The sequence below is a fragment of the Pseudomonas rhizozeae genome (assembly GCF_031583775.1).
In the GTDB taxonomy this organism is placed as follows: domain Bacteria; phylum Pseudomonadota; class Gammaproteobacteria; order Pseudomonadales; family Pseudomonadaceae; genus Aquipseudomonas.
Genome location: NZ_JAVLSB010000045.1, coordinates 55,769 through 112,652 on the forward strand (window position 1 = coordinate 55,769; position 56,884 = coordinate 112,652).

Below are 56,884 nucleotides of genomic sequence, written 5' to 3' on the forward strand. Positions count from 1 at the left end.
TTGCGCTCAATGCTGCTAGGTGTGTCGTTAATGCTGTCCGCTGCCTCGGTGGTCCACGCAGAAGGTCTGCTGGATTCGGTGAAGGCCGGTAAAACCGTGCGGGTCGGGTTTGCCGAGCAGGAGCCCTTCATTGTCAGTGGTCCGAATGAGCAGTTGATCGGCTACGAGGCGGACTTGCTCAGAGCCGTGCTGGCCAAGTTTGGCAAAAGCGAACTCAAAGGCGTACCGACTCAGTTCGGTGCCTTGATTCCGGGCTTGCAGGCCAACCGTTTTGATGTGATCGCCTCCGACCTGTATATCCGCCCCGACCGCTGCAAACTGGTGGCGTTTGCCGAACCGACGCATATCGTCAACGACGGCATCGTGGTGCGCGCCGGCAATCCCAAAGGTATCCATAGCTACACCGACATCGCCAAAGACCCGACCCTGAAGGTCGGTTATCTCACCGGCGGCGGCCCCATCGCCGATCACGCACTGGCAGCCGGCGTCAAACCGGAGCAATTGGTGACGCTGCCAGACGTGGCATCACTGTTCGCGGCGGTGAAAACCGGGCGCATCGATGTGTTCCTCAACACCGCGGTGACGGTCGCTGCCACACTGAAAACCGCCAACGATCCAGCCCTCGAACGGGCGCTGCCTTTCGCCCAGGCCGTGATCGACGGCAAACCTGCGGTCGGCGTTGGCAGCTTCGCCTTCCGCCGCGAAGACCAGGCGTTCGTCGATGCCTTCAACAAGCATCTGATCGAGATCTTGCGGTCCGGCGAAGCTGCGCGCATCGGCGAACCTTACGGGTTCTCGGCTGAAGACATTCCCAACGGCGATCTGAAACTGTCGAGCCTCTGCGCCGGTTGACCCAGCACACGGGCGCCGGACCAGGCGCCCTGTTTGAACAGGAACGTGCCAATGGAAGTGGTGTGGGCGTATCGATTCGAATTTCTCTCCGGACTCTGGTGGACCGTACGCCTGGCCGTGGTGTCGGCGCTGCTGGCCCTGGTGCTGGCGTTTATCGCCGGTATCGCCCGGTCGTCACGCTCGCGTTGGTTGAACGTGCCGGCCACGCTGTACGTGGAATTTTTTCGTGGCACGTCGGCCTTGGCGCAGTTGTTCTGGCTGTTCTATGTGCTGCCGTACCTGGGCATCGATCTGACGCCGTTCGAGTGTGGAGTCATCGGTCTGGGCCTGTGCTTCAGCGCTTACGGTGCGGAAGTGGTGCGCATGTGCATCGACGCCGTGCCCCAGGGGCAACTGGATGCCGCCGCCGCGTTGAACCTCGGTCGCGCCCAGACCCTGCGAGTGGTGGTGCTGCCCGAAGCCATGATCATGATGATGCCGCTGTTCAATAACTTGCTGATCGAGCTGATCAAAGCTACGTCGCTGGTGTCGCTGATCACCATTCCCGACCTGGCGTTCCAGGCCAAATCGATCATTTCCAAAACCTATCAGTCCGGCGCCGTGTTGCTGGTGACGCTGGTGATGTACCTGCTGATTTCGTTGCTGGTGTCGTCGTCGATGCGCAAGCTTGAGCGTTTGCTGTCCCGCGGCCGGCGGCTGGGGAGTGACCGATGACACTGGACTTCTCATGGTCGTTCGCGGCGCAGATCAGCCCGGCGCTGGCACGCGGCGCGGGGGTAGCCTTTATCGCGGCCATCGGCGGATTTTTTGTGGCGCTGCTGGTGGGCGCGGTGCTGGCGGGGTTGCAGCGCTCCAAACGCTGGTGGCTGGCGCTTACCGGGCGGTGGCTGATGGAGTTGCTGCGTTCGACGCCGTTGCTGATTCAGGTGTACTTCCTGTTTTTCGTGTTGCCGGGCTGGGGCATCGTGCTTGAACCCGTGACCACCGGCGTGGTTGCCCTGGGTCTCTATCACGGCGCATACGTCGCCGAAGCCTACCGCGCAGTGCTCGACAACCTGCCGGCCGGGCAATGGGACGCGGCGCACAGCCTGCGGTTCTCCCGGTACCACGCTTATCGCTACCTGATGTTGCCGCAGATGGTTCTGCCGTTGACCCCGGCGCTCGGCAACACCTTTATCACCATGCTCAAGGACACGCCGATCCTGGCCGCCGTGTCGGTGCCGGAACTGATGTTCGCCGCCAACGACGTCGGTGCGCAGAGCTTCCGTTACGTAGAGCCCATTACCCTCGCCGCATTGGCGTATCTGTTCATGAGTGGAGTCGCGGCGCTGGTGGTCTGGCTGCTGCGCAACTGGATAAAAGGTCGCTACCAATGAGCGAAATGATTGCCTTCGACAAGGTCAGTAAACGCTTCGGCGACACCGTGGTGCTGGATGATTTCAGCTTTACCCTGAACCGTGGCGACAAGGTGGCGATCATCGGCCCCAGTGGCTCGGGCAAGTCCACGCTGTTACGCATCATCATGGCGCTGGACGGTATCGATAACGGCAAGGTGTCACTCAACGGTGAGCCGTTGTGGCACGCGTCGGCGGGCAAGAACCTGATCGTGCCGAGTCGCAAGCATCTGCACCGCATGCGCAGCCTGGTCGGCATGGTGTTCCAGAATTTCAACCTGTTCCCCAACCTGACGGCGCTGGGCAATGTCGCCACCGCGCCGCATCTGGTCCTGGGCCTGTCGCGCCGGGATGCCGAAGCGCGCGGCCGTGCGCTGCTGGAGCAAGTGGGCCTGGGCGATAAGCTCGACCAGTATCCCGCCACGCTGTCCGGCGGGCAGCAACAGCGGGTGGCGATTGCGCGGGCCATGGCACTGGAACCGAAAATCATGTTGTTCGACGAAGCCACCTCGGCCCTTGACCCCGAGCGGGTTGGCGAGGTGCTGGAGGTGATGCGGGTGCTGGCCGATGAGCGCGACCTGACCATTGTCGTAGTCACGCACCAGATCGGTGTGGCGCGGGCCATCGCCGACCGCATCTGCTTTATGGAAAACGGAAAAATACTGGAGCAGGGCGCGCCCGCGGCGCTGCTCGACGCGCCGCAGAACGATCGCACCCGGGCGTTCCTGCGCGCGGTGCATTTGAGTTGATCCCGGCGACATCACTGAGCGTTAGCCAACGAGGAAAGGGCATGTCATTCAGCGAACATATTGCCGAGCAGGGCCAGCGCATCGACCGTTATCGCGCCGGGCAGGGCGTGGCGATTCTGCAGCAGCGCGCGGCCGAGGCGCAGGTTCAGGCGCAGGCCTGGGACCAATTGGCGGGGTCGGTGGTTGCGCCGCTTACTGGCCTGAGCGTGGCGGTCAAAGCCTGTTTCGATGTGCGCGGCTGGCGCACGACCGCCGGTTCCCGGGTGCTCGACGATCAGCCGCTGGCCAGCGCCGACGCGCCGCTGGTGGCCGCGCTTAGCCGCTGCGGCGCGGTGGTCACGGCGCAAACCAACATGACCGAGTTTGCATTCGGGGCCTTGGGCATCAACCCGCATTTCGGCACCCCGGTGACCCCGCTTGACCCCGCCGGGCAGCGGATTGCCGGCGGCTCGACGTCCGGCGGCGCGGTGGCCGTGGCGTTGGGGCTGGCGGACCTGGCGTTGGGCAGCGACACCAGCGGTTCGGTGCGGATTCCCGCCGCGTTTTGCGGCGTCAGCGGATTCAAACCCAGCCGCGGGCGCTACAGCGACGGCGGGATGATTTTCCTTTCGCCGTCATTCGATGTGCCGGGGTTTATTGCGCGGGATGTCGAGATGCTGTTGCGGGTCGATCAGGCATTGTTGCCGCAAGAGGTGACGCCCACTGCCGCCCTTGATCTGCGGGGCCGACGCTTCCTGGTACCGGAGCGCTTTGCCCTCGAATACGCCGATGCGGCGGTCACCGGGGCATTTCATGCCGCCCTCGACACCTTGCAACGCCAGGGCGCGCAACTGGTCGAGGTGGATTGGCCGGAGCTCGCGCACTACGGCGAAGTGGCCGTCGAGGGCGGCATCATCATCGCCGAAGCCTTCGCCTGGCACCGCGCGTATCTGCAAAGCCGCGCGCCGTTGTACGACCCGCGGGTCGGGCCGCGGATTGCCCTTGGCGATCAGGTCAAGGCCAGCGCCTATTTCAACGCCCAACAGACCTTGAGCCGCTATGCGCGGGACTTCCATCAACGCCTTGAACCTTTCGAAGCGTTGCTGCTACCCACGGTGCCGATCCTGCCGCCGACCCTGGCGGAACTGCACATCGACGCCGAGTATTACCGCACCAATCGCCTGGCATTTCGCCTCACAGAAGTGGCCAACCGGATCGATGCACCCAGCATCAGTGTGCCGATCAACACCGGGGAACCCATTGGCTTGTGCCTCACCGGTCACCGAGGGCGTGACCGGCGCTTATTGCATCTGTCCGCAGCCGTACAAGCTGCGCTGCACTCATCACTGAACTGAAACGAGGAGCCTTTCATGATCGTACGTACCCTGGCCGAACTCAGCCAAACGCCCAACCACGTGGTGACGGATGAATGGCGCAGCACGCGCCTGGTGGTGAAGTCCGATGGCGTCGGTTACTCCGTGCACCACACGGTGGTCCCTGAGGGCAGCACCGTTCATTGCCATTACAAGCATCACTACGAAACCAATTACTGCATCGCCGGCGAAGGCGAAGTGTTGCACGTCGACAGCGGCGAGACGTTCCCGGTAACGGTCGGTACGGTGTACGCGCTGGATCAGCACGATCAGCACGTATTGAAAGCCACCAAAGGCGATCTACACCTGGTGTGCGTGTTCAACCCGCCAATCCAAGGCGACGAAACCCACAATGCCGATGGCGGCTATGACCTCGGTTGAGCGTCAGTCGCTGCCGGGCGAACATCGGTTGCTCAACTACACCGATCATTTCAGCGCCACCTACGAGACCGCCCGCAGCAAGTTTCGCCGGGCGGTGGCCGCGGCCAATGGCGCGCTGACTCAGCATCGACAGCCCTGCGTCCTCGGCGCATTGGCCGAGGAGCTGACCATCGACGTCGGGCATGTTGGCAACCGGTCCGGCACCAAGCAGTTGATCATGATCAGTGGCACCCACGGCCTGGAAGGTTTTGCCGGTTCGGCACTGCAACACGCCTGGCTGCGCCAACTGCAGGAGGTACCGCTGGATCAGCAGGTCGGCGTGCTGTTGATTCATGGCTTGAATCCGTTCGGCTTCTCCCATGGATCGCGCACCACGGCCAATGGCGTGGACCTGAATCGCAATTTCATCGATCACAGCGCGCCACCCCAAGCCAATCCGCATTACGCGCAGCTGCATCCCTGGTTGGCGCCGCAGCAATGGAACAGTGATTCGCTCCAGTCCGGCGAGGCGGCCATCGCGGCGTTTCGTGCCCTGCATGGCGATGACGTCTACTTTGATGCCTTCGCCGGCGGCCAATACCGGTTTGCGCAAGGCGTGTGTTTCGGCGGGTTTTCGGCCGAATGGGAACACCTGACGCTACGGAACATCGTCTGCGCGGCCGTCGGTCATGCCGAGCAGGTAGCGGTTATTGACTGGCATACCGGTATTGGGGAATACGGCCAGCCGTTTTTCCTCAATTTCAGCCTGGCCGATTCCGTCGCGCACGAGGTTGATCGCTGGTGGGGGCAGGACACCGCTGGCGCGGCTCGCCCCCATGGCCGCCGGCGGCCGGCCTATCAGGGCCTGGTGTTTCACGGCATTAACGCGTTCCTGCCGCGCAGCACGGTGGCGGGCGGCGTCGTCGAGTTCGGCACCCGTGGCCCGGTGGCGGGCGATCAGGCCATCCGCCAGGATCTCTGGTTACGCAACTACGGCCATCTGGTGCCCGAGGACGTGCGAGTGCAATTGCACGCCGATCTGCTCGATTCGCTCAACCCGGTTTCATACCAATGGCGCGAAGCGGTCCTGCACAACGGGTTGCCCATCATCCAGTCGACCCTCGAGGGGCTGACGCGCTGGGCGGCTTGAACATGACATTGAGGAGTCAGCACATGGGTTCGACATTTTTACTGGATCACCTGGTGATTGCAGTCAGTGACTTGCAACAGGCCAGCGCTGATTATCAAGCGCTGGGGTTCAACGTGGTGGTCGGTGGTCAACATCAGCATGCGCCCACGCAAAATGCGCTGGTGTACTTCGCCGACGGTACTTACCTCGAGTTGATCGAGTGGACGGCACCGGCGCCGGGTGAAAAATGGTACGAACAATTGACCCGCCAGGGAGAAGGGCTGGTCGACTTCGCGTTTGTGCCCTCGGACATCGGCGCGGCGATTGCCCAGGCCAAGACCCGGGGCGTCGTCTACCGTGGGCCGATTGACGGGTCGAGGATCAAACCATCGGGTGAGCACGTGCGCTGGCAACTGGGCTGGCCGGCGTTTCATGGCCTGCCGTTCCTGTGCGGCGACATCACGCCCCGGGCGCTGCGGGTGCCGGAGGGGGCGGTGCGCGAACATCCGAATCAGGCTTTGGGCATTACCTCGATTGCCATACGCGTGGACGACCTGGAGGTGGCGGTCGGCGCTTACCAGGCTTTGGTGGGCGCTGACAGCGAAGCATCGTGGCGCGAGCGTCATTCGCTGCCAGACCAGGGTTTGGAGGTCGTGAGTATTCCATTGGGACAGACGCAATTGCACCTTGTGGCGGCTGCGGTCGCCGAGGATTCACCCGCCGCCCAGGCATTTCGCCACGCGCTGCGAACCCAAGGGCAGGGCGTGTACCGACTGTGCATCAGCGCCACGCCGGCCGAGGTGCCGACCGAGCTCTGCCACGGCGCTTCCTTGCGGCTGGCGTCCGAGCCTGTGTCATTGCTCGATCAAGTGAGCGAGTCCGGGCAACGTTGATCGGCCGGCAGGCAATCCAATGGAACGCCTGCCGGCCATTGGCCTCTACTCCATCACGACCATAGGGGGCCGCGATGAGAGAAGAACAGCGAAAGCAGGCGTTGGCGGCCTGGCGGCGGATATTTGCGCAATCCGGGCCCTACCTGGATGCGGAACACCGCTACAACCTGCTGCTGACGGGTGCCGATGAAATGGAACGGCAGCAACTGATTACCGCCGATGAGTGGCGCAAACTGGTGCAGCAGGCCGGTACGGCGTTCGCCCGGACTGCCGCGTGTATGGGTGGTGAAGGCTAGCGGGCGGCGGATTGAGCGATGGTTGGCAATTTTTGTCGCAAAATGTAGCGCGTTGCAAAACCCCGTCTACCCTGTACGAATTAAACAGCTCTCCAGTCAACGGACCCTCTGGGGGTGAGACATGGCGTTGCCCATTCAACATTTGTGTCAAACGCTGGAATCAGGCTTTTTGCCGCTGTCGTGCAGTTGCACGGTCAATGGCTGTGGGTCGCTGACCATCACGGTGACCGATCCGCTTTCCGGGCATATCGAGCTGTTGCTCAATGGCGTGTCGCCCGTGGGCTTCGACAGTGTTCGTGATATCGCCAATTTCATCGGCGAATTGCGCACCGAAATAAGCGCCGGGCGCCGAGCCTTCGCCGGCGCCTGATCGCTCCCGTCCCTATTTGTTTCTCCAGTCACCGCCGCGTGTCTCGCAGTCGATCTTCGCCTGGGCGAGATTCTGCGTTTCGTAATAAAACGTAGTAATGCGGGCGTTGGCCGGGATGTTGGCCGATTCACTGGATTTGTCTTTGCTCAGCGATTGCGGATTGGCCAGGGCTTCCTGGGTCAATGTCGCGGTGCAGGTGGCCTGATAGCGGTCACCGCAACTGGAAACCTTGTTTTTAGTGCTGCTGAGCATCTCTTTGCTTTCGTTACTGCACGACCAGGCGATCGCGTCGACGGGCATGTTTTCGTATTCGTAGCAGGTGTGGGTTTCCACGGCGGGGATTGAAGGGCTCTGCGAGCGGGTCAACACATCACAGCCTTCGGCCATGGCGGCGGCGGGGCAGAGCGCAGCGATCAACAGCAAGATGCGAGGGCCCATGGCGTGGACCTCCGTTCAAGGGTGATAAGGTTTTGAACGGCCGCTGAACTGACAGGTTCAATCTCTTTTGCATTAACCCGGCGCTCCCGAGTTCACAGGCTATAGTCAAACTCCCAAGCCACAAACAGAGTTGGAGTTTCCTATGAAACGGTTAGTACTGTTGATTGCCGCTTTGGCCGTTGCTACGCCGCTGTTCGCCGCTGAAACCAAAGAAGACTTGTGCAAACTGAACCTGCAAAAGCTGCGCGATCTGCGCCAGACGCCGGTCATGGGGCAGCCATTGCTCGGACAGATACAGAGCGACCGCAAGGGACGCCGAGACGGCGCAAAAAGCCAAGGATTATGACAAGTGCGTCAACCTGACGAACCGGGCGCTGGCCAATGTGCTCAAAGGCTCCAACACGAACTGACCGTTACACACAAGGCTGCCCGCTGAAACCCTGTGGCAGCCTTTGCCGGCCGGCCATCGCGGCCAGACGTTGGGTCCACTCTGTACGCCAGCCAGTGTCTGCTCGATCCTCTATCTGAACCGTGGCAGGCGCGGTTCACTGGGTTTGAGCGACGACAAGGTGCTGCGAATCAGCGGCGTATCTTTCTCGATATCGTTGAGCCGGTCGCGAATGCGTAGCGCGGTAGGGTGGCCGCCTTGGTGATCGACCCAGTCGGCGATTTCCTTGCAGGCTGCCGCGAGGCGGGCCTGGCGGGTATCCAGCAATGTCAGCAGGGTGGTGATGGACTCTTTTTCGGACATGGCGTACACCTCCAGTCAGCGTATCCAGGCAAATGGCAACAATGTGCTCGTATCGGGCGAGCTGTGGGTGGTTGGGGGGCTGGCTCGGTTGAGTATAGACCCGCCTGTCGCAACCGGCGGTTGAGCGATGACGTCAAGCCCCGGAAGTGACCGCATTGAGTCGGTCACGGCGTCACCGCAGCGATGGTGTGTCCCCATCAACTATAGAAGCTGATGGCGATCGTGCAAAAGATCAGCGACGGATCAGGCCGACTCGGCAGCCTGGGCCATTTTCTCGAGAAACATCGCCAGCCCGACTTCCTCCGCGCGCAAACCTCGCCGCGTCCGCGGCCGTGGCAGCTCAGCCAGGGCGCCGAGCAGGAAGCTGTCGAGCACCGCCGGGTGGATGTAGCACTTGCGGCACACCGCCGGCGTGTTGCCTAACTGCTTGGCGACGTTTTTCACCATGTCCACCACATGGCGCTTGGCGTCGGCCTCGGGTTCCCATTGCCGTTCGCGCAACACTGCCAGGGCCAGGGCGCTGCCGGCCCAGGTGCGGTAATCCTTGGCGGTGAAATCGGCGCCGGTGAGGTTTTGCAGGTAGGCGTTGACGTCCGACGAACTGACGGTGTGCCGCTCGCCATTGTCATCGAGGTACTGAAACAGGTTCTGCCCGGGGATTTCCAGGCAACGCTTGATGATCCGCGCCAGGCGTTGATCCTTGACGGTGATCTGGTGCTCGATGCCGCTTTTACCGCGGAACTGGAACAGAATCGCGCTGCCCTTGACCTCGACATGCTGGCTGCGCAGCGTGGTCAAACCATAGGAGCGATTGTCGCGGGCGTATTGAGTGTTGCCGACGCGGATCAGTGTGGCGTCGAGTAACGTGATGACCGTGGCCATGACCTTATCGCGACTGAAACCCGGCGTGGCCAGTAACGCTTCCAACTGCTTGCGCAGCTTGGGCAGCGCCATACCGAATTCCAGCAGCCGCGAATACTTGTCAGCGTCACGCACTTCGCGCCAGCGCGCGTGGTATCGATACTGCTTGCGCCCACGGGCATCGCGCCCGGTGGCTTGCAGGTGGCCACGGGGATCGGCGCAAATCCACACATCGGTGTAGGCCGGCGGCACCGCCAGCGAGTTGAGCCGTTTGATTTCATCCGGGTCCGTGATGCGTTGGCCCTGCGGGTCGAAATACTGGAACTTGCCGCGAAATTTCTTGCGGGTGATGCCCGGGGAAGTGTCGTCGACATAGTGCAGGTCGGGTGGCAGGGCATCTAACAGTACGACGTCGGGCATGGCAGTAGTCCTTGGCAATGATCAGGGGCCTGTCTTGCCATTGACCGCGAGGGTTCGTGGTCGTGCCGAAAAGTTGTTGGCAGTACGCGCACCATTTGCCCTTGGCAGCGCAACGTAAAGCAAAAGCGGGGGCCGCTACGCAGCCCAACGGGGGCAAGCCCCCTCGCCACAAAAGGCAAAGCAGATCAAAAGCGGATGCCCCCAAATCCCTGTGGGAGCTGGCTTGCCAGCGATGGCTGTTTGTCCGGCACTGAAGATTTTGCCGGTGTTCCTCTCCCGTCCACTCTTCCCCACGACCGGTTGTCGCTGAATCGTTCATCCCATGAATTTTGCGCTTAGCTGTATGGACAACCCGAGGCGCGCGTAGGCAACGCTTGCCACAGCGACGCCGTTTTCAGGACACCGTGAGTCCGAGGAAACCCGCAATGCTGACTCTCAATATCAATGGCAAGGACCAGGCGCTGGATGTCCCGGCGGACATGCCGCTGCTCTGGGTATTGCGCGACGTCGCGCACCTGACCGGGACCAAATTCGGCTGCGGCATGGCGCAGTGCGGGGCCTGCACGGTGCATGTCGATGGCGCGCCGCTGCGCTCCTGCATCACGCCGGCCACGGTGGTCGCCCACGGGCAGAAGATCGTCACCATCGAAGGCCTGTCCATCGATGGTTCGCACCCGGTGCAACGGGCGTGGGCCGAGATCGATGTGGTGCAATGCGGATACTGCCAGTCCGGGCAGATCATGTCGGCGGCGGCGCTGCTAGCCAAGATCCCGTCGCCTACCGACAGTGACATCGACCAGGCTCTGTCCGGCAATATTTGCCGCTGCGGCACCTATCCGCGCATCCGCGCTGCGGTCAAACGCGCCGCTGAACTCGGTTGAATACGCGGTGTTGCCCGATACGGATTGGAGGTCAGTTGATGAACAGTGTTCCTGCACCCTCGCGTCGTGGTTTTCTCAAAGGCAGCGCGCTGCTCGGCGGTGGTTTGCTGGTGGCGTTCGTGGTACCCGGCACTCGGCGATTTGTCCAGGCCGCCGAAGGGCAGGGCGATGCGTTTGCGCCCAATGCGTTTTTGCGGATCGCCAGTGATGGCACGGTCACCATGCTGCTCGGCCATGCGGAAATGGGCCAGGGCATCTGGACTGGCCTGACGATGTTGATTGCCGAAGAACTGCAAGCCGACTGGACGAAAATCCGCGTTGAACATGCCCCGGCGTCGGCTGCCGATTACGGCTTGCCGGCGTTCGGCGGCATGCAAATTACCGGCGGCTCGACCTCGACCTACATGGAGTTCGACCGCTACCGCCAGGCCGGCGCCGCCGCGCGGATGATGTTGCTGGAGGCCGCCGCCAAGCGCTTCAACCTGGCGCCTTCGCAATTGCGCGTAGAAAACGGCGTGGTGATCGGTGGCGAGCAGCGGGCCACGTACGGTGAATTGGCCGACGACGCCGGCCGCTTGCCGGTGCCGGATGCCGCCTCGATCAAGCTCAAGGATCCCGAGCAGTGGACGCTGATCGGCAAACCCACCAAACGCCTCGACAGCCCGGAGAAAATCACCGGCCGCGCCCGGTTCGGCATCGACGTGCAGTTCGACGGCTTGATGACTGCGATGGTGGCGCGTTCACCGACCTTTGGCGGCAGCGTCAAATCTTTTGAAGGCGCCGGCGCCCTAGCCATCCCAGGGGTCCACAAAGTGCTGCAGGTGCCCAGCGGCGTGGCGGTGATCGCCGATCACTACTGGGCGGCGAAACTGGGGCGCGATGCTTTGAAGATCGAATGGCATCCCGGGCCACACGCCGACCTCGACAGCCAGGCGCTGCTCAGCAGCTTCCGTAAACTCGCCGGCACACCGGGCACTTCCGCCAGCCGCGCCGGGGACAGCGACGCCGCATTGGCCAAGGCCAGCCAGAAAATAGAGGTCGAATACAGCGTGCCGTACCTGGCCCACGCGCCGATGGAGCCGCTCAATTGCACGGTGCAGATTACCGCTGACAAGTGCGAAATCTGGACCGGCACCCAGTTCCAGACCCTCGACCAGAACCTCGCCGCGAAGATCACCGGGCTCAAACCGGAACAAGTATTCATCCACACCGAATTCCTCGGCGGTGCGTTCGGTCGCCGTGCCAACCCGACCTCCGACTTTGTCGCCGAAGCGGTGGAAGTGGCCAAGGCTGCCGGAGCGCCGGTGAAAACCGTGTGGGCCCGCGAGGACGACATCCGTGGCGGCTACTACCGTTCGATGTTTCTGCATCAAGCCCGCGTCGGTCTCGGCCCGGATGGTTTGCCGCTGGCCTGGAAGCATGTGTTGGTGGGCCAGTCGATCATGGCCGGGACCCTGCTCGAGGCGGCAATGGTCAAGGACGGCATCGACACGACATCGGTCGAAGGCGTGGCTGACAGCCCCTACATTGGCGATGTGGCCGACCATCAGGTCGACCTGCATTCGCCGCAAACCGGCATCAGCGTGCTGTGGCTGCGATCGGTGGGGCATACCCACACCGGGTTCGTCATGGAATCGTTGATCGATGAACTGGCCAACGCGGCGGGCAAGGACCCGGTCGAGTACCGCCGCACCCTGCTGAAAAACCATCCGCGACATCTCGGCGTGCTCAACCTGGCAGCGGAGAAAGCCAATTGGGGCGCACCGCTGCCGGATGGGCATGCAGTGGGCGTTGCGGTGCATGAATCCTTTGGCAGCTACGTGGCGCAGGTGGTCGAGGTGTCGCAAGACAACCTCAACATCCGCGTGCACCGGGTGGTGTGCGCGGTGGATTGCGGCATCGCGGTCAACCCGGCGAGCATCGTCGCGCAGATGGAATCGTGCGTTACGTTTGGCTTGGGTTTCACGCTGCACAGCAAACTGACGCTCAAGGAAGGCCGGGTCGTGCAGTCCAACTACCACGATTACCGAGTGCTGCGGCTCAATGAAATGCCGGAGGTGCAGGTGCATATCGTGCCCAGCCGCGAGAAACCCGGCGGCATCGGCGAACCCGGCGTACCGCCGACGGCGCCTGCGGTGGCTAACGCGGTGTTCGCCTTGACCGGGCAGCGGTTGCGCGAGCTGCCCTTGCAACTGTCGGGGGTATGAGATGAAACGTCATCTAGTGTTGGGCTCTGTACTGCTGGTGGCCCTGGGTATCTACGCGACGGACGCCTGGTCGGCGGACCCGGAAGCGCTCAAGGCCTTCGACACGGTGCAGAAAGTGTTTCAGAGCCCGCGTTGCCAGAACTGCCACATTCCCGGGGATTCGCCGTTGCAGTTCGATGCCGGCCTGCCGCATCAAATGAACGTAGTGCGTGGCCTCGACGGCAAGGGTGCGGCGGGTTTGCCGTGTGCTACTTGCCATGCCGAAAGCAATCCTCCGGCCACTTACGGCCCTCATGCACCACCCGGCGCCCCCCACTGGAGTCTGCCGCCGGCGGCGCACAAAATGGCCTGGATCGGCCTGCCAGCAGACAAACTGTGCGCGATGATCAAGGACCGTGCGAGCAACGGCGATCGCGACTTCGCCGCGCTGATCAAGCACGTCAGCGACGACAAGCTGGTGCTGTGGGGCTGGAACCCCGGTGAAGGACGCGCGCCAGTGCCCGTGCCGCACGATATTTTTGTCGCCCAGTTCACCCGTTGGGCCGAGGCGGGCGGGCCGTGTCCGGTGGTCGCGGGTGGATGATCACCGTGCCAGTATTCTAGGGGGCGCGACTTTAGGCTAGGCTTTGGCTATAAAAGCCATTGGAGTGACCGATGCTCGCCCCGACTAAACCGCAGAATGAACCCGCCCGACTTCATACGCTGCATGCGTTGAATGTCCTCGATTCCGCGCCGGAAGAGCGTTTCGATCGCCTCACCCGGCTGGCCAAACGCCTGTTCAATGTGCCGATTGCCTTGGTCACGCTAGTGGATGCCGATCGGCAGTGGTTCAAGTCCAACGTCGGCCTTGATGCCAGCGAAACCCCGCGCAATGTATCGTTTTGCGGCCACGCGATCCTCAAGGATGAACTCCTGATGGTGCCCGACGCCGAGCAGGATGAGCGTTTTCATGACAACCCGCTGGTGGTCGGCGCGCCGGGTATCCGCTTCTACGCCGGTTGCCCGCTGAGCGTCGGTGATGGCGCGAAAATGGGTACGTTATGCCTGATCGACACCAAACCCCGCGAGCTCGACGACGAGGAGCGCGCCTTGCTGCGTGACCTGGCTGGCATGGCCGAGCAGGAGCTGATGGCGGTGCAACTGGCGAGCATGGATGAGCTGACGTTGCTGTCCAATCGGCGTGGCTTCAAGACCCTGGCGCAACTGGGTCTGGACGCCTGCGCGCGGATGGGCAAACCGGCGACGCTGCTGTTTTTCGACTTGAATGATTTCAAACAGATCAACGACCTTTACGGCCACGCCGAAGGTGACAGTGCGCTGAAGACCTTCGCCGATGTGCTGCGCATTGCCTTTCGCGAAAGCGATGTGGTCGGCCGGCTTGGCGGCGATGAGTTCGTTGCGCTGCTGACCGGTTCGAGCAACGTCGAAACCACCCGCATCATGGCGCGCCTCAAGGCGATCCTCGAAGAACGCAACGCCACCTTGCAGCGTGGTTACGCCATTCGCTTCAGCGTCGGCCAGATCGAGTACGACCCCAAGCGCCACGCCAGCATCGACCGCTTGCTGGAAGATGCCGACGAGGCGATGTACGCCCACAAGCAACTGACGCGCGTGGGGCGTTAAGCCTCGCCGTGCAGAGTCACGACCAGTTGCTCGGCAACGTTGAGCAACTGGCGGTCGCTGCGAAACCCGCCGATCACTTGCAGGCCAACTGGCAGGTGATTGCGCGCGCGCGGGAGGGGCAGGTTGACTTGCGGCCAGCCAAACGCGCCCCAGAACTTGATGAAGTCCGACGGTCCGGTGTTTTCCAGGCCCAACGGCGCGAGCATGCCACAGCAGGGGCTGAGCATGGCCTCGAACGGTTCGCAGAGCTGTTGCAGGCGCGGTGCCAGGGCAGCGAGTCGCGCCTTGGCGGCGGACTCCTGTTCCCAACTGGTGGCCATGCCGCGTTCGATCATGGCCAGGGTCGACGGGCTTAACTGTGACTTGTGGCCGTGAAACTCCGTGGCCAATGACCGTGCACCTTCGCAGTCATTGATCAGCAAGTGGTCATCGAACACGCCGTCGAACTCGCTGGGCAATTGCACCTCGCTGACGCGATGACCGCCCGCGCGCAGTTGCTCGATGCCTTGCTCGAGTGCTTGCGCGACGTCGGGGTCGACGTCGTGCCAGCGCGGGGTACGGCAGAATCCCAGGTTCAAGGAATGGGATTCCAGCGGCAGCGGGGTGAACCCCGGGATCAACACCCGCGCCACCAATTGCAAGTCGCGCACCGAACGGCCATACCAGCCCAAGGTGTCGAAACTTGGTGCCAACGGCTTGATGCCTTCCAGCGACACCAGCCCCAACGATGGCTTGAACGCCAGCAGGCCGCAGTAGGACGCCGGTTTCAGCAGGGAGCCGGCGGTTTGCGTACCCAAGGCAACCGCGAAGAAGCCCGCCGCCATTCCGGCCGCCGAGCCGGCGCTGGAACTGCCCGGAGTACGTTCAGGGTCGTGGGGGTTGCGTGTCGGCCCGGTGTGCATATAGGCGAATTCGGTGGTGTGGGTCTTGCCCATCACCAGCGCCCCGGCCTGTCGCAGCAACGTGAGGGCGTGGGCATCGCGCGATGGTTGGTGCCCGGCATAGATGGGGGAGAAGTACTGCGTCGGCTGATCGGCGCTGTCGATGATGTCCTTGATCCCCACCGGTACGCCGGCCAGCAAACCCTGGCCGGTGTGCAGGGTTGCCTGTGCGCGGACGGCGTCGGCATCGAACGCGACGAAGGCCTGGATCTGCGGTTCTCGCTGCTGGATCTGCGCGAGGAAAGCTTCAGCCACTTCGCCAGTGCTGACGAGCCCTCGCTGTACCTGCTTGGCAATGGCTGTTGCGTCCTGAGTTGCGAGACTCATTTGGCGAACAACTGGTCGATGTTCTTGAATGCCTTGAATTCCAGGGCATTGCCGCACGGGTCGAACAGGAACATGGTCGCTTGCTCGCCAACCAGCCCTTGGAAGCGAATGCCCGGTTCGATCACGAATTGGGTGCCCAAGCTGCTCAAGCGTTGAGCCAGGGCTTCCCATTCCGGCATGCTCAACACCACACCAAAATGCGGGACTGGCACGTTGTGGCCGTCCACGGCGTTGGTGTGGGCGGCTTCCTGGGACGCAGTTTTCGGATGTTCGTGGATCACCAGCTGATGGCCGAAAAAGTTGAAATCCACCCACTGCGCGCTGGAGCGGCCTTCTTCAAGGCCAAAGATTTCACGGTAAAAATGCCGCGCGGCGGCCAGGTCGAACACGGGAATGGCCAGGTGAAACAGGGAAATCTGCATGGGACTTGCCTCTAGATAGGGAATGCTTGCAGTTTAGCGCTGTGAAATGTGATTGAAAGACGATAGTTTTTGCATCCAGCTCAAATTATTTCGATCAATCGAGACGCTTATGCTGCGCGAACTGAAGACATTTATTGCGGTGACACGCCACGGGACCTTAGCGGCGGCGGGTATGCACATTGGCCTGACGCAGTCAGCGGTCAGCGCACAGATGCGCAACCTCGAGCAGGCGCTGGGTATTCGCCTGTTTGACCGCACCGGGCGCCAAGCGATTTTGAATGCGGCGGGGCTGCGGGCCTTACCAATGGCACGCGAGATGCTGGACACCTTCAGCCGCATGGCGCTGATGGAGGACGTTAGCGAGTATCGCGGCGAGCTGAAAATCGGCGCGGTGGCCACCGTCCAGACCGGCCTGCTGCCCGCTGCACTGGTGCGCTTGCGAGAACAGGCGCCGCTGCTGGAGCCGAAACTGGTGCCGGGGGTGTCGCTGAACCTGCTGAGCCAGGTCGACGCCGGTGAGGTGGACCTGGCGATCCTGATCAAACCGCCCTTTGAATTGCCTAAAGAACTGCATGCACAGGTGATCCGCCGCGAGCCATTTGTACTGATCGTGCCCCCGGAACTGCCGGGCGACGACCCGCTGGCCTTACTCGCCGAGCAACCGCTGGTGCGCTATGACCGCAGTTCATTTGGCGGACGGCTGGTGACACGGTTCCTGCGCGAACAGCGGATCGACGTGCGGGTAGCGCTGGAGCTGGATGAACTGGAGGCCATCGTCAAAATGGTCGAACACGGCCTTGGCGTCGCCCTGATGCCCAAGGCCGGCCTGTGGCTCGACTATGGCGCCAACGTGCGCATCGTCCCGCTGGGGCAATACACCTTCCACCGCGAACTGGTCCTGCTGCAACGGCACAGCCAGACACACGTGCCGATTCAGCAATTGTTTGCGCGGTGTCTGGCGTAAATCTCCCAACCACCGCGAAAATCCTGTGGTGGGACCGAGCCTGCTCGCGAAGAGGGTGTGCCAGTCGATGATGCGCTGGATGTACCGCCGCCTTCGCGGGCAAGCCCGCTCCCACAGGTGTTGTGGTGTACCGATAATTTGAGGCTGACCAAGATCAACTGTCGGTATACCCATAATCTGAGGCTGACCAGGATCTCCTTTTGGGTCTTGTGGGTGTACTGATAATCTGCGGATGGTCGAGGTCCCTGTGGGAGCGGGCTTGCCCGCGATGGCGTCATCACATTCAACACCTTCAATGGCTGACCCACTGCTTTCGCGAGCAGGCTCGCTCCTACCTTTTTTGCACCGAGGGGCAGCCAGATTCCAGGCATAAAAAAACCCGCCGGTCTCGGCGGGTTTTTCAGTGGGTCAAGCTGAAGATCACTCTTCGAGGTTACCCATGGCGGTGGTGTTGAAGCCGCCGTCGACGTACATGATTTCACCGCTGATGCCCGACGCCAGGTCAGAGCACAGGAAGGCGCCGGCGTTGCCGACTTCGTCGATGGTGACGTTGCGACGCAGCGGGGTTTGCGCTTCGTTGGCGGCCAGCATTTTGCGGAAGTTTTTGATGCCGGAAGCGGCGAGGGTGCGGATCGGGCCAGCCGATACGGCGTTGACGCGGGTGCCATCCGGGCCCAGGGAGCCAGCCAGGTAACGCACGCCGGCTTCCAGCGAAGCCTTGGCCATGCCCATCACGTTGTAGTTCGGCATGGTGCGCTCGGCGCCCAGGTACGACAGGGTCAGCAGGCTGCCGTTGCGGCCCTTCATCAGTTCGCGGCCAGCCTTGGCCAGGGCCACGAAGCTGTAGGCGCTGATGTCGTGAGCGATGCGGAAACCTTCGCGGGTGGTGGCTTCGGTGAAGTCGCCGTCCAGTTGGTCGCCCGGGGCGAAGCCGACGGAGTGCACGATGCAGTCCAGGCCGTCCCACTTTTTGCTCAGTGCTTCGAAGACCTTGGCAATTTCTTCGTCGCTGGCCACGTCGCACGGGAAGCACAGTTCAGGGCTCGAACCCCAGCCTTGTGCGAACTCTTCGACACGACCCTTGAGTTTGTCGTTCTGATAAGTGAAGGCAAGCTCAGCGCCCTCGCGATGCATGGCGGCGGCGATGCCGTATGCGATGGACAGCTTGCTGGCGACACCGACGATCAGTACGCGCTTACCGGCGAGAAAACCCATGTGTTGCTCCTCTCTTTCAGGTTATTGCGCAGTGGCCGGTGCCAAAAAAGCGGCTTCCAGCAACTGCTGTGTATACGGATGTTGGGGGGCGGCAAAGATACTTTGCGCGTCTCCCTGTTCGACCACTTGGCCATGCTTGACCACCATCAACTGGTGGCTGAGCGCTTTGACGACAGCCAGGTCATGGCTGATAAACAGATACGTCAGGTTGTACTTGGTTTGCAGTGACCGTAAAAGCTCCACCACTTGCCGTTGCACCGTGCGGTCGAGGGCCGAGGTCGGCTCGTCCAGCAGGATCAACGCCGGTTTGAGCACCAGGGCCCGGGCTATGGCGATACGCTGCCGTTGCCCACCGGAAAATTCGTGGGGGTAGCGGTGCCGGGTGTCCGGGTCCAGGCCTACCTCCGTAAGTGCCGCAATAATCGCCAGTTCCTGCTCGGCCGGCGTGCCGATCCCATGGATGCGCAAGCCTTCGCCAACGATCTGGCTCACGCACATCCGCGGGCTCAGGCTGCCGAACGGGTCCTGAAACACCACTTGCATCTCCCGCCGCAACGGCCGGATTTGTTGCTGAGACAGGCAGTCGAGCTGCTGGCCCTCAAAGCGAATCGCACCTTTGCTGCCGATCAACCGCAAAATTGCCAGGCCCAGGGTCGACTTGCCGGAACCACTCTCGCCCACGATCCCGAGAGTCTGGCCCTGGGGCAGGCTGAAGTTGATGCCGTCGACTGCCTTGACGTAATCCACCGTGCTTTTCAGCAAGCCCTTTTTGATCGGAAACCAGACTTTCAGGTCCTCGACTTCCAGCAAAGGCTTGCCCACCGCGTTGGTTGCCGGGTTACCCCGGGGCTCCGCCGCCAGCAGGATCCGAGTGTACGGATGCTGTGGTGCGCGGAACAACTCTTCGCACGATGCCTGTTCGACGATGCAACCGCGCTGCATGACACATACGCGATGCGCAATTCTTTTGACCAGGTTCAAATCATGGCTGATCAGCAGCAACGCCATGCCCAGGCGAGCCTGCAACTGCTTGAGCAATTCGAGGATTTTCAGTTGCACGGTGACGTCGAGGGCGGTGGTCGGTTCGTCGGCGATCAGCAATTCCGGCTCGTTGGCCAGGGCCATGGCGATCATCACCCGCTGGCGCTGGCCACCGGACAGTTCGTGGGGCAGGGCCTTGAGGCGCTTGTGCGGTTCCGGGATGCCGACCATTTCCAGCAGCTCCAGGGTGCGCCGGGTCGCCACTTTGCCGGTCAAGCCTTTGTGAATGCCCAGCACTTCGTTGATCTGCTTCTCGATCGAGTGCAGCGGGTTCAGCGAGGTCATCGGTTCCTGGAAAATCATCGCGATGCGGTTACCGCGGATGTGGCGGATGGTTTTCTCTTTCAGGTCGAGCAGGTTTTGCCCGGCGTAACCGATGGTTCCGGACGGGTGGCGGGCCAGTGGATAAGGCAACAGGCGCAGGATCGAGTGCGCGGTCACCGATTTGCCGGAACCGCTTTCTCCCACCAACGCCAGGGTTTCGCCGCGCTTGATGTCGAAGCTGACGTTCTCCACCACCCGCTGGCAGCGATCGCCCAGGACAAACTCGACGGACAGGTCGCGCACTTCGATCAGGTTTTCGGGATTCATATCACTTCCTCGGGTCGAAGGCATCGCGAGCAGACTCGCCGATGAACACCAGCAAACTCAACATCACCGCCAGCACCGCAAACGCGCTCATGCCCAGCCACGGCGCTTGCAGGTTGGACTTGCCCTGGGCCACCAGTTCGCCGAGGGACGGCGCGCCGGGCGGCAGGCCGAAACCGAGGAAATCCAGGGCGGTGAGGGTGCCGATGGCGCCGGTGAGGATGAACGGCATGAACGTCATGGTCGAGACCATGGCATTGGGCAGGATGTGGCGGAACATGATCGCGCCATTCTGCATGCCCAGTGCCCGCGCTGCGCGCACGTATTCGAGGTTGCGGCCGCGCAGGAACTCGGCGCGCACCACGTCCACCAGGCTCATCCACGAGAACAGCAGCATGATCCCCAGCAGCCACCAGAAGTTTGGCTGCACGAAACTGGCGAGAATAATCAGCAGGTACAGCACCGGCAGCCCCGACCAGATCTCCAGGAAACGCTGGCCGGCGAGGTCGACCCAGCCGCCGTAGAAGCCCTGCAGGGCGCCGGCAATCACGCCGATGATCGAGCTCAGCAGGGTCAGGGTCAGGGCGAACAGCACCGACACCCGGAACCCGTAGATCACCCGCGCCAGTACGTCGCGGCCCTGGTCGTCGGTGCCCAGCAGGTTGACCGAGGAGGGCGGGGCCGGGGCCGGGACTTTCAGGTCGTAATTGATGCTCTGGTAGCTGAACGGGATCGGCGCCCAGAGAATCCACGCGTCCTTGGCCTTGAGCAATTCGCGGATGTAGGGGCTCTTGTAGTTGGCCTCCAGCGGGAACTCGCCGCCGAACGCAGTTTCCGGGTAGCGCTTGATCGCCGGGAAATACCAACTGTTGTCGTAGTGCACCGCCAGCGGCTTGTCGTTGGCGATTAGCTCGGCGCCCAGACTCAGCCCGAACAGAATCAGGAACAGCCACAGCGACCACCAGCCACGCTTGTTGGCCTTGAACAGCTCGAACCGACGGCGGTTGAGAGGGGACAGGTTCATCTCAATGCTCCCGGTTTTCGAAGTCGATGCGCGGATCGACCAGGGTGTAGGTGAGATCGCCGATCAGTTTCACCACCAGCCCCAGCAGGGTGAAGATGAACAGGGTGCCGAACACCACCGGGTAATCACGGTTGATCGCCGCTTCAAAACTCATCAGGCCAAGGCCATCGAGGGAGAAAATCACTTCCACCAGCAGCGAGCCGGTAAAGAAGATGCCAATGAACGCCGAGGGGAAGCCGGCAATCACCAGCAGCATCGCGTTGCGAAACACGTGGCCGTAGAGCACCCGATGGCGGGTCAGGCCCTTGGCCTTGGCGGTGACCACATATTGTTTATTGATCTCGTCGAGGAAGCTGTTTTTGGTCAGCAGGGTCATGGTCGCGAAGTTGCCGATCACCAGCGCGGTGACCGGCAGCGCCAGGTGCCAGAAGTAATCGAGCACTTTGCCGCCCATGCTCATCTCATCGAAGTTGTTCGAGGTCAGCCCGCGCAACGGGAACCAGTCGAAATAACTGCCGCCGGCAAACACCACGATCAGCAGGATGGCGAACAGGAACGCCGGGATCGCGTAGCCGACGATGATCGCCGAACTGGTCCAGACGTCGAAGTGGCTGCCGTGCCGCGTGGCCTTGGCGATCCCCAGCGGGATCGACACCAGGTACATGATCAGCGTGCTCCATAACCCGAGGGAAATGGACACTGGCATCTTTTCCTTGATCAGGTCGATGACCTTGGCGTCGCGGAAAAAGCTGTCACCGAAATCCAGGGTCGCGTAGTTCTTGACCATGATCCACAAACGCTCCGGCGCCGATTTGTCGAAGCCGTACATGTGCTCGATTTCCTTGACCAGCGCCGGATCCAGGCCTTGGGCGCCGCGGTAGCTGGAACCGGCGACCGACACTTCGGCACCGCCGCCGGCGATTCGGCTGGTGGCGCCTTCGAAACCTTCGAGCTTGGCGATCATTTGTTCCACCGGGCCACCGGGGGCGGCCTGGATGATCACGAAGTTGATGAGCAAAATGCCGAACAGGGTCGGGATAATCAGCAACAGTCGCCGAAAAATATACGCCAGCATCTGATTACTCCGTGCCTATGACAGGGTCGGCCTGCAATTTGGTTTCGATCTCGATGGCCGGCTTGGCGTCCGGTTTGACCCACCAAGTGGCGATGCCGACATCATATTTGGCGGTGACCTTGGGGTGACCGATGTGATTCCAGTAGGCCACGCGCCAGGTCTTGATGTGCCAGTTGGGGATCACGTAATAGCCCCATTGCAGCACGCGGTCCAGTGCCCGGGCGTGGGCCACCAGGCTGCGGCGCGAATCGGCGTTGATCAGCGATTCCACCAAGTGATCGATGCTCGGGTCTTTCAGGCCCATGGAGTTGCGACTGCCGGGCTTGTCGGCAGCGGCCGACATCCAGAATTCACGCTGTTCGTTACCCGGTGAACTGGACTGCGGGAAACTGCCGACGATCATGTCGAAGTCCCGCGAACGCACGCGGTTGATGTACTGCGAGACGTCGACCCGGCGAATCACCAGATCAATGCCAAGGTCGCTGAGGTTGCGCTTGAACGGCAACAACACTCGCTCGAACTCGGTTTGCGCCAGCAGGAATTCGATGGTCACCGGTTTGCCTTGGGCGTCGACCATTTTGTCGTCGACGATCCGCCAGCCGGCCTCTTGCAGCAGTTGATAGGCCTTGCGCTGCTGGTTGCGGATCATGCCGCTGCCATCGGTTTGCGGGTTCTGGAAGGCTTCAGTGAACACCTGCTCGGGAATCTGCCCGCGATACGGTTCGAGTATCGCCAGTTGATCGGCGTCCGGCAGGCCGGTGGCGGCCATTTCCGAGTTTTCAAAGTAACTGCGGGTGCGCGCGTAGGCGCTGTTGAACAGTTGCTTGTTAGTCCACTCGAAATCCAGCAGCAAACTCATCGCCTGCCGCACGCGCACATCCTGGAACGTGCTGCGGCGCAGGTTAAAGACGAAGCCCTGCATGCCGGTCGGGTTGCCGTTGGAGATCTGCTCCTTGATCAAGCGACCTTCGGTGACCGCCGGGATGTTGTAGGCGTTTGCCCAATTCTTCGCGGTCATTTCCAGCCAGTAATCGAACTGCCCGGCCTTCAACGCTTCCAGCGCCACGGTGTTGTCGCGGTAGTAATCGGTGGTCATCACGTCGAAGTTGTAGAAGCCGCGATTGACCGGCAGGTCCTTGCCCCAATAGTCCTTGACCCGTTCGTAACGCACCGAGCGCCCGGCCTTGACCTGGGTGACCTTGTAGGGCCCGCTGCCGAGAGGGATTTCCAGGTTGCCCTTGTTGAAATCCCGGCTCGCCCACCAATGCTTGGGCAGCACCGGCAGTTGCCCGAGGATCAGCGGCAGCTCGCGGTTGTTGCTGTGCTTGAACTTGAACAGCACGGTCAGCGGATCTTCCGCGACCGCTTCCGCCACATCGTTGTAATAGCCGCGATAGAGCGGGGCGCCGTCCTTGATCAAGGTTTCGAAACTGAACACCACGTCTTCGGCGTGGATTGGATGGCCATCGTGGAACCGTGCTTCGGGCCGCAGGTAAAAGCGCACCCAGCTATTGTCCGGCGCCTTTTCGATCTTGCCCGCCACCAGGCCGTACTCGGTGAAGGGTTCGTCCAGCCCTTGCTTGGCCAGGGTGTCGTAGATCATGCCGACGTCATCGGCCGGCACCCCTTTGTTAATGAACGGATTGAGGCTGTCGAAGCCGCCGAACCCGGCCTGGCGGAAAATCCCGCCCTTGGGTGCATCAGGGTTCACGTAATCGAAATGCTTGAAATCCGCCGGGTATTTCGGCGGCTCGTTGTACAGGGTCAGGGCATGTTGCGGGGCGGCGCACGCCAGTCCGGCAAATAGCAGACCGCTGCCCAGCAACAGCCGGGCGCGTAGAGACGTCATTGATCTTTCTCCGAAGACTTCAGCCACCACGCGCTCAACCCAAGGGTGTAAGGCGGCGTGGCGACAAAGGCAAACCGGTTGCGGTAGGCCAAGCGATGATAGTTGATGTACCAGTTCGGGATCATGTAGTGCTGCCACAGTAACACTCGGTCCAGCGCCTTGCCGGCCGCCACTTGCTGATCGCGGGTTTGCGCCGCCAGCAGTTGCTCGAGCAAGTGGTCGACCACCGGGTTGCTGATGCCCGCGTAATTCTTGCTGCCCTTGACCGAGGCCTGGCTGGAGTGGAAGTACTGCCACTGTTCCAGGCCCGGGCTGAGGGTCTGATTGAGAGTCAGGGAGATCATGTCGAAGTCGAATTGATCCAGGCGTTGCTTGTACTGCGCGCGGTCGACGGTGCGCAGGCGCGCGTCGATGCCGATGCTGGCGAGGTTTTCCACGTAGGGCTGGATGAAGCGCTCCAGGCTCGGGTTGACCAGCAGGATTTCTATCCGCAGCGGCTGTCCGGCGGCGTTCAGCATGCGTTGCCCGTCGAGCTTCCAGCCCGCCGTGCTCAACAGCATAAGGGCTTGGCGCATGGTGTCGCGTGGAATGCCGCGGCCGTCGGTCTGCGCCAGGCTGAAGGGCTCGGTGAAGAGCTTGGCCGGCAATTGTTCGCGGTAGGGCTTGAGCATCAGCCACTCGTGGCCGACCGGCAGGCCGGTGGCGGAGAATTCGCTGTTAGGGTAATAACTCATGGCGCGCTTGTAGGCGCTGCTGAACAGGGTGCGGTTGGTCCACTCGAAGTCGAACATCAACCCCAGCGCTTCGCGAACCCGCTGATCGGCGAAGGCCGGCCGCCGGGTGTTCATGAACAGGCCCTGGGTCTGGGTCGGGATCTGGTGCGGGATCTGCGCCTTGATCACGTCGCCTCGGCGCACCGCCGGGAAGTTGTAGCCGTTGTCCCAATTCTTCGCCTGATGCTCGATATAAATGTCGAACTCACCGGCCTTGAATGCTTCGAACGCGACGTCGCTGTCGCGGTAGAACTCCACTTCCATGCGATCGACGTTGTACTTGCCGCGATTGACCGCCAGGTCCTTGCCCCAGTAATCCTTGACCCGCTGAAAAATGATCTGCCGCCCCGGCGTCACCGAGGTAATCCGGTACGGTCCGCTGCCCAGCGGTGGCTCGAAGGTGGTGGCCTTGAAGTCGCGATCCTTCCAGTAATGCTGCGGCAACACTGGCAACTCCCCGAGGCGCAGGATCAGCAGCGGATTGCCGGCACGCTTGAAGACAAAACGGATGCGCTGCGAATTGAGGATGTCGACCCGCAGCACTTCCTGCAACGCGGTGCGATATTGCGGGTGACCGTCCTTGAGCAGCAGGCGATAGGAGAACGCCACGTCATAGGCAGTGATCGGTGTGCCATCGTGAAACCGCGCTTCCGGGCGCAGGTTGAACACCACCCAACTGCGGTCCTCGCTGTATTCTACTGACTGTGCGATCAGGCCATAGCTGGAGGTCGGCTCATCGCCGGACGGCGCGTACTGGCCAGTGCCGACCATCAAGGGTTCGTTCAGCTCATTGATGCCGTATTGCAGGAAATTGGCCGTGGACACCGGGCTCGAGCCCTTGAAGGTGTAGGGGTTGAGCGTATCGAAGGTGCCAAATGCCATGACCCGCAAGGTACCGCCCTTGGGCGCTTGCGGGTTGACCCAGTCGAAGTGGGTAAATCTGGCCGGGTACTTGAGCGTGCCGAACTGCGCGTAACCATGGCTTTCAGTCACCGTCGCACTCGCAGGGAAGCTCAAGGCCAGGCTGATCAGGAACAGGAGGAGGGGACGCTTCAAATCAGAGATCCGATCCAGACGCTTGGGCTGTGATGTGGCCGTACAGTAACAGCTTGTATCGACAGGAAAAAGACAGGGGGTTAATGCGGGGTTAATCGAGCGCGGTGGCGCAGGTATTTAGTCGCTTAGAGCCTGTGTCCGGTCTACACAAACCTGTGGTGAAGGGGCTTGCCCCCTCACCACAAAGGCACCAGAAACAACAAAGCCCCTGGATTCAGGGGCTTTGAGTTTTAATGCGGCTGGTACACCGTGAGCATCTGGCCGGGCTTGAGGGCCTGGCCGACTCGGGGATTCCAGCGCTTGAGGTGTTGCATCTCGACGTTGAAGCGCTTGGCCACCATGTACAGCGAGTCGCCTTGCTGGACCTTGTATTGGGTCTGTTGCTTGGTCGGCTGCTGTTTTTTGCTGTTGGCGGCGATCACGGTGCTGATGCGGCCGTTCTTGCGTTGGTCATTGCGCTCGTTGCGCAGTGGCTTGCTGCGCGGGGCCGTGACGTCCTGCATGACCAGGGTCTGGCCAACCTTGAGGTTCTTGCCAGTGAGCTTGTTCCAGCGTTGCAGGTCCTTGACGTCAACCTTGTTGGCCTTGGCGATGGTGCCGAGATTGTCGCCACGCTTGACCCGGTAGGCGCGCTTGAGTTGCGCGACTTCACGCTCCTCGGCCCCATCGAACACCGGTTTCAACGGTCGCTGGCTGATCAACTCGTCTGGACGCATGGTCGACAGGCTGGCGGTCAGCAGTTGCGCCTTGGACGTCGGCACCAGCAAATGCTGGGGGCCGTCGACCGTGGTGCGTTGCTTGAAGGCGGGGTTGAGCTGGAACAGTTCGTCTTCGTCGATGTTAGCCACCGCGGCGACCTTGGACAGGTCCATGCGCTGGTTGATTTCGACGACCTGGAAGTACGGTTCATTGGCGATCGGGTTGAGGTTGACGCCGTAGGCTTCCGGTGCCAGCACCACTTGCGACAAGGCCAGCAGCTTCGGCACGTAGGCCTGGGTTTCCGCCGGTAGTGGCAGGTTCCAGTAGTCGGTAGGCAGGCCGAGCTTTTCGTTGCGCTCGATCGCTCGGCTGACCGTGCCTTCGCCGGCGTTGTAAGCCGCCAGGGCCAGTAGCCAGTCGCCGTTGAACATATCGTGCAGGCGGGTCAGGTAATCCATGGCCGCCGTGGTCGACGCGGTAATATCGCGACGGCCATCGTAGAAACGTGTCTGGCGCAGGTTGAAATAACGCCCGGTGGAAGGGATGAATTGCCACAGACCCACTGCATCGGCCCGGGAATAGGCCATCGGGTTGTAGGCGCTTTCAATCACCGGCAGTAGCGCCAGTTCCAGCGGCATGTTGCGTTCTTCAAGGCGTTCGACGATGTAATGAATGTAGAGGCTGCCGCGTTCGCCGGCGTTTTCCAGGAAGGACGGGTTGCTGGCGAACCACAACCGCTGTTGCTCGATGCGCGGGTTGACGCCGGCGGTTTCCTGCAGCTGGAAGCCTTGGCGCATGCGCTCCCAGATGTCTTGAGGAATCTGTGGCGCTGGTTTTTCAGTGAGAAAGACTGGTTTTTGCTTGGCTCGAGCAGCGATATTCGGGGTGTGGGCCGCGGTGGCTTGCGGCACATGACTGGTGCTTTGGCAGCCCGCCAGGGTGGCGGACACCGCCACCGCGATGGCTTGGGCCAGGCGGGTCAATGCGTCTGAATTGATGGATTTACGAATAGGTGACGACATTGGCTGGAAGTTAGTTCCGGTCAAAAATGTCGGCCGATTCTAGAAACCCATCCGGGTGCGGTCAACCATTCAGAATTTCTGGCGCTATCGGTAGCTTGCTTAGAACTTATCCTTCCAAGCCCGCAAGGCCGCAAAAACCTCAGTCGGGGCCCGGTTTAGAGGGCCGTCCCGTTCGTCCAGTTTTTGTTTAACGGATGTTTCGCCGGTGCGCAAAAAGGGATTCGTGAGGCGCTCCAAGGCCAAATTGGATGGCAACGTGATGATCCCGTCCTGGCGTTGCTGGATGACGGTTGCCAGACGAGCGGCAATCTCAGCGTTGTCCGGTTCCACAGCAATGGCAAAGCGCAGATTGCTCAGGGTGTATTCGTGAGCGCAGTACACCAGGGTCTCGGCAGGCAGCGCGGCCAATCGCGACAACGATTGATGCATCTGTTGCGGCGTGCCTTCGAACAAGCGTCCGCAACCGGCAGCGAACAGCGTGTCGCCGCACAGCAACACGCCATCGTGATAAAAGGCAATGTGTCCCAGGGTATGGCCGGGGACTTCGATCACTTCGAACTCGCAGCCCAGCACCGTGAGGCGATCATGGTCGTGGAGCGCCACATCGCGGACCGGAATTTTTTCGTTGGCCGGGCCCCAGACCTTGGCGCCGGTGGCGTTCTTCAATTGCTCGACACCGCCGACATGGTCATGGTGATGGTGAGTGACCAGAATATCGCTGAGCGTCCAGTCCGGGTGCGCCGTGAGCCAGGCTTGCACCGGCGCGGCGTCGCCCGGATCGACCACGGCGCAACGGCGGCTGTCGGAGTCTTGTAACAACCAGATGTAGTTGTCAGTGAACGCGGGCAGGGCAGTGATCTGTATCATCGTCGAATTCGCCAAGCGGAAAACAAAGGCGCATCTTAGAACTTCCTGGCGCGTTGGAGAATGCAATGACTGATAAAGCGTTCGCACAAGCCGATCCTGACTGGCTGGCGTTGATCGGCGCGGCCCGCGAATGGCTGTCCGGACCCCTGGGGCAATTTTTGCTCGATGAAGAACGGCGCATGCTCGAAGACGAGTTGGGGCGGTTCTTTGGCGGTTACCTGGTGCATTACGGACCGTCCGCGCAAACCCCGCCGCCCGCGCCGCAAGTGCAGCGCAATGTCCGCCTCGGCGCGCCACTGCCTGGCGTGGAGATTGTCTGCGAAGAACAGGCCTGGCCCTTGAGCGAGCACGCCGCCGATGTGGTAGTCATGCAACATGGACTGGATTTCTGCCTGTCGCCCCACGGTTTGCTGCGCGAGGCAGCCAGCAGCGTTCGGCCCGGTGGGCACCTGCTGATCATCGGCATCAACCCCTGGAGCACCTGGGGCCTGCGGCATGTGTTCGCCCACGACGCGCTGCGCCAGGCCCGTTGCATCTCGCCGTCGCGGGTCGGCGACTGGCTCAACCTGCTGGGCTTCGCGCTGGAGAAACGCCGCTTCGGATGCTATCGTCCGCCGCTGGCATCCCCCAAGTGGCAGGCTCGGTTGGCCGGTTGGGAGCGCAAGGCCGGTGACTGGCAACTGTCAGGCGGCGGCTTCTATTTATTGGTCGCGCGCAAAATCGTGGTCGGTCTCCGGCCGTTGCGCCAGGAGCGTCGCGAACCGATGGGCAAGCTGATCCCGCTGCCGATGGCCAAGGTCAACCGTCGGCGCATCGAGCCCTAACCACTCTTTATATTCCGGCCGGGTTGCCCCGGCCTCAGGCGTTGTCGATCCGGGATCGGCAAGCCACCGCATTTTTTGGATTGATTGCATGAGCGATAGCGTAGAACTGTTCACCGACGGCGCCTGCAAAGGCAATCCGGGTCCTGGCGGCTGGGGCGCCTTGCTGGTGTGCAAGGGCGTCGAGAAGGAATTGTGGGGCGGCGAAGCCAATACCACCAACAACCGCATGGAGCTGATGGGCGCGATCCGCGGCCTCGAGGAACTCAAGCGCTCCTGCGACGTGCTGCTGGTCACCGACTCGCAGTACGTGATGAAAGGCATCAACGAGTGGATGGCCAACTGGAAAAAACGCGGCTGGAAAACTGCCGCCAAAGAGCCGGTAAAAAACGCTGACCTGTGGCGCCTGCTCGACGAACAGGTCAACCGCCACAACGTCACCTGGAAATGGGTGCGCGGGCACATCGGTCATCATGGCAACGAACGCGCCGACCAGTTGGCCAACCGTGGGGTGGATGAAGTCCGTGGTTACAAACAGGATTAAATCTGAAGAGTGTGGGAGCGAGCCTGCTCGCGAATGCAATGGGTCATCCAACATCGAGGGTGACTGACACTGCGCTTTCGCGAGCAGGCTCGCTCCCACAAATGGACGTGCATGTTAAGATCCGCGCCTTTACCGATAGACCCGCTGAGAGCTGAGCACTGAATGGCCACCCGATCCGTTGTACTCGATACCGAAACCACCGGCATGCCGGTGACCGACGGCCACCGGATTATAGAAATCGGTTGCGTCGAGTTGATCGGCCGGCGCTTGACCGGTCGGCATTTTCACGTCTACCTGCAACCGGATCGTGAGAGCGACGAAGGCGCCATCGGCGTCCACGGCATCACTAACGAATTCCTGGTGGGCAAGCCACGCTTCAGTGAAGTCGCCGACGAGTTCTTCGAATTCATCAAAGGCGCGCAACTGATCATCCATAACGCGGCGTTCGACGTTGGCTTCATCAACAACGAATTTGCCCTGATGGGGCAGCAGGACCGCGCGGACATCACCCAGCACTGCTCGATCCTCGACACCCTGATGATGGCTCGGGAACGCCACCCCGGGCAGCGCAACAGCCTCGATGCCCTGTGCAAACGCTATGGCGTCGACAACTCCGGCCGTGAATTGCACGGCGCTTTGCTCGACTCCGAGATTCTTGCCGACGTTTACCTGACCATGACCGGCGGCCAGACCAGCCTGTCGCTGGCCGGCAACGCTTCCGATGGCAACGGTTCCGGCGAAGGCGCGGACAACTCCGCCACCGAAATTCGCCGCTTGCCGGCCAATCGTCCGCGGGGGCGGATCATCCCCGCCAGTGAGGATGATCTCGCCCAGCACGTGGCCCGTCTCGAAGCGATTGCCAAATCCGCCGGTGCCCCGGCATTGTGGGTGCAATTGGCAGAGGCGCAGGCCCAGGCTTGACCTGTGCGGGTGCGTCTGCGGGCCCACTTCCGGCCATTGGTCCTCGCCACATCGGTCGCAACCCTCTACCCTCAGGTCATCGCCGCTATACGCGGCCGCCCCAGGACACTGCGCCCCATGTACAAAGATTTCGTCACGGAATGAGGACCTTTCCCAGCATGCGACCGGTCATGAATCCGAAGCACCCAGGGTTATCGGTGCGCGTCGCCGATGACGGTTTCGCGGCTTATATATGGGGCAGCGATTTCAGTTTCGAGGTGATGGCCTACGGCAGCCCGCGACTGGGCCAGGCCGTGGACAAGTGGCCGGTCACGCCGATCACGCCTTACCGCAAGTGCTACGGCATTGACCCGGAAGAGTTCAGCAGTTTCCGCGATGCGCCGGACAGTGCGATCTTCATGGCTTACCTCGACGACGAGCCAGTGGGGCATCTGGTGGTCAGTACCAACTGGAATGGTTTTGCGCATATCGATGAACTGGCGGTCCATGTGCCGGCGCGTCGGCATGGCGTGGCCAAGGCGTTGCTGGATGTGGCGCAGTTCTGGAGTCGTAAGAAGAAACTGCCGGGCATCATGCTCGAAACCCAAAACAACAACCTCGGCGCCTGCCGCTTATACGAGCGTTGCGGTTATGAAATGGGCGGGATCGATCACCTGCGCTATCGCGGCATCGATCCGAACACTGCCGAGGTGGCGTTGTTCTGGTATCGCCTGTTTGATAACCCTCTGGAAGCCCCAATCAGTTCGCCAGCATCGCCACGGCTTGTTCCTTGATGATCTCAATCAGTGCCTGAGCCGCAGTAGACGGTGTGCTGTTTTTCAGGGTCAATGCGTACAGATTGATCGGCACGGCGGGGGAAAACGGACAGACATCCAGACCGCCAGCCTTGGCGCCGAGTGCGGTGAACGGATCGACAATCGCCAGGCCTTCGCCGGCCTCGACCATGCTGCGCATCATCTGGTGGGTTTGCACCCGTATGTGCACCACCGGCGCCGGCCGCAGCGCCTGCAGTTTACTGTCCACCGCGGCGTTCAGCGGGTCATGACCTTCGAGTCCGACCAGTGCTTGGCCGGCCAGATCCTGTACGGCAATGTACTTCTGCCGCGGTTGCAGCCAGCCGTGAGGCGCGAGCAATTGCAGCTTGCCTTGGGCCAATGGCTGGCAATCGATATCGAGGTGTTCCGGGTCGTGCAGGCTGATGCCGAGTTCAGCTTCGCGCAGTAACAGGCCTTGGATGATGCCGTCGCTATTCTGGCTGAGCAGGCTGCAAGGTGCATCGGGGAAACGCCGACGCAGGGCGACGATGCTGTGGGGCAGAAGGGTTTGGGTCAGGGGCGCGGTGCCGAGGATGCGCAATGGCGGCGCATGGTAATGCTTGAGGCTGGCGGCCAGGCGCTGCACCGGTTCCAGCGCGGCATACAGCTGCTGGATAGTGCCTTGCAGTTCACGGGTTTCGTGGGTCGCTTGCAGGCGTCCACGGACGCTGGAGAACAGCATGAAACCCAACTGACTCTCGGCGTCGTGCAAGATCCCCTCGACCTCGGCCACCGGCAACTGCAGCCATTCGGCGGCGGTACCCAGGTGACCGGTCTGCAACAGCGCCTGAATCACTTCGATGTGGCGTAAACGCATGCGTGAAGTCCATGTTCAGCAGGAGAGGGGATCAGTGGCTGAATCCTAACCCAAGTCCGCGCATATGACTTCTGCTCATAACGCCGGGTTATGAGGCAATGGTGGTTTCCGGCAGATTGCCAACGTAAGTGTCGGGCTCGCGGACGATAGTGACGTCGGATTGAATCAGCAAAAACTGATTGTCATCGAGCTTTTTGACGCGATCGCCAATGGCCAGTTTGTAGGTGGTGACAGGCTCCATGCCGGCAAGACCGTCTGGCGACGGGTTGGATTCCTGGAACTCATGCACGGAATAGACGCGGCCTTCTGCGTCTCTTGCATGGAACTGACCGACGAGTACTGCTGCCATTTGCTTAGAACCTCTGGAAATAGATCACCCAATTTGCGGTTCTGTAGACCGTCCTCGGGGGAAGTAAGTTTTCCGGCTGGAAAAAAATAGTCTGCGGCGACACATTTCGTGAGTCGCGCTGGTTCAATCGCCACTCAATATCCTCTATAACTACCGGCTCTTTCATCGGACAGTCGAGATCGTCAATGAGTAACGTCTACACCGTCGCCGTGTTGGTCGGCAGCCTTAGAGAAGCATCGATCAACCGTAAAGTGGCGCTGGCCCTGGCCGAACTGGCACCCGCCAACCTCAAGTTGAACATCGTGGAAATCGGCGATCTGCCGCTCTACAACGAAGACATCGATCACACACCGCCGGCAGCCTACAGCACTTTCCGGCAACAAGTGAGTTCATCCGACGCGGTGCTGTTCGTCACACCGGAATACAACCGCTCAGTCCCGGCCGCATTGAAAAACGCCATCGACGTCGGCTCGCGTCCGTACGGGCAGAGTTCGTGGAGCGGCAAACCGGGCGCCGTGATCAGCGTCTCGCCTGGCGCCATCGGTGGTTTTGGTGCCAACCATCACCTGCGCCAGTCGCTGGTTTTCCTTGATGTACCGTGCATGCAGCAGCCGGAAGCGTATGTCGGCGGCGCCGGCAGCCTGTTCGACGAAGCTGGCAAACTCAACGAAGCGAGCAAGCCGTTCCTGCAGAAATTCATCAATGCCTATGGGCAGTGGGTTGAGCAGTATAAAAAGGCCTGAATCGCCGAACCTGTGGGCACCACCCTATCAAGGTGGTGCCCTTAACCGTGGCGAAATAGCTTTCTGTGGGTTCATCTGTCTCTGCAACCTCTCTCTTTTCCCCGCGCAAGGCTGCTGTGCATGCTCATCGCATCACTGATTTTTTTGTTCACCATCACGCTGGTCATCTGGCAGCCCAAAGGACTTGGCGTCGGCTGGAGTGCGACGCTGGGCGCGATTCTGGCGCTGCTTAGCGGCGTGGTGCACTTGGGCGATATTCCGCTGGTGTGGCAAATCATCTGGAACGCCACTGGAACTTTCGTCGCGCTGATCATCATCAGCCTGTTGCTTGACGAAGCCGGGTTCTTTGCCTGGGCGGCGCTGCACGTGGCGCGCTGGGGCAAGGGCAGCGGGCGCAAGTTGTTCGCCTACATGGTGCTGCTCGGTGCGCTGGTCTCGGCGCTGTTCGCCAATGACGGCGCAGCGCTGATCCTTACGCCCATCGTGATTTCGATGCTGCTGGCCTTGCGCTTCTCGCCGGCGGCGACCCTGGCGTTCGTCATGGGCGCCGGGTTCATCGCCGACACCGCGAGCCTGCCGCTGGTGGTGTCGAATCTGGTCAACATCGTGTCGGCCGACTTCTTCAACATCGGTTTCAACCGCTATGCCGCCGTGATGGTGCCGGTCAACCTGGTCAGCGTTGCCGCGACCCTGGCGGTGTTGCTGTGGTATTTCCGCCGCGACATTCCCAAGGATTACGACCCGGCGCAGTTGGAGGATCCAGCCAGTGCAATCCATGACAAAGCCACGTTCTATGCCGGTTGGGCGGTGCTGGTGATCCTCTTGCTGGGCTGCTTTGCCCTGGAGCCGCTGGGGATTCCGATCAGCGCGATTTCCGCGGTGTGCGCGGCGTTGTTGCTGGCGATTGCCGCGCGCGGGCACAAGATTTCCACGCGCAAGGTGATGAAAGAAGCACCGTGGCAGATCGTGATTTTCTCGCTGGGCATGTACCTGGTGGTCTATGGCCTGCGCAATGCCGGGCTGACGAGTTACCTGGCCGGCTGGCTCGACGGTTTCGCGGTGTACGGCGTGTGGGGCGCGGCCATGGGCACCGGGGTGCTGACGGCGCTGTTGTCATCGATCATGAACAACCTGCCGACGGTGCTGATCGGTGCGTTGTCGATCGATGCCAGCCACGCGACGGGGGTGGTGAAGGAGGCGATGATCTATGCCAACGTGATCGGCAGCGACCTCGGCCCGAAAATCACCCCGATTGGCAGCCTTGCGACCTTGTTGTGGCTGCATGTGCTGGACCGCAAGAATATTCACATCGGCTGGGGTTACTACTTCAAGGTCGGGATTGTGCTGACGGTGCCGGTGTTGTTGGTGACGTTGGCGGCATTGGCTCTAAGGTTAACGCTTTAGACCGTGGTGGCTTCATTCGCGTGCGGGCTCGCTCCCACAGCGTTCGCCGCCAATCTGTGGGAGCGAGCCTGCTCGCGAAAGGGTCGACACAGTCACTGAAGATCTCAGCCGCTACCGGCCACATTCGGCCAAAGATCCGCCACCAGGAATAGCCGTTCAGCCTCTTCCCAATCCCCCGCGTCGCTCTCGACCAGTCGCACCATTAACTGGGCCGGGGCCAAGGGTTCCAGCGCGTCCAGCCAGGTTTGCAATTGCTCGCGGCACCAGGTCTGTTCCGTCTGATACCGCGCCGGGGCCAGCCAGGCATGGCGGGGCAGGGGTTGCCAGCGGCCGGCGGGACGTTGCGCCGCAAACGGCTGCCAATCCTTCTGATGCAGCCAACTGCCGCGCAAATGCTGCGGATGGGCACCGTGGGGTGATTCAGCGGTGCCGGGCCAGGGATACAGCAAATAACCGCCCAGCCACAATTGCGCGCTAAATGCCTGGATATCCAGGGCCGCCAGCACCTCGCGGCTTTCGGGGCGCGCCGAAATGGGCAGTTGATGCTCGCTCAAGTGCGCCAGTTTGCGGTCCAGCCGATCATGGCAGCCTGGGCCCAGCCATTGCGCGGTGTCCTGGCCGTCGCCGTTTTGCGGCCCGAGGTACAACTTGATTGCCAACTCCAGGTGATGCACGCCATCGCGGTCGCGCAGCAGCATGTCCAGTTCGCCGAGGGTGTGGCCGGCGCGACGGATTGGCAGATTGGCGGCGATCAACTCGATGCCCGGCGCGTGCCGCACAGCGTATTGCCACAGGCGCTCGTAATACAGGCCCAGGCGCCGGGTGCGGGCTTGCGCCAGCCAGTGCAGCAAGTCGTAACTGTCCTGGTCCAGTTGCCGTAACCAGCGCTCCAGCCGCTCCGGCGCCTGCACCCACTCGCTACCGGCCAGCGGATGACGCTGCGGCCACGGCGTATCGATCAGCATTGGCGGAGCGAGGATGACCCACGCCAGGTCGCGCACTTCCGAGTGGCGCAACTGGTGGGGCAACTGCAGCAAGTCGGGAAATAGGATCATTCTGCGAGCATAGCGCGAAACCTTGACCCACCCTTGAGGCTGAAAGGATTTTGTCTATCCCGCGCTTTCGCCCATAATCGGGCTTTTCGCCGTCGCAGGGTTCAGGGGCACCATGGAGCAATTTCGTAATATCGGCATCATCGGTCGCCTGGGCAGCTCACAGGTGCTGGATACCGTCCGCCGACTGAAACGCTTTCTGCTCGATCGTCACCTGCATGTGATCCTCGAAGACACCATCGCCGAAGTCCTGCCAGGCCACGGCCTGCAGACCTCCTCGCGCAAGATGCTCGGCGAAGTCTGCGACATGGTGATCGTGGTCGGTGGCGACGGCAGCCTGCTCGGCGCCGCCCGGGCGCTGGCGCGGCACAATATACCGGTGCTGGGGATCAACCGTGGCAGCCTGGGCTTTTTGACCGACATTCGCCCCGATGAACTGGAAGTCAAAGTCGCCGAGGTGCTCGACGGCCATTACCTGGTGGAAAACCGCTTCCTGCTGCAAGCCGAGGTGCGCCGCCACGGTGAAGCCATCGGCCAGGGCGATGCGCTCAACGACGTGGTGCTGCACCCCGGCAAATCCACGCGGATGATCGAATTCGAGCTGTACATCGACGGCCAGTTCGTCTGCAGCCAGAAAGCCGACGGCCTGATCGTCGCCACGCCTACCGGTTCTACCGCTTATGCGCTGTCTGCCGGTGGCCCGATCATGCATCCCAAGCTCGATGCCATTGTGATTGTGCCGATGTACCCCCATACCTTGTCGGGCCGGCCAATTGTGGTCGATGGCAACAGCGAGCTGAAAATCGTCGTGTCCAAGGATATGCAGATTTACCCGCAGGTCTCTTGCGATGGTCAGAACCACTTCACCTGCGCCCCCGGTGACACCATCACCGTGAGTAAAAAAGCGCAGAAGCTGCGGCTGATCCACCCGCTGGACCACAACTACTACGAAGTCTGCCGCACCAAGCTCGGCTGGGGCAGTCGGCTGGGCGGTGGAGGCGATTGATGCTCGATCCCGCGCGTAGCTACGACCTGATCGGTGACGTGCACGGATGCGCTCTGACCCTCGAGCACTTGCTCGACCGGCTCGGTTACCACAAACAGGCTGGCGTCTGGCGGCATCCGTCGCGCATGGCGGTGTTTGTCGGCGACATCATCGACCGCGGGCCGCGGATTCGCGAGGCGTTGCACATCGTCCACGACATGGTCGAGGCCGGCCAGGCGCTGTGCATCATGGGCAACCACGAGTTCAACGCCCTTGGCTGGAGCACCCCGGCGCTTCCGGGCAGCGGCAAGCAGTACGTGCGCGAACGCACGCCGCGTCATGGTCGGTTGCTGGGCGAAACCCTGGCGCAATTCGAGGACCACCCCGGTGACTGGCACGACTTCCTGGCGTGGTTCTATGAACTGCCGCTGTTCGTCGATGCCGGACGTTTCCGGGTGGTCCACGCCTGCTGGGACCAGGGCTTGATCGAGCCGCTGCGTAATCTGTTCCCCGACGGCTGCATTGACGAACATTTCCTCCAGGCGTCGGCCGTGCCAGGCAGTTTCGCCTGCACCGTGTTCGACCGTTTGCTGCGCGGCACGGACATGCGCTTGCCGCATGGCTTGACCATGACCAGCGGCGACGGCCTGACCCGTTCTTTCTTCCGCACCAAATTCTGGGAAGACGACCCACAGACCTACGGCGACATCGTGTTCCAGCCCGACGCCTTGCCCGATCCGGTAGCGCGCACGCCGTTGTCATCGACCGAGAAAAACACTTTGCTGCGTTACGGCACCGACGAGCCCTTGTTGTTCGTCGGCCATTACTGGCGCAGCGGCAAACCCGCGCCCATCCGCCCGAACCTGGCGTGCCTGGATTACAGCGCGGTGCTCTACGGCAAACTGGTGGCTTATCGCCTGGACCAGGAAACCCGCCTCGATCCGCACAAGTTCGTGTGGGTCGATGTGGAACGGCCGGAGGCACTGCGATGAGCAAAGTGGCCGTATTGCGCCTGCCGCTGGCGGTGGATTTGAGTGGTTTCGTCAAGCTGTTGCAGCGCATGCAGGTGCCCCATCGGGTCAGCGAAGAAGCGGGCGAACAGGTGCTGTGGGTGCCAGACGCGATCAGCGCCGACGTGCGCGCGCTCTATGAACGCTATCCCGCCGGCGATCCCGATCAGCAACTGGATATCCCGGTGCAGGCCGGGCGCAGCCGTCCGGGTTTCAAGGAACAACTGCGGCATGCGCCGATGACCGCGCTGGTGCTGCTGCTCAGTTTGATCGTCGGTGCGGTGACTTTGCTCGGCGAAAATCTTGAGACCATGCGCTGGCTGACCTTTCTGCCGTTTCAAGTGGTGGGCGAGTACCTGCATTTCACGCCGTTGGCCGACAGCCTGGCGGCGGGGCAGTGGTGGCGTCTGGTCACGCCGATGCTGCTGCACTTCGGCATTCTGCACCTGGCCATGAACGGCATGTGGTACTGGGAGCTGGGCCGGCGCATTGAATCGCGCCAGGGCAGCATCAATTTGATCGGGTTGACGCTGCTGTTCAGCCTGGTGTCGAACTACACGCAGTTCGCGTTCAGCGGCGCGACCCTGTTCGGCGGCTTGTCCGGCGTACTGTACGGGTTGCTCGGGCATTGCTGGATCTATCAATGGCTGTCGCCGAACCCGGCCTATCGCTTGCCCAAAGGGGTGTTGGTGATGATGCTGGTGTGGTTGCTGCTGTGCCTGTCCGGGCTGGTGTCGATGATCGGCTTCGGCGAAATCGCCAACGCCGCTCATGTCAGCGGGCTGCTCGTCGGATGTTTCAGCGGGTTGTTGGGCGGCTTGTACAGTCGCCGTAAACTGGCCGCATAACCTTTATTGCATGAGTCCCAGGAGACCTTGATGTCCTCTTTTAACCACATGATCGAAAACATCACCCCCGAGATCTACCAGAGCCTGAAACTGGCGGTGGAAATCGGCAAGTGGTCCGACGGCGGCAAACTCACCCCTGAACAGCGCGAACTGTCGCTGCAGGCGATGATCGCCTGGGAAGTGCAGAATCTCCCGGAGGAGGAACGCACCGGCTACATGGGCCCGCAGGAATGCAGCTCGAAATCGATCAAAGTGCCGAACATTCTGTTCAAGTCGGATGCCATCCATTGATCGAGATTGGCCGCGGTGCAATCAGCAAAATGTCGGCGCGCCTTGAAGGCACCGACGTGCAATACGCGTTTCGCCTGGGCGATGTCGAGGTGCCGGTCAATCCGATGATCGGCACGACGGTGCGCCTGGAGTTCCTGGGGGTGATTCACTGCTCCCATTGCGGACGCCGGACCAAGACCAGTTTCAGCCAGGGTTATTGCTACCCGTGCATGACCAAACTGGCGCAGTGCGATATCTGCATCATGAGCCCGGAACGTTGCCACTACGAGGCCGGCACCTGCCGCGAGCCGGCGTGGGGCGAGAAGTTCTGCATGACCGACCACATCGTGTACCTGGCCAACTCGTCAGGGGTGAAAGTCGGCATCACCCGCGCTACGCAATTGCCCACCCGCTGGCTCGACCAGGGTGCGAGCCAGGCGCTGCCGATCATGCGCGTAGCCACCCGCCAGCAATCGGGCTTCGTTGAGGATCTGTTCCGCAGCCAGGTCGCGGACAAGACCAACTGGCGTGCTTTACTCAAGAGCGATGCAGTGGCGGTGGACCTGGCGCAAGTGCGCGACCACTTGTTCGAAACCTGCGCCGAAGGCTTGCAAGGCTTGCAGGAACGATTCGGCCTGCAGGCGATCCAGACCATTGCCGATGTCGAGCCGATCCAGATCCGCTACCCGGTGGAGCACTACCCGGCGAAGATCGTCAGCTTCAACCTGGACAAGAACCCGATTGCCGAAGGCACGCTGCTGGGGATCAAGGGCCAGTACCTGATTTTCGACACCGGCGTGATCAATATTCGTAAATACACGGCCTACCAGCTCGCCGTGCATCAGTAAGGACTCCAGCATGCGCACCGAACAACCGAAGATGATTTACCTGAAGGACTATCAGGCGCCTGAGTACCTGATCGACGAGACGCACCTGACCTTCGAGTTGTTCGAGGATCACAGCCTGGTCCATGCGCAACTGGTGATGCGCCGCAACCCGGAGCGCGGCCCCGGCCTGCCACCGCTGGTGTTCGACGGCCAGCAGCTGGAATTGCTGTCGGTGACCCTGGCCGATGTCGAGCTGACCGAAGCCGATTACCAGTTGGATGAAAACCACCTGACCCTGCACCCGACCAGCAACACCTTCACGGTCGACACCAGCGTGAAGATCCACCCGGAAACCAACACCGCGCTGGAAGGCCTGTACAAGTCCGGCACCATGTTCTGCACGCAGTGCGAGGCCGAAGGTTTCCGCAAGATCACCTATTACCTCGACCGCCCGGATGTGATGAGCACCTTCACCACCACCGTGGTTGCCGAGCAACACAGCTATCCGGTGCTGCTGTCCAACGGCAACCCGATTGCCAGCGGCCCCGGCGAAGATGGCCGGCACTGGGCGACCTGGGAAGACCCGTTCAAGAAACCGGCCTACCTGTTCGCGCTGGTGGCCGGTGATTTGTGGTGCGTCGAAGACACGTTCACCACCATGAGTCAGCGCACCGTGGCGCTGCGCATTTACGTCGAGCCGGAAAACATCGACAAGTGCCAGCACGCCATGAACAGCCTGAAGAAATCCATGCGCTGGGACGAAGAGGCCTACGGTCGCGAGTACGACCTGGACATCTTCATGATCGTCGCGGTCAACGATTTCAACATGGGCGCCATGGAGAACAAGGGCCTCAATATCTTTAACTCCAGCGCTGTGCTGGCCCGCGCCGAAACCGCGACCGACGCCGCGCACCAGCGGGTCGAGGCGATCGTGGCCCACGAATACTTCCATAACTGGTCGGGCAACCGCGTGACCTGCCGCGACTGGTTCCAGTTGTCGCTCAAGGAAGGCTTCACGGTGTTCCGCGATGCTGGTTTCTCCTCGGACATGAACTCGGCCACGGTCAAGCGTATCCAGGACGTGGCGTACCTGCGCACCCACCAGTTTGCCGAAGACGCCGGCCCGATGGCCCACGCCGTGCGCCCGGACAGCTTTATCGAGATTTCCAACTTCTACACCCTGACCGTGTACGAAAAGGGCTCGGAAGTGGTCGGCATGATCCGCACCTTGCTCGGCGCCGAAGGCTTCCGCAAGGGCAGCGACCTGTACTTCGATCGCCACGACGGCCAAGCGGTGACCTGCGACGACTTCATCAAGGCCATGGAAGACGCCAACGGCGCCGACCTCAGCCAGTTCAAGCGCTGGTACAGCCAGGCCGGCACCCCACGTCTGGCGGTGAGCGAGTCCTACGACGCGGCAGCCAAAACCTACAGCCTGACCTTCCGCCAAAGCTGCCCGGAAACCCCGGACAAGGTGGAAAAACTGCCGTTCGTGATTCCCGTGGAATTGGGCCTGCTGGACCCGCAGGGCGCGGCAATCGACTTGCGCCTGTCCGGCGAAGCGTCGGCCCAAGGCACGTCGCGGGTGATGTCGGTAACTGAAGCCGAACAAACCTTCACCTTCGTCGACATCGCCGAACAGCCGCTGCCATCGCTGCTGCGCGGTTTCTCCGCGCCGGTGAAACTCAGCTTTCCGTACAACCGCGACCAGTTGATGTTCCTCATGCAGCACGACAGCGACGGCTTCAACCGTTGGGACGCCGGCCAGCAGTTGTCGGTGCAGGTGTTGCAAGAATTGATCGTCCAGCAGCAACAGGGCGAGCGTCTGGTCATGGATCCGCGACTGGTCACTGCCTTGCGCACCGTGCTTTCGGACGAAACCCTCGACCAGGCGATGGTCGCCGAGATGCTGTCGCTGCCGGGTGAGGCTTACCTGACGGAAATCAGCGAAGTGGCCGACGTCGAAGCGATTCACATCGCCCGCGAGTTTGCCCGCAAGCAACTTTCGGAAGGTCTGTTCGAAGCGCTGTGGCTGCGTTACCAGGCTAATCGTGACCTGTCCAAGCAAACCCCTTACGTGGCCGAAGCCGAGCATTTTGCCCGTCGTGCGTTGCAGAACATTGCGCTGTCGTACCTGATGCTCAGCGGCAAACCGGAAGTGCTGGCGGCGACCCTGGAGCAGTTCGAGACGTGCGACAACATGACCGAACGCCTGACCGCTTTGGCGGTGCTGGTGAATTCGCCGTTCGACGAGCAGAAAGCCACGGCCCTGGCCAGCTTCGCCGAGCACTTCAAGGACAACCCGCTGGTCATGGATCAATGGTTCAGCGTCCAGGCGGGCAGCCCATTGCCCGGTGGTCTGGAGCGCGTGCGTGAGTTAATGCAGCACCCGGCGTTCAACATCAAGAACCCGAACAAGGTGCGGGCGCTGGTCGGTGCGTTTGCCGGGCAGAACCTGATCAACTTCCATGCGGCCGATGGTTCCGGGTATCGGTTCCTGGCGGATCTGGTGATTGAGCTGAACGGGTTCAATCCGCAGATTGCCTCGCGGCAGCTGGCGCCGCTGACTCGCTGGCGCAAGTATGACACTGCGCGGCAGGGGTTGATGAAGGCTGAGCTGGAGCGGATTCGCGCTTCGGGGCAGTTGTCGAGTGATGTGTTTGAGGTGGTTAGCAAGAGCCTTGCTTGATTCTTTGATTGATTGATTGCTTGCGTGCAGATCCGTTGCTTCGGTAACGGCTGCGCGCAATTTCAGGTGTACACCCTGCCTAATGTGGGAGCGAGCCTGCTCGCGAAAGCGCTATGTCAAGTAACCAAGCCCTGAAAGATGTCCCCACTTCGTGCACAAGCGAGCTCACTGGATCTCCGCCCCCCATCACCCCTCCGAATACCCCTCCATTCACCCACCAGCCTTCTGCCATCAGTTAACAAAAGATAACGTGGCGTTGATTGTCAGACCTTTGGAAAGGCCGATAGGATAAGCCAGCTTCCGAAGGGGCTCTAGATTGCGCATTTCAGGACTATGCTCTGGAACAGGCAATCTCGATGAGCACCCTTGCGGCGCCCTGAAAGGTTGAATGACCTAACAATAATAAATGGGGGAAGGTCTATGAGTGAGCCTGTCATGGGTGTGGTTGTTTGCCGCCCGCCGGCGTTACGCAGATTCGCGTTGCTGGCTACAGCGCTCTCGCTGTTGGGCTCTGCGGTGTTGTCGGCACCTGTGCTGGCGGTCGATGCGCCGGCATCCGATATCGTGTTCTCTGTTGAATCGGCCAAGGCCAGCAAAAGCCTGATGCTCGATGTGGTGCACGCCGGGGCGCGGTTGATTGCCGTGGGTGACCGTGGGCACATACTGTATTCCGACGACCAGGGCCAGACCTGGACCCAAGCCAAAGTCCCGACCCGCGCACTGCTGACGTCGGTGTTCTTCGTCGATGATAAGCACGGCTGGGCCGTTGGCCACGACGCACAGATCCTCGCCAGCCAAGACGGCGGCGTCACATGGACCAAGCAATTCGAAGACCTTACCCGTGAAGCTCCGCTGCTCGACGTCTGGTTCCAGGACGCCAACAGTGGCTTCGCCGTGGGCGCCTATGGCGCACTGCTGGCGACCACCGACGGTGGCAAGCACTGGGAAGATGCCAGCGACCGCCTCGACAACGAAGACCAATACCACCTCAATGCCATCGCCTCGGTCAAAGACGCCGGGTTGTTCATCGTCGGCGAGCAGGGCAGCATGTTCCGCTCCGCCGATGGCGGCGAAACCTGGGAGAAGCTCGAAGGACCGTACGAAGGTTCGCTGTTCGGCGTGATCGGCACTGCCCAGCCCAACACCCTGTTGGCCTATGGACTGCGCGGCAATCTGTTCCGCTCCACCGATTTCGGCAGCACCTGGGAGCCGGTTGAGTTGCAAGCCGCCCGGGGTGCGCTGGAGTTTGGCTTGTCCGGCGGCACCTTGCTCGCCGATGGCACCATCGTGATCGTCGGCAACGGCGGCAGCGTGATCAGCAGCAAAGATGACGGCGAGACCTTCACCGTGTTCAACCGCCCGGACCGCATTTCGGTCTCGGCGGTGACGGCCGCAGGGAATGGCAACTTGATTCTGGCAGGACAGGGCGGCGTTCGCGCCACTTCGCCAAACGGCGCCGAGCTGAGCGCCAAGCCGGTCAAATAATAAGAAGGCGGGTCTATGACATCCATGAGCAGTCATCATCAAGACAAGGCGACGTTTCTCGAACGCCTGATTTTCAACAACCGCCCGGCAGTGATCGTCATTTGTTTGCTGGTGAGTATCTTCCTGTTCTGGCAAGCGACGCTGATCCGTCCGTCCACCAGCTTCGAGAAGATGATCCCGCTCAAGCACCCCTTCATTGAAAAAATGATGGAGCACCGCAACGACCTGGCCAACCTCGGCAACACCGTGCGCATTTCCGTCGAAGCCACCGACGGCGATATCTTCTCCAAGGAATACATGGAGACCCTGCGCCAGATCAACGACGAAGTGTTCTACATTTCTGGTGTCGATCGCTCCGGCCTGAAGTCGTTGTGGAGCCCGAGCGTGCGCTGGACCGAAGTGACGGAGGAGGGCTTCGCCGGCGGTGAAGTGATTCCGCAGAGTTACAACGGCTCGCAACAAAGCCTCGATCTGCTGCGCAACAACGTGCTCAAGTCCGGCCAGGTCGGGCGGCTGGTGGCCAACGACTTCAAGTCGAGCATCGTCGATATTCCGTTGCTTGAGTCCTACCCGGACCCGGAAGACCAGGGCAAGTTGCTGGCCCTGGACTACCGCAAGTTTTCCCATGAACTGGAAGACAAGATCCGCGACAAGTTCGAAAAACAGAACCCTAACGTGCAGATCCACATTGTCGGTTTCGCCAAGAAAGTCGGCGACCTGATCGACGGCCTGGTGATGGTGGTGATGTTCTTCGGTGTGGCCTTCGTCATTACCCTGATCCTGCTGTATTGGTTCACCCACTGCATGCGCAGCACCGTGGCGGTGTTGAGTACCACGCTGGTGGCGGTGGTCTGGCAATTGGGGCTGATGCACTTCTTCGGCTTCGGGCTCGACCCCTATTCGATGCTGGTGCCGTTCCTGATCTTCGCCATTGGTATTTCCCACGGCGTACAGAAAATCAACGGCATCGCCCTGCAATCCAGTGAGGCCGACAACGCCCTGACCGCAGCGCGGCGCACCTTCCGGCAACTGTTCCTGCCGGGGATGATCGCCATCCTCGCCGACGCTGTAGGTTTCATCACGCTGTTGATTATCGACATCGGGGTGATCCGTGAGCTGGCCATCGGCGCGTCGATCGGCGTGGCGGTGATTGTGTTTACCAACCTGATCCTCCTCCCGGTGGCAATTTCCTATGTCGGCATCAGCAAGCGTGCGGTAGAGATCAGCAAAAAAGACGCGACCCGCGAGCACCCGTTCTGGCGTTACCTGTCGAACTTCGCCAGCGCCAAAGTGGCGCCGGTCTCGATCATCCTCGCACTGATCGCCTTTGGTGGCGGCCTCTGGTACAGCCAGAACCTGAAGATCGGTGACCTTGACCAAGGCGCGCCGGAACTGCGCCCGGATTCGCGCTACAACAAGGACAACAACTTCATCATCAGCAACTACTCCACCAGCTCCGACGTGCTGGTGGTGATGGTCAAGACCAAGGCCGAGGGCTGCTCGCGCTACGAAGCCATGGGGCCGATCGATGAACTGATGTGGAAGATGCAGAACACCGAGGGCGTGCAGTCTGCGATCTCGCTGGTGACCGTGTCCAAACAGATGATTAAGGGCATGAACGAAGGCAACTTGAAATGGGAAACCCTGTCCCGTAACCCGGACGTGCTGAACAACTCTATCGCTCGCGCCGATGGCCTGTACAACAACAGTTGCTCGCTGGCGCCGGTGCTGGTGTTCCTCAACGACCACAAGGCCGAGACTCTTGATCGCGCGGTGCACGCGGTGCAGGAGTTCGCCAAGGAGAACAACAAGGACGGCCTGGAATTCATCCTCGCTGCCGGTAACGCCGGGATCGAGGCCGCCACCAACGAAGTGATCAAGGAATCGGAGCTGATCATCCTGATCCTGGTGTACATCTGCGTGGCGACCATGTGCATGATCACCTTCCGCTCATGGGCGGCGACCTTGTGCATTGTGCTGCCGCTGGTACTGACCTCGGTGCTGGGCAACGCGCTGATGGCGTTCATGGGTATTGGCGTGAAGGTAGCGACTCTGCCGGTGGTGGCGCTCGGCGTGGGGATTGGCGTGGATTACGGCATCTACATCTATAGCCGACTCGAAACCTTCCTGCGTGCCGGGCTGCCTTTGCAAGAGGCTTACTATCAGACCCTGAAATCCACTGGTAAGGCAGTGCTATTCACCGGTCTGTGCCTGGCGATCGGCGTCTGCACCTGGATCTTCTCGGCCATTAAGTTCCAGGCCGACATGGGCCTGATGCTGACCTTCATGTTGCTGTGGAACATGTTTGGCGCACTGTGGCTGCTGCCTGCGCTGGCCCGTTTCCTGATCAAGCCGGAAAAGCTGGCGGGGCAGAAGGGCAATTCGTTGTTCGCTCACTAGAACACGTTGCGACCCCTCAAGCCGCAACCCCCGCCGGGTTGCGGCTTTTTCATGGGTATTGATCAGGATTCGCTGGGCGCTACTGGCAGGAAATACTCGCCCGCCAGTTGCTGATCAATGACGCCGTGGTAGATCTGGATCTTCTGTGCCGGGTCCTTCGCCTTGGCCAACGCTGATTCGTAGGTCTCGAAGCGTTGTGGAATCGTTTTCAGATGCGCTGTGGTGAACGAGGTCTTATCGTCGGCCAGCGCGCCATAGTGGAAGTGGGCATACCACAACACCTGATCGTCGCGGCTGAACAGGGCATATTCCTGCATGAAGTCCCTCCGTCCGGTTTTCAACTGCACCCGCTGTCCGATGGGTTTCACGTACAGCGCCTGATGGCGCAGCAAGAACCGCACGCCGACGCTGGTGGGCATCTGCGCCAGCGTCAGCCGAGTGCGCAATTGCCTGGCTTGGTCCTCCAATGCCTGCGCCTTGTCTCTCAGATCGCTGATCAGGGCGGCATCTTTTTCAACGGCCGGTGAAGCGTCCTGGTGTTTGTCGAGGCTGTCGGCATAGTGAATGAGCTTTTGTGCCTCGCGCTGCATTTGCTCTTCGATGTCCCGTGGCGAGCTCCCGCCTTGCGCGTAGCCCTCTATTTTGCGTGCTTGTTCCTCGGCTTTTGCCAGCGCTTTGCGGGCATCGCCCCTGAGCTGTGGAAGCGGTATCGACGGTGGGCGTGAGGCCGGTACTGTGGCGTCGACGATCTCCACCCAGACATCGGGCGCGTGTTCATGAAAGGAGAGCAGCGCCTTGTCATCCATCGGTGCGTTGATGTCGACGATATCCCCGACCTGATTGGCCTGCCGTGGGCGCAGCTCACCGATTAACGTGCCTTTGGCTGTCTTGATCACCCGTTTGCCGCGGGCGGGGGATTTGCTTTTTTTCTTGGGCGTGCTTTTGGAGGTGCCCGGTACCTGAGATGAATTGTCATCCCGGTCAGTGCCTTGTTCAGCGGCAATTTGCTGGATTTCCTCCGCCATGCGTTGCTCGGCATCGCCGCATAGCTGATCAATGATGATCCGCAGTCGATTGAACGCCGGTAATTGCAGTTTATCGGCATTGAACACCCAGATAGCACCGAGCGCCGCCTGGGCATTTTTATACCGCTCCACCAGGTTATCGAGTACGGCGATCCGGTCACTGCGTTCGTAACCGAGCGTTGTTTGGAGTTCAGCGTGTGATCGCGACAGGATTTGCAATGGATCGACAATGGACTCCAAGGCGCTGATCACCTCGGAGTCGAAACCCGTGACACTCAATATGCGCAGGATCGTCAGTTGGTAAACCTTGACCCTCAGCGCAGTCAGTTCATTTTCCGGCCTGCCACTGTTCAGCGCTTCCAGGGTTTTCGCGCCGAATACGGGAATGAGTCTGAGCTCTTCGATACGACGGTCAATCTCTTCATACGCGTTGATCTGGGTATCGTTGATGTCTCGAACTTTCTCGGTGAATTCAAAGTAGCGATTCACCACGACGTCGCCCTCGGCGGTCAGGGCATCTTGGATAGCCTGCGGGCCACCTAGAAACTCGCTGTACTCCAGGCTGACGGCGCCACGCTCCAGATCGGCCATGACCACCCGTTTACGCAGGTTCCTCACGAGGTTGCCGAGCAGGCCGCTGAGCAACGACAGGTCCAGCGGCAGATCTGTCAGCACGCTGACTTCCCGGGTGCCGGCAATCAGCGTGGTGTAATTGTCCGTCTGCTTCTCCAGTTCCACCAGGTAACGTTGCCTGAAAGCGCTCCGTTCCTGTGGCGTGCTGCTGGCGCTGTTGTGTTTGAGGACCCTTAGATTCTCAGCAATATCGACGCGTTTTTGTACTTGCTCCTGCTGAGCGAAAAACTCGATGGATTGCAGCTTCAACTCTTCGATGCGCTGGCGACGTTTTTCCTTTTCGGCGGCGATCCGGCTTTTGCGGCCGCCGCCCACCAGTTTAAGGCCCTGGTCCAGCAACCATGTGCCTCGGCCATCGGTCTTGAGCTTGATACCGGGATGGTCCGGGTGCTCAGGATGCACTACAAAGACTTCGCCGAAGCCCGGTACGATCTGCACACGAAACAGCAGACCGGCGACGCTGGCGTGCCATTTATCGTTAATCCGGTACAAACCTCGGAACGGGCCGATGGCCAGCGGTTCCGGCAGTGGCGATGGCCATGGCACGCGCACCGCTCGCAGTTTTTCGAACAGCCGGGCGGAAGTGGAATCGCGTGCCACCGACAGGTTGAAGTCGAGCAAGGTATGGCCACTGCCTGGCGGTTCGAAGGGCAACCCCGGTGTCGCCTCGGTGACTTTTGCCGCTGCGATGGAAAAGGCCCGTGTAACAGATCGGCGGAGCGGGGCGAGAGGATCTGTCGAGGTCTGTTCTTCGATAAGGCGGGGCAATGGCGCGGCCTCGCTGTGGTTCTGCGCAACATGCAGCAGGACCAGCCCCAGGTTCAACAGCACATCAACCCAAGCCTGTTCCCGCGCCGTGGTGTTGTCGCTGTCCAGTGCTGGCAAGTCCTGGATCAGGCTGTGGGTGAGCTGCAGCATCCAGCCTGTCAGCATCGCAGGACCGCGCAACATGGGCAGGATCAGGTTGTTGAAGATCAGCCAGCCACCTTCCAGGAGGGTTGCCCAGCGGCTCTCGGCGTTGGAAACGGCTTGTCGATCCGCCTGTTCGACTAGCGCCTTGGCATTGCTGTCGAACAATTGGGCCAGCAAACGCCCTGCTTGCAGTGACGTGAGCCATTCGCGAGCGGTTTCATCCCCCGCCAGCGTCGCCGGCAGCGGTTTCGTCGGCGGCGAAAATTCGTCTCCGGGATGAAAATGCACAATGTGCGGTTCGTTGAAACCGTTGTTGGCATACACGGGTCGGGCGCGGTCGGGCAGCCAGGTCAGCACACTGGTTTGCAGGTCGCCCGATTGGGCGATGGCGTCGAGCAAGGCCTGTCGATGTGGAAACTGCTGCAGTGCCGGCGAATACAGGGGGCGATAGAGAATGCGCGGGCCATCCGCCTTGAGCTCCCGTGGTTCTATGATGAACATGTTGCTGACCAGGTCAGCGTCTGCCTGAGCTTTTCTTATAAAACCGAGCGGACGAATGACGACGGCCTGTTCATCGACCCTTCGCTCGGCCTGCGTGCTGTGCATTAAGGCATCGATATAGCGGTAGCCTTGGCGAGTAAAGCCATGCTCGGCCTTGATCGATTGTTCAAGCGCCAGCAGGGGCAAACGCACGGATAATTCCAGGCCAAACAATCTCGCCCGCTCCCGGGCTTCGGCGGTGTCCGCTAACAACTCGCGGCGAATCAGTTCCGGGTACTGAGTGCCGACGTCGACCCGGCGCACCAGATCCAGCAGGTACGCCTCGGTGGTCCAGGCCTGAATCAATTGCCCGCCGGTATGCCGGATGGTCACCCGGCCCCTGGGGCGACCGGCAAGGTTCTTGATCGCCAATTGTGTCAGCGACATTTTGACCGGTTCGAGGAAACCGCTGCCCAGGTCGCCGACGGGCACATGGAAGGTCAATTCGAGCTGATCGGCGTCGTAACCGGGGGCTAGGGGTTGGTCCTCGAGCATCTGTCGGTGCAGGGCTTTTCTAGTGAAGGTATGCAGGTCGTCGATGCCGGTCTGGAAGGTGCGGCCACCGGTCCGTTGCTTGATGCCCGCCAGTGTCAGCAGGTGCTTGCGATACGCCATGCGATCAGCCGCCTCGGCGCCTTGCAGCCATGGCGGGAGACTGGCCGCGAGGAGCTGCAGACTCAGGGGGTTTTGTGTATCCACGGCGGGCTTCGTGAACGGCGCTGCGACGTCGGTGATGGCATCGCAACGTTGCTCCAGCTGCGCAAGACCCTGGCGGGCCGGGAGCTTCAGCGCCGCCAGCCCTTCCAGTTGCTGACTCAGCAGCAGCGCGGCCTGGGTGTCGAAGATGTTTCCCTCCGGTTCATAGCGCTTCCAGGTGATCGCGTCGGCAACGAAGGCTTGCTCGAAGCGTGCTGCCCAGGCCAGGCCAAACGCCTCCAGCGAAGGGAAGGGTTCGATTCCGCCCGTGACACTGCACAGCAATACAGCGCCATCGCTGATCAGCAAAATGTCGGGACTTTGCAGGTTGATCGAGCGCTTGCCCACGCTCAGGGTGGTTTGCAGCGTGCAGGCCTGGATTACGCCTTCAGCCCAAGGGGCCTCGAGTCGTTGCTGTTTATCCGGTTGCCGGCATAGCTCGGTGAGTATCTCGGCGTGCACCGGGTTAACAGCGGCGTGCCGCACGGCGGCGGTTTTCAGGATGCCGGCGAGCAAGTCGCCCAGCCATCGCCAGCGCGTTTCCCCAGTGCTGGCGGATTCGTTCCAGAACTCGCTGAGTGCTTCCTGAAAGTCGACAAACACCACCGCCGGCAACTCACGAATCAGCTCGGCGATCACTTGCATGTCTGGCTCGCGATGGCTGCTGCTCTCCAGCCTTAGATGTGTCGGTGGCTGATTGGTGAGAAAACATGGCCGGCCGAATTGTTCGCTGAGTGCCGGTGCTACGCCGCTGGCCAAGTAGCTGAGCACCACATCCAGCAGCAGCGTGAGGCGCCAGCCACCCTCTGGTAGCGGTTGGCCGATGCGGGTCAGGTGGGGATCGAAATCCAGCGGCGGGTATTTTTCCAGCAGCGCGTCCTTGAGCAGACGGGCCGTGACCGAGCGCAAGGTCGGACGACCGCTGAAACGCTCGCGGATACTGCGCGCAATGATCTCGCCCGGCACAGGGGCGGCCGGCGATGAGGCAGGTAACGACATGATGCAATCCTTTGCATGGTTGAGTCTTAAACCTTAAGTCGAGGATAAAAAGAAGGTGCGGTAATTATGTACCGCACCTTTTTTGATTAACGCTGAACGGGTTACTTCAATGGCCGTTGCCAAGGTCGCTGCCCAGCACCACATCCAGCGCACTGCGCGCGTCATCCAGTTGCACCAGGGTCGCGTGCCGCGCGCCGAGGGCATCGCGGTTTTCGATGGCGGTTAAAATCGCCTTGTGCCGCGGCATGGCCAATTCGTGCAGGTTCGGCCGCTGGTTGGAGTGTTTCAAGGCTTCGCCGATGGCCACCGAGAGCATGTTGCACAGGTTCGCCAGCAGGTCGTTGTGGGTCGCGTCGGCGATGCGGCTGTGGAAGTCGAGGTCAGGTTGCAGCAACGCCTCGGGCGTCGGTGCGGCTTCCATGCGCTGGTAGGCTTCGGCGATCGAGGCGATATCCTCGTCGGTAGCGTACTGCGCGGCGAGGGCCGCAGCGGCAGGCTCAATGATGCTGCGCACACTGGTGAGCAGGCCGAAGAATTCGTTTTGCGGGCTGCTTTGCATCAGCCAGTGCAGCACATCCGGGTCGAGCATGTGCCAGTCGCGACGCGGCTTGACCACCGTGCCCACGCGCGGTCGGGAATACACCAGTCCCTTGGCCACCAGTACCCGAGTGGCTTCGCGCAATACCGGGCGGCTGACCGCGTACTCCTCGCACAGCAAGGCTTCGGCGGGCAGTTTGTCGTCGGGCTTGAAGCGGCCGGAGACGATCTGCATGCCCAGTTCCTGGACGATGCGCGAATGCATGCTTTTGCGGTCGGAGGGTTTGCGGTAGTCCATGGGGCGCGGCGCGATCCTGTGCGATGGGGGTGGCGCATGATAGCAGGCACGAGGGGAGTGCATCAGTCTGCAGGTCGGAGGGGTGTGGCGAGGGAGCTTGCTCCCGCTCGACTGCGCAGCAGTCGCCAATAAGCTGCCGCATCGTCACCGATACTGGCAGTAGCCCATTGGGGGGTGCTTCGCACCCCAGCGGGAGCAAGCTCCCTCGCCACAGGTTGTGCAGGGCGCGGGTCAGTGCGAGTGCCGCGGCACCTCCGCCCCACGGCAGCCGACCAGGAAGTCAAAGTCGCAGCCCTGATCCGCCTGCAACACATGGTCGATGTACAACTGACGATAACCCCCGAGCAGCAGTTGTTGCGGCGGTTGCAGGTCCGCCATGCGCGCGGCCAATTCAGCGTCGGAGATGTCCAGGTGCAGACGGCCGCTGGCGCAGTCGAGTTCGATCCAGTCACCTTCCTTCACGGCGGCCAACGGACCGCCGGCTGCAGCTTCCGGGGCGACGTGCAGCACCACGGTGCCATATGCGGTGCCGCTCATGCGTGCGTCGGAAATCCGCACCATGTCGGTCACGCCCTGGGCCAGCAGTTTGGCCGGCAGGCCCATGTTGCCGACTTCCGCCATGCCCGGGTAACCCTTGGGTCCGCAGTTTTTCATGACCAGGATCGAGTTGGCATCGACGTCCAGTTCCGGGTCGTTGATCCGTGCCTTGTACATGTCGAAGTTCTCGAACACCACCGCGCGGCCGCGATGCTGCATCAGTTCGGCGGTGGCGGCGGACGGCTTGAGCACCGCGCCGAGAGGTGCCAGGTTGCCGCGCAACACACAGATGCCGCCGTCGGCGCGGATCGGGTTGTCGAGCGTGCGGATCACTTCGTCCTGGCCGTAGATGGGCGCGTCCTTGGTGTTCTCGCCGAGGGTCTTGCCGTTGACCGTGAGGGCGTTCGGGTGCGGAATCAGGTTGGCTTCGCCCAGACGCCGCAACACTGCCGGCAAGCCGCCCGCGTAGTAGAACTCTTCCATCAGGAAACGCCCGGACGGCTGCAGGTCGACAATGGTCGGCATGCCTCGGCCGATGCGGGTCCAGTCGTCCAGTTCAAGGTCGACGCCAATGCGTCCGGCGATGGCTTTCAAGTGGATCACGGCGTTGGTCGAACCACCGATGGCGGCGTTGACGCGAATGGCGTTTTCGAAGGCTTCCTTGGTCAGGATCTTCGACAGCTTCAAGTCTTCACGAACCATCTCCACTGCTCGCATGCCGGACATGTGCGCCAACACATAACGCCGGGCATCAACCGCCGGAATCGCCGCGTTGTGCGGCAGCGAGGTGCCCAGGGCTTCGGCCATGCAGGCCATGGTCGACGCAGTGCCCATGGTGTTGCAGGTGCCAGCCGAGCGGGACATGCCGCCCTCGGCCGCGAGGAAATCGTCAATCGTAATGGTGCCAGCCTTGACTTGTTCGCTGAGCTGCCAGACCACGGTGCCGGAGCCAATGTCCTGGCCCTTGTGCTTGCCGTTGAGCATCGGTCCGCCGGTGACCACGATCGCCGGCACGTCGCAACTGGCGGCGCCCATCAGCAATGCAGGGGTGGTTTTGTCGCAACCGGTGAGCAGCACCACGCCGTCGATCGGGTTGCCACGGATAGCTTCTTCGACGTCCATGCTGGTCAAGTTGCGGGTGAACATGGCGGTGGGGCGCAGGTTCGATTCACCGTTGGAGAACACCGGAAACTCGACTGGCCAGCCGCCAGCCTCGATCACCCCGCGCTTGACGTGCTCGGCAATCTGGCGGAAATGCGCGTTGCACGGGGTCAGTTCCGACCAGGTATTGCAGATGCCGATGATCGGCTTGCCGTGGAACTGGTGGTCGGCGATGCCCTGATTCTTCATCCAGCTGCGGTACATGAAGCCGTTTTTGTCGGCGGTGCCAAACCATTGGGCCGAGCGCAGGTTGGGTTTCTTATCAGACATGATCGATTCTCTTATTGTATGACTATATGGTTCGAGCTAAGGCGTAACATAAGCTCAATTTCCGCCGTTTGGAAGTGTTGTTGGGTAATTAGTATTACTATATAGTCCTTTTCAACGGAGGGCTGGCCCTGGCGATTCTCGCGAGAGGCGGCTCCCGAGGTTCTATAACAACAACAATCGGAGACCGATCTCATGAGCCAGGAACTGCGGCTTATTCGTCGCATCACGCTGAAACTGATTCCCTTCCTGATCCTGCTGTACTTGATCGCCTATGTGGATCGCTCCGCCGTTGGCTTCGCCAAGCTGCACATGGGCGCCGACATCGGCATCGGTGACGCCGCCTACGGCCTCGGCGCCGGGCTGTTCTTCATTGGTTACTTCCTGTTGGAAATCCCCAGCAACCTGATGCTCGAACGCTTTGGCGCGCGGCGCTGGTTCGCGCGGATCATGGTCACTTGGGGTGCGATCACCATCGGCATGGCCTTCGTCCAGGGGCCGCACAGTTTCTATGTGATGCGCTTTTTACTGGGTGCCGCCGAAGCCGGGTTCTTCCCGGGCGTGCTGTACTACATCACCCAGTGGTTCCCGGTGCGCCATCGCGGCAAGATCCTTGGCCTGTTCATCCTCTCGCAACCGATCGCCATGCTGATCACCGGTCCGGTCTCCGGCGGCTTGCTAGGCATGGACGGCATCCTCGGCCTGCACGGCTGGCAATGGCTGTTCATCGTCATCGGCACCCCGGCGATCCTGCTGACCTGGCCGGTGCTGCGCTGGTTGCCGGACGGCCCGCAACAGGTGAAGTGGATGGACCAGGCAGAAAAGGACTGGCTCAGCGGCGAGCTGAAAAAGGACCTGCAGGAATACGGCCAGACCCGCCACGGTAATCCGCTGCACGCCTTGAAAGACAAACGGGTGTTGCTCCTGGCGCTGTTCTACCTGCCGGTGACCCTGAGCATCTATGGCCTGGGCCTGTGGTTGCCGACGCTGATCAAGCAATTCGGCGGCACCGACCTGGTGACCGGTTTCGTGTCGTCGGTGCCGTACATCTTCGGCATCATTGGCCTGCTGATCATCCCGCGCAGCTCCGACCGCTTGAATGACCGCTACGGCCACCTCGCCGTGCTCTATGTGCTCGGCGCAATCGGTCTGTTTCTCAGCGCCTGGCTGACGGTGCCGGTACTGCAACTGGCTGCGCTGTGCCTGGTGGCGTTCGCGCTGTTTTCCTGCACCGCGGTGTTCTGGACCCTGCCGGGGCGTTTCTTTGCCGGCGCCAGTGCGGCGGCGGGGATTGCCTTGATCAACTCGGTCGGCAACCTCGGCGGTTACATCGGTCCGTTTGTGATCGGCGCATTGAAGGAATACACCGGCAATCTTGCGTCGGGCCTGTACTTCCTCAGCGCGGTGATGGTGTTTGGCCTGGTGCTGACCGGCGTGGTCTACCGCTTGCTGGAGCGCAAACATGTGCTGCCGACGGAGCAGTTTGCGGCCAGTGCGCGGGGCGCGACCCGTACTTGAAACATTACGCAAAACCTTGTGGGAGCGAGCCTGCTAGCGAAGGCAGAGTGTCAGTCAACCAAGATGTTGGATGTGATGGCCTCTTCGCGGGCAGGCCCGCTCCCACAGTGGGCGGTGCCGACTTCAAGACTGTTTACAGGAGAAAATCATGCGTTTAGTTCAGTTCGAATTGCTCAATGGCGAGCGCCGTGTCGGCGTGGTCGAGGACGGTCTGGTGCGGGAAGTGCAGGAAGCGCGCACGGTGCGTGAGCTGGCGCTGGCGGCGATCGAGGCCGGCGTTGGTCTGCAACAGCAGGTTGAGACGCTGGGCCTGGGCATCAGCCATGACTACGCGCAGTTGCTTGCCGAGGTGCGCATCCTGCCGCCGCTGGATCACCCGGACCCGGCGCACCTGTTGGTCAGCGGCACCGGCCTGACGCACCTGGGCAGCGCTTCGGCGCGGGACAAGATGCACCAGCACGGCAACGACGAAGCAGCAATGACCGACACCATGCGCATTTTCAAATGGGGCATGGAGGGCGGTAAACCGGCGGCGGGGCAGGCCGGTGTGCAACCGGAATGGTTCTACAAGGGCGACGGCAGCATTGTGGTGCGACCGGGGCAGCCGTTCCCGGTGCCGCTGTTTGCCGAAGATGCCGGTGAAGAGCCCGAACTGAGCGGCCTGTACGTCATCGGCCATGACGGCAAACCGTATCGCCTGGGGTTCGCGGTGGGCAATGAGTTCTCCGACCATGTGATGGAGCGTAAGAACTATCTGTACCTGGCGCACTCGAAACTGCGCAGTTGCAGTTACGGCCCGGAGCTGCGGGTCGGTGAATTGCCCCAGCACTTGTCCGGCAGTACGCGTATCCTGCGTGACGGTGAAGTGCTCTGGCAGAGCGAGTTCCTCACGGGTGAGGCCAACATGTGCCACAGCCTGGAAAACCTCGAGTACCACCATTTCAAATACAGCCAATTCCTGCGGCCGGGGGATGTGCACATCCACTTCTTCGGCACCGCCACGTTGTCCTTCGCGGACGGCATTCGTACTCAGCCCGGCGACGTCTTCGAGATCAGCCAGGCCGAATTCGGTGCGCCGCTGGTCAACGGCATTGCCCCGGTTGACGCGGCGTTCGCCCCCGGGACCGTCGGCACCTTATAACGGAGATACGGCATGACTCAGATTCTCGGTCACAACTACATCGGCGGCCAGCGCAGCGCGGCCGGTACGGTCACCCTGCACAGCGTTGACGCCACCAGCGGCGAGCAACTGCCGCACACTTTCTACGAAGCCACGCCAGAGGAAGTCGCTGCCGCCGCCCAAGCCGCAGCCGGTGCCTACCCGGTCTATCGCAGCCTCAGC

52 protein-coding genes (2 of these 52 cut by a window edge) are annotated in these 56,884 nt (G+C 61.3%); 33 read left to right on the top strand and 19 right to left on the bottom strand.

Annotated elements, in window-relative coordinates; genetic code table 11:
- From ehuB to RG836_RS14725, 10 genes are all read left to right on the top strand, one after another.
- Window positions 1-852: the 3' portion of an ectoine/hydroxyectoine ABC transporter substrate-binding protein EhuB gene (gene ehuB, locus RG836_RS14680; protein WP_310846673.1), read on the top strand. The gene continues 3 nt to the left of window position 1, outside the view; the window shows 852 of its 855 coding nt (coding positions 4-855); the start codon falls outside the window, past its left edge; its stop codon occupies window positions 850-852.
- Between the two features lie 51 nt (window positions 853-903).
- Window positions 904-1,566, top strand: coding sequence for an ectoine/hydroxyectoine ABC transporter permease subunit EhuC (ehuC, locus tag RG836_RS14685; RefSeq protein WP_310846676.1), 663 nt, complete (start codon window positions 904-906; stop codon window positions 1,564-1,566).
- On the top strand, window positions 1,563-2,228 hold the full coding sequence (ehuD, locus tag RG836_RS14690) for an ectoine/hydroxyectoine ABC transporter permease subunit EhuD (RefSeq protein ID WP_310846679.1): 666 nt from the start codon (window positions 1,563-1,565) through the stop codon (window positions 2,226-2,228). The genes ehuC and ehuD overlap by 4 nt, the downstream gene beginning before the upstream one ends.
- 5 nt (window positions 2,229-2,233) lie before the next feature.
- Complete coding sequence (locus RG836_RS14695; protein WP_409078088.1) at window positions 2,234-2,995, top strand: amino acid ABC transporter ATP-binding protein; 762 nt, start codon at window positions 2,234-2,236, stop codon at window positions 2,993-2,995.
- A gap of 41 nt (window positions 2,996-3,036) precedes the next feature.
- Window positions 3,037-4,329 (top strand): amidase family protein, encoded by a 1,293-nt coding sequence (locus RG836_RS14700; RefSeq protein WP_310846685.1) that lies wholly within the window; start codon window positions 3,037-3,039, stop codon window positions 4,327-4,329.
- Between the two features lie 15 nt (window positions 4,330-4,344).
- Window positions 4,345-4,728 carry an ectoine synthase gene (locus RG836_RS14705; protein WP_310846688.1) on the top strand — a complete coding sequence of 128 codons (384 nt, stop codon included), beginning with the start codon at window positions 4,345-4,347 and terminating at the stop codon, window positions 4,726-4,728.
- Window positions 4,700-5,857 (top strand): DUF2817 domain-containing protein, encoded by a 1,158-nt coding sequence (locus tag RG836_RS14710; RefSeq protein ID WP_310846691.1) that lies wholly within the window; start codon window positions 4,700-4,702, stop codon window positions 5,855-5,857. The genes RG836_RS14705 and RG836_RS14710 overlap by 29 nt, the downstream gene beginning before the upstream one ends.
- A 23-nt stretch (window positions 5,858-5,880) precedes the next feature.
- Entirely contained in the window at window positions 5,881-6,729 is an 849-nt protein-coding gene (locus tag RG836_RS14715; RefSeq protein ID WP_310846694.1) for a VOC family protein, read from the top strand.
- A gap of 74 nt (window positions 6,730-6,803) precedes the next feature.
- Window positions 6,804-7,025 (top strand): hypothetical protein, encoded by a 222-nt coding sequence (locus tag RG836_RS14720; RefSeq protein ID WP_310846697.1) that lies wholly within the window; start codon window positions 6,804-6,806, stop codon window positions 7,023-7,025.
- Window positions 7,026-7,146: 121 nt separating this feature from the next.
- A complete protein-coding gene (locus RG836_RS14725; protein ID WP_310846700.1) occupies window positions 7,147-7,395 on the top strand; it encodes a DUF1652 domain-containing protein in 249 nt (82 codons plus the stop codon).
- Window positions 7,396-7,407: 12 nt separating this feature from the next.
- Here RG836_RS14725 and RG836_RS14730 read toward each other — a convergent pair whose 3' ends face one another.
- The gene (locus tag RG836_RS14730; RefSeq protein WP_310846703.1) at window positions 7,408-7,833 is read right to left on the bottom strand and encodes a hypothetical protein; all 426 of its coding nucleotides are present in this window, start codon (window positions 7,831-7,833) and stop codon (window positions 7,408-7,410) included.
- Between the two features lie 142 nt (window positions 7,834-7,975).
- Here RG836_RS14730 and RG836_RS14735 point away from each other — a divergent pair, with 142 nt between their 5' ends.
- Complete coding sequence (locus RG836_RS14735) at window positions 7,976-8,179, top strand: hypothetical protein (RefSeq protein ID WP_310846706.1); 204 nt, start codon at window positions 7,976-7,978, stop codon at window positions 8,177-8,179.
- 174 nt (window positions 8,180-8,353) lie between these two features.
- Here the strand turns inward: RG836_RS14735 and RG836_RS14740 are convergent, their stop codons facing one another.
- Window positions 8,354-8,584: a hypothetical protein gene (locus RG836_RS14740; protein ID WP_310846709.1), complete on the bottom strand. Its 231-nt coding sequence runs from the start codon at window positions 8,582-8,584 to the stop codon at window positions 8,354-8,356.
- A gap of 243 nt (window positions 8,585-8,827) precedes the next feature.
- Window positions 8,828-9,865 (bottom strand): DNA topoisomerase IB, encoded by a 1,038-nt coding sequence (locus tag RG836_RS14745; protein ID WP_310846712.1) that lies wholly within the window; start codon window positions 9,863-9,865, stop codon window positions 8,828-8,830.
- A 425-nt stretch (window positions 9,866-10,290) separates the two neighbouring features.
- Between RG836_RS14745 and RG836_RS14750 the strand changes: the two genes are divergently transcribed.
- From RG836_RS14750 to RG836_RS14765, 4 genes are all read left to right on the top strand, one after another.
- The gene (locus tag RG836_RS14750) at window positions 10,291-10,746 is read left to right on the top strand and encodes a (2Fe-2S)-binding protein (RefSeq protein ID WP_310846715.1); all 456 of its coding nucleotides are present in this window, start codon (window positions 10,291-10,293) and stop codon (window positions 10,744-10,746) included.
- A 38-nt stretch (window positions 10,747-10,784) separates the two neighbouring features.
- Window positions 10,785-12,953 carry a xanthine dehydrogenase family protein molybdopterin-binding subunit gene (locus RG836_RS14755; RefSeq protein WP_310846718.1) on the top strand — a complete coding sequence of 723 codons (2,169 nt, stop codon included), beginning with the start codon at window positions 10,785-10,787 and terminating at the stop codon, window positions 12,951-12,953.
- Window position 12,954: 1 nt separating this feature from the next.
- Window positions 12,955-13,536 (top strand): hypothetical protein, encoded by a 582-nt coding sequence (locus tag RG836_RS14760; RefSeq protein WP_310846721.1) that lies wholly within the window; start codon window positions 12,955-12,957, stop codon window positions 13,534-13,536.
- Window positions 13,537-13,607: 71 nt separating this feature from the next.
- Window positions 13,608-14,576: a sensor domain-containing diguanylate cyclase gene (locus RG836_RS14765; RefSeq protein ID WP_310846724.1), complete on the top strand. Its 969-nt coding sequence runs from the start codon at window positions 13,608-13,610 to the stop codon at window positions 14,574-14,576.
- On the opposite strand, the gene RG836_RS14770 is transcribed toward RG836_RS14765, so the two are convergent.
- Both RG836_RS14770 and RG836_RS14775 read right to left on the bottom strand, forming a co-directional pair.
- Window positions 14,573-15,844: an amidase gene (locus RG836_RS14770; protein ID WP_310846726.1), complete on the bottom strand. Its 1,272-nt coding sequence runs from the start codon at window positions 15,842-15,844 to the stop codon at window positions 14,573-14,575. The genes RG836_RS14765 and RG836_RS14770 overlap by 4 nt on opposite strands.
- Window positions 15,841-16,266, bottom strand: coding sequence for a VOC family protein (locus RG836_RS14775; RefSeq protein ID WP_310846729.1), 426 nt, complete (start codon window positions 16,264-16,266; stop codon window positions 15,841-15,843). The genes RG836_RS14770 and RG836_RS14775 overlap by 4 nt, the downstream gene beginning before the upstream one ends.
- A 109-nt stretch (window positions 16,267-16,375) precedes the next feature.
- Between RG836_RS14775 and RG836_RS14780 the strand changes: the two genes are divergently transcribed.
- On the top strand, window positions 16,376-17,230 hold the full coding sequence (locus RG836_RS14780; protein ID WP_310846730.1) for a LysR family transcriptional regulator: 855 nt from the start codon (window positions 16,376-16,378) through the stop codon (window positions 17,228-17,230).
- A 420-nt stretch (window positions 17,231-17,650) separates the two neighbouring features.
- Here RG836_RS14780 and fabI read toward each other — a convergent pair whose 3' ends face one another.
- The 8 genes from fabI to gloB all read right to left on the bottom strand — a co-directional run bounded on the left by fabI (window position 17,651) and on the right by gloB (window position 28,439).
- Entirely contained in the window at window positions 17,651-18,445 is a 795-nt protein-coding gene (gene fabI / locus RG836_RS14785; RefSeq protein ID WP_310846733.1) for an enoyl-ACP reductase FabI, read from the bottom strand.
- A 21-nt stretch (window positions 18,446-18,466) separates the two neighbouring features.
- The gene (locus tag RG836_RS14790; RefSeq protein WP_310846736.1) at window positions 18,467-20,077 is read right to left on the bottom strand and encodes an ABC transporter ATP-binding protein; all 1,611 of its coding nucleotides are present in this window, start codon (window positions 20,075-20,077) and stop codon (window positions 18,467-18,469) included.
- Between the two features lies 1 nt (window position 20,078).
- Window positions 20,079-21,098 carry an ABC transporter permease gene (locus tag RG836_RS14795; RefSeq protein ID WP_310846738.1) on the bottom strand — a complete coding sequence of 340 codons (1,020 nt, stop codon included), beginning with the start codon at window positions 21,096-21,098 and terminating at the stop codon, window positions 20,079-20,081.
- A gap of 1 nt (window position 21,099) precedes the next feature.
- On the bottom strand, window positions 21,100-22,173 hold the full coding sequence (locus tag RG836_RS14800; protein WP_310846740.1) for a microcin C ABC transporter permease YejB: 1,074 nt from the start codon (window positions 22,171-22,173) through the stop codon (window positions 21,100-21,102).
- 4 nt (window positions 22,174-22,177) lie between these two features.
- Window positions 22,178-24,022 (bottom strand): extracellular solute-binding protein, encoded by a 1,845-nt coding sequence (locus RG836_RS14805; RefSeq protein WP_310846741.1) that lies wholly within the window; start codon window positions 24,020-24,022, stop codon window positions 22,178-22,180.
- A complete protein-coding gene (locus RG836_RS14810; protein ID WP_310846743.1) occupies window positions 24,019-25,851 on the bottom strand; it encodes an extracellular solute-binding protein in 1,833 nt (610 codons plus the stop codon). Before RG836_RS14810 ends, RG836_RS14805 begins: the two co-directional genes overlap by 4 nt.
- Before the next feature lie 230 nt (window positions 25,852-26,081).
- On the bottom strand, window positions 26,082-27,572 hold the full coding sequence (locus RG836_RS14815) for a transglycosylase SLT domain-containing protein (protein WP_310846746.1): 1,491 nt from the start codon (window positions 27,570-27,572) through the stop codon (window positions 26,082-26,084).
- Between the two features lie 99 nt (window positions 27,573-27,671).
- The gene (gene gloB, locus RG836_RS14820) at window positions 27,672-28,439 is read right to left on the bottom strand and encodes a hydroxyacylglutathione hydrolase (protein WP_310846748.1); all 768 of its coding nucleotides are present in this window, start codon (window positions 28,437-28,439) and stop codon (window positions 27,672-27,674) included.
- A 65-nt stretch (window positions 28,440-28,504) separates the two neighbouring features.
- Here gloB and RG836_RS14825 point away from each other — a divergent pair, with 65 nt between their 5' ends.
- The 4 genes from RG836_RS14825 to RG836_RS14840 all read left to right on the top strand — a co-directional run bounded on the left by RG836_RS14825 (window position 28,505) and on the right by RG836_RS14840 (window position 31,498).
- The gene (locus RG836_RS14825; protein ID WP_310846751.1) at window positions 28,505-29,263 is read left to right on the top strand and encodes a class I SAM-dependent methyltransferase; all 759 of its coding nucleotides are present in this window, start codon (window positions 28,505-28,507) and stop codon (window positions 29,261-29,263) included.
- Window positions 29,264-29,351: 88 nt separating this feature from the next.
- A complete protein-coding gene (rnhA, locus tag RG836_RS14830; protein ID WP_310846754.1) occupies window positions 29,352-29,804 on the top strand; it encodes a ribonuclease HI in 453 nt (150 codons plus the stop codon).
- Window positions 29,805-29,966: 162 nt separating this feature from the next.
- On the top strand, window positions 29,967-30,725 hold the full coding sequence (gene dnaQ / locus RG836_RS14835; protein ID WP_310846757.1) for a DNA polymerase III subunit epsilon: 759 nt from the start codon (window positions 29,967-29,969) through the stop codon (window positions 30,723-30,725).
- Window positions 30,726-30,883: 158 nt separating this feature from the next.
- Window positions 30,884-31,498, top strand: coding sequence for a GNAT family N-acetyltransferase (locus tag RG836_RS14840; protein ID WP_310846760.1), 615 nt, complete (start codon window positions 30,884-30,886; stop codon window positions 31,496-31,498).
- Here the strand turns inward: RG836_RS14840 and RG836_RS14845 are convergent.
- Both RG836_RS14845 and RG836_RS14850 read right to left on the bottom strand, forming a co-directional pair.
- Window positions 31,464-32,357 (bottom strand): LysR substrate-binding domain-containing protein, encoded by an 894-nt coding sequence (locus RG836_RS14845; RefSeq protein WP_310846763.1) that lies wholly within the window; start codon window positions 32,355-32,357, stop codon window positions 31,464-31,466. The genes RG836_RS14840 and RG836_RS14845 overlap by 35 nt on opposite strands.
- Window positions 32,358-32,445: 88 nt before the next feature.
- The gene (locus RG836_RS14850) at window positions 32,446-32,706 is read right to left on the bottom strand and encodes a hypothetical protein (RefSeq protein ID WP_310846765.1); all 261 of its coding nucleotides are present in this window, start codon (window positions 32,704-32,706) and stop codon (window positions 32,446-32,448) included.
- 185 nt (window positions 32,707-32,891) lie between these two features.
- On the opposite strand from RG836_RS14850, the gene RG836_RS14855 reads away from it, so the two are divergent.
- The gene (locus tag RG836_RS14855) at window positions 32,892-33,449 is read left to right on the top strand and encodes an NADPH-dependent FMN reductase (protein WP_310846767.1); all 558 of its coding nucleotides are present in this window, start codon (window positions 32,892-32,894) and stop codon (window positions 33,447-33,449) included.
- A gap of 120 nt (window positions 33,450-33,569) precedes the next feature.
- The gene (locus RG836_RS14860) at window positions 33,570-34,853 is read left to right on the top strand and encodes an arsenic transporter (RefSeq protein WP_310846769.1); all 1,284 of its coding nucleotides are present in this window, start codon (window positions 33,570-33,572) and stop codon (window positions 34,851-34,853) included.
- 104 nt (window positions 34,854-34,957) lie between these two features.
- Here the strand turns inward: RG836_RS14860 and RG836_RS14865 are convergent, their stop codons facing one another.
- A complete protein-coding gene (locus tag RG836_RS14865) occupies window positions 34,958-35,908 on the bottom strand; it encodes a DUF1853 family protein (protein WP_310846771.1) in 951 nt (316 codons plus the stop codon).
- 112 nt (window positions 35,909-36,020) lie between these two features.
- Here RG836_RS14865 and RG836_RS14870 point away from each other — a divergent pair, with 112 nt between their 5' ends.
- The 8 genes from RG836_RS14870 (at window position 36,021) to RG836_RS14905 (ending at window position 46,419) form a co-directional block, all read left to right on the top strand.
- Window positions 36,021-36,911, top strand: coding sequence for an NAD(+) kinase (locus RG836_RS14870; RefSeq protein ID WP_310846774.1), 891 nt, complete (start codon window positions 36,021-36,023; stop codon window positions 36,909-36,911).
- The gene (locus RG836_RS14875) at window positions 36,908-37,882 is read left to right on the top strand and encodes a metallophosphoesterase (protein WP_310846776.1); all 975 of its coding nucleotides are present in this window, start codon (window positions 36,908-36,910) and stop codon (window positions 37,880-37,882) included. The genes RG836_RS14870 and RG836_RS14875 overlap by 4 nt, the downstream gene beginning before the upstream one ends.
- On the top strand, window positions 37,879-38,748 hold the full coding sequence (locus tag RG836_RS14880; RefSeq protein ID WP_310846777.1) for a rhomboid family intramembrane serine protease: 870 nt from the start codon (window positions 37,879-37,881) through the stop codon (window positions 38,746-38,748). The genes RG836_RS14875 and RG836_RS14880 overlap by 4 nt, the downstream gene beginning before the upstream one ends.
- A gap of 30 nt (window positions 38,749-38,778) precedes the next feature.
- Complete coding sequence (locus tag RG836_RS14885) at window positions 38,779-39,039, top strand: YeaC family protein (RefSeq protein ID WP_310846780.1); 261 nt, start codon at window positions 38,779-38,781, stop codon at window positions 39,037-39,039.
- Window positions 39,036-39,866, top strand: a complete 831-nt coding sequence (locus RG836_RS14890) for a DUF2797 domain-containing protein (RefSeq protein WP_310846781.1) — start codon at window positions 39,036-39,038, stop codon at window positions 39,864-39,866. The genes RG836_RS14885 and RG836_RS14890 overlap by 4 nt, the downstream gene beginning before the upstream one ends.
- A gap of 10 nt (window positions 39,867-39,876) precedes the next feature.
- Window positions 39,877-42,534, top strand: coding sequence for an aminopeptidase N (pepN, locus tag RG836_RS14895; protein ID WP_310846784.1), 2,658 nt, complete (start codon window positions 39,877-39,879; stop codon window positions 42,532-42,534).
- Between the two features lie 420 nt (window positions 42,535-42,954).
- The gene (locus tag RG836_RS14900; RefSeq protein ID WP_310846787.1) at window positions 42,955-44,019 is read left to right on the top strand and encodes a WD40/YVTN/BNR-like repeat-containing protein; all 1,065 of its coding nucleotides are present in this window, start codon (window positions 42,955-42,957) and stop codon (window positions 44,017-44,019) included.
- 24 nt (window positions 44,020-44,043) lie between these two features.
- Window positions 44,044-46,419 (top strand): efflux RND transporter permease subunit, encoded by a 2,376-nt coding sequence (locus RG836_RS14905; RefSeq protein WP_409078086.1) that lies wholly within the window; start codon window positions 44,044-44,046, stop codon window positions 46,417-46,419.
- Window positions 46,420-46,481: 62 nt separating this feature from the next.
- Here RG836_RS14905 and RG836_RS14910 read toward each other — a convergent pair whose 3' ends face one another.
- The 3 genes from RG836_RS14910 to RG836_RS14920 form a co-directional block, all read right to left on the bottom strand.
- Complete coding sequence (locus tag RG836_RS14910) at window positions 46,482-51,224, bottom strand: dermonecrotic toxin domain-containing protein (protein ID WP_310846790.1); 4,743 nt, start codon at window positions 51,222-51,224, stop codon at window positions 46,482-46,484.
- 106 nt (window positions 51,225-51,330) lie between these two features.
- Complete coding sequence (locus RG836_RS14915; protein ID WP_310846792.1) at window positions 51,331-52,059, bottom strand: FadR/GntR family transcriptional regulator; 729 nt, start codon at window positions 52,057-52,059, stop codon at window positions 51,331-51,333.
- Between the two features lie 231 nt (window positions 52,060-52,290).
- Window positions 52,291-54,027, bottom strand: coding sequence for an IlvD/Edd family dehydratase (locus RG836_RS14920; RefSeq protein ID WP_310846793.1), 1,737 nt, complete (start codon window positions 54,025-54,027; stop codon window positions 52,291-52,293).
- 192 nt (window positions 54,028-54,219) lie between these two features.
- Between RG836_RS14920 and RG836_RS14925 the strand changes: the two genes are divergently transcribed.
- From RG836_RS14925 to RG836_RS14935, 3 genes are all read left to right on the top strand, one after another.
- Window positions 54,220-55,542 carry an MFS transporter gene (locus RG836_RS14925; protein ID WP_310846796.1) on the top strand — a complete coding sequence of 441 codons (1,323 nt, stop codon included), beginning with the start codon at window positions 54,220-54,222 and terminating at the stop codon, window positions 55,540-55,542.
- Between the two features lie 148 nt (window positions 55,543-55,690).
- Entirely contained in the window at window positions 55,691-56,683 is a 993-nt protein-coding gene (gene araD1, locus RG836_RS14930) for an AraD1 family protein (protein WP_310846798.1), read from the top strand.
- 12 nt (window positions 56,684-56,695) lie between these two features.
- Window positions 56,696-56,884: the 5' end (the start) of an aldehyde dehydrogenase (NADP(+)) gene (locus RG836_RS14935; RefSeq protein ID WP_310846800.1), read on the top strand. 1,392 nt of this gene lie beyond the right edge of the window; only the first 189 of its 1,581 coding nucleotides appear in the window; its start codon is at window positions 56,696-56,698; the stop codon falls past the right edge of the window.

Coding starts and splice junctions, on each gene's coding strand:
- ehuC (WP_310846676.1), top strand. CDS start 904: ATGGAAGTGGTGTGGGCGTATCGATTCGAATTTCTCTCCGGACTCTGG.
- ehuD (WP_310846679.1), top strand. CDS start 1,563: ATGACACTGGACTTCTCATGGTCGTTCGCGGCGCAGATCAGCCCGGCG.
- RG836_RS14695 (WP_409078088.1), top strand. CDS start 2,234: ATGATTGCCTTCGACAAGGTCAGTAAACGCTTCGGCGACACCGTGGTG.
- RG836_RS14700 (WP_310846685.1), top strand. CDS start 3,037: ATGTCATTCAGCGAACATATTGCCGAGCAGGGCCAGCGCATCGACCGT.
- RG836_RS14705 (WP_310846688.1), top strand. CDS start 4,345: ATGATCGTACGTACCCTGGCCGAACTCAGCCAAACGCCCAACCACGTG.
- RG836_RS14710 (WP_310846691.1), top strand. CDS start 4,700: ATGCCGATGGCGGCTATGACCTCGGTTGAGCGTCAGTCGCTGCCGGGC.
- RG836_RS14715 (WP_310846694.1), top strand. CDS start 5,881: ATGGGTTCGACATTTTTACTGGATCACCTGGTGATTGCAGTCAGTGAC.
- RG836_RS14720 (WP_310846697.1), top strand. CDS start 6,804: ATGAGAGAAGAACAGCGAAAGCAGGCGTTGGCGGCCTGGCGGCGGATA.
- RG836_RS14725 (WP_310846700.1), top strand. CDS start 7,147: ATGGCGTTGCCCATTCAACATTTGTGTCAAACGCTGGAATCAGGCTTT.
- RG836_RS14730 (WP_310846703.1), bottom strand. CDS start 7,833: ATGGGCCCTCGCATCTTGCTGTTGATCGCTGCGCTCTGCCCCGCCGCC.
- RG836_RS14735 (WP_310846706.1), top strand. CDS start 7,976: ATGAAACGGTTAGTACTGTTGATTGCCGCTTTGGCCGTTGCTACGCCG.
- RG836_RS14740 (WP_310846709.1), bottom strand. CDS start 8,584: ATGTCCGAAAAAGAGTCCATCACCACCCTGCTGACATTGCTGGATACC.
- RG836_RS14745 (WP_310846712.1), bottom strand. CDS start 9,865: ATGCCCGACGTCGTACTGTTAGATGCCCTGCCACCCGACCTGCACTAT.
- RG836_RS14750 (WP_310846715.1), top strand. CDS start 10,291: ATGCTGACTCTCAATATCAATGGCAAGGACCAGGCGCTGGATGTCCCG.
- RG836_RS14755 (WP_310846718.1), top strand. CDS start 10,785: ATGAACAGTGTTCCTGCACCCTCGCGTCGTGGTTTTCTCAAAGGCAGC.
- RG836_RS14760 (WP_310846721.1), top strand. CDS start 12,955: ATGAAACGTCATCTAGTGTTGGGCTCTGTACTGCTGGTGGCCCTGGGT.
- RG836_RS14765 (WP_310846724.1), top strand. CDS start 13,608: ATGCTCGCCCCGACTAAACCGCAGAATGAACCCGCCCGACTTCATACG.
- RG836_RS14770 (WP_310846726.1), bottom strand. CDS start 15,844: ATGAGTCTCGCAACTCAGGACGCAACAGCCATTGCCAAGCAGGTACAG.
- RG836_RS14775 (WP_310846729.1), bottom strand. CDS start 16,266: ATGCAGATTTCCCTGTTTCACCTGGCCATTCCCGTGTTCGACCTGGCC.
- RG836_RS14780 (WP_310846730.1), top strand. CDS start 16,376: ATGCTGCGCGAACTGAAGACATTTATTGCGGTGACACGCCACGGGACC.
- fabI (WP_310846733.1), bottom strand. CDS start 18,445: ATGGGTTTTCTCGCCGGTAAGCGCGTACTGATCGTCGGTGTCGCCAGC.
- RG836_RS14790 (WP_310846736.1), bottom strand. CDS start 20,077: ATGAATCCCGAAAACCTGATCGAAGTGCGCGACCTGTCCGTCGAGTTT.
- RG836_RS14795 (WP_310846738.1), bottom strand. CDS start 21,098: ATGAACCTGTCCCCTCTCAACCGCCGTCGGTTCGAGCTGTTCAAGGCC.
- RG836_RS14800 (WP_310846740.1), bottom strand. CDS start 22,173: ATGCTGGCGTATATTTTTCGGCGACTGTTGCTGATTATCCCGACCCTG.
- RG836_RS14805 (WP_310846741.1), bottom strand. CDS start 24,022: ATGACGTCTCTACGCGCCCGGCTGTTGCTGGGCAGCGGTCTGCTATTT.
- RG836_RS14815 (WP_310846746.1), bottom strand. CDS start 27,572: ATGTCGTCACCTATTCGTAAATCCATCAATTCAGACGCATTGACCCGC.
- gloB (WP_310846748.1), bottom strand. CDS start 28,439: ATGATACAGATCACTGCCCTGCCCGCGTTCACTGACAACTACATCTGG.
- RG836_RS14825 (WP_310846751.1), top strand. CDS start 28,505: ATGACTGATAAAGCGTTCGCACAAGCCGATCCTGACTGGCTGGCGTTG.
- rnhA (WP_310846754.1), top strand. CDS start 29,352: ATGAGCGATAGCGTAGAACTGTTCACCGACGGCGCCTGCAAAGGCAAT.
- dnaQ (WP_310846757.1), top strand. CDS start 29,967: ATGGCCACCCGATCCGTTGTACTCGATACCGAAACCACCGGCATGCCG.
- RG836_RS14840 (WP_310846760.1), top strand. CDS start 30,884: ATGCGACCGGTCATGAATCCGAAGCACCCAGGGTTATCGGTGCGCGTC.
- RG836_RS14845 (WP_310846763.1), bottom strand. CDS start 32,357: ATGCGTTTACGCCACATCGAAGTGATTCAGGCGCTGTTGCAGACCGGT.
- RG836_RS14850 (WP_310846765.1), bottom strand. CDS start 32,706: ATGGCAGCAGTACTCGTCGGTCAGTTCCATGCAAGAGACGCAGAAGGC.
- RG836_RS14855 (WP_310846767.1), top strand. CDS start 32,892: ATGAGTAACGTCTACACCGTCGCCGTGTTGGTCGGCAGCCTTAGAGAA.
- RG836_RS14860 (WP_310846769.1), top strand. CDS start 33,570: ATGCTCATCGCATCACTGATTTTTTTGTTCACCATCACGCTGGTCATC.
- RG836_RS14865 (WP_310846771.1), bottom strand. CDS start 35,908: ATGATCCTATTTCCCGACTTGCTGCAGTTGCCCCACCAGTTGCGCCAC.
- RG836_RS14870 (WP_310846774.1), top strand. CDS start 36,021: ATGGAGCAATTTCGTAATATCGGCATCATCGGTCGCCTGGGCAGCTCA.
- RG836_RS14880 (WP_310846777.1), top strand. CDS start 37,879: ATGAGCAAAGTGGCCGTATTGCGCCTGCCGCTGGCGGTGGATTTGAGT.
- RG836_RS14885 (WP_310846780.1), top strand. CDS start 38,779: ATGTCCTCTTTTAACCACATGATCGAAAACATCACCCCCGAGATCTAC.
- pepN (WP_310846784.1), top strand. CDS start 39,877: ATGCGCACCGAACAACCGAAGATGATTTACCTGAAGGACTATCAGGCG.
- RG836_RS14900 (WP_310846787.1), top strand. CDS start 42,955: ATGAGTGAGCCTGTCATGGGTGTGGTTGTTTGCCGCCCGCCGGCGTTA.
- RG836_RS14905 (WP_409078086.1), top strand. CDS start 44,044: ATGAGCAGTCATCATCAAGACAAGGCGACGTTTCTCGAACGCCTGATT.
- RG836_RS14910 (WP_310846790.1), bottom strand. CDS start 51,224: ATGTCGTTACCTGCCTCATCGCCGGCCGCCCCTGTGCCGGGCGAGATC.
- RG836_RS14915 (WP_310846792.1), bottom strand. CDS start 52,059: ATGGACTACCGCAAACCCTCCGACCGCAAAAGCATGCATTCGCGCATC.
- RG836_RS14920 (WP_310846793.1), bottom strand. CDS start 54,027: ATGTCTGATAAGAAACCCAACCTGCGCTCGGCCCAATGGTTTGGCACC.
- RG836_RS14925 (WP_310846796.1), top strand. CDS start 54,220: ATGAGCCAGGAACTGCGGCTTATTCGTCGCATCACGCTGAAACTGATT.
- araD1 (WP_310846798.1), top strand. CDS start 55,691: ATGCGTTTAGTTCAGTTCGAATTGCTCAATGGCGAGCGCCGTGTCGGC.